The sequence below is a fragment of the Pseudomonas sp. PDNC002 genome, assembly GCF_016919445.1.
Classification (GTDB): Bacteria; Pseudomonadota; Gammaproteobacteria; order Pseudomonadales; family Pseudomonadaceae; genus Pseudomonas.
Genome location: NZ_CP070356.1, coordinates 1,142,695 through 1,198,469, shown reverse-complemented (window position 1 = coordinate 1,198,469; position 55,775 = coordinate 1,142,695). Strand labels below are relative to the sequence as shown.

At 63.1% G+C, this 55,775-nt stretch carries 55 protein-coding genes (2 of these 55 only partly in view); 41 read left to right on the top strand and 14 right to left on the bottom strand.

What is annotated here, in order from left to right; all coding sequences use genetic code 11:
* From trkA to JVX91_RS05485, 3 genes are all read left to right on the top strand, one after another.
* A protein-coding gene (trkA, locus tag JVX91_RS05495; RefSeq protein WP_205338353.1) for a Trk system potassium transporter TrkA crosses the window boundary here: on the top strand, positions 1-476 show its final stretch. It extends 898 nt beyond the left edge of the window; only the last 476 of its 1,374 coding nucleotides appear in the window; its start codon lies beyond the left edge, outside the window; the stop codon is at positions 474-476.
* A 124-nt stretch (positions 477-600) separates the two neighbouring features.
* Complete coding sequence (locus JVX91_RS05490; RefSeq protein ID WP_205338352.1) at positions 601-2,052, top strand: TrkH family potassium uptake protein; 1,452 nt, start codon at positions 601-603, stop codon at positions 2,050-2,052.
* 50 nt (positions 2,053-2,102) lie between these two features.
* Positions 2,103-2,420: a tetratricopeptide repeat protein gene (locus tag JVX91_RS05485; RefSeq protein ID WP_205338351.1), complete on the top strand. Its 318-nt coding sequence runs from the start codon at positions 2,103-2,105 to the stop codon at positions 2,418-2,420.
* Positions 2,421-2,470: 50 nt separating this feature from the next.
* Here JVX91_RS05485 and JVX91_RS05480 read toward each other — a convergent pair whose 3' ends face one another.
* The 4 genes from JVX91_RS05480 to JVX91_RS05465 form a co-directional block, all read right to left on the bottom strand.
* Positions 2,471-3,121 (bottom strand): 7-cyano-7-deazaguanine/7-aminomethyl-7-deazaguanine transporter, encoded by a 651-nt coding sequence (locus tag JVX91_RS05480; protein ID WP_205338350.1) that lies wholly within the window; start codon positions 3,119-3,121, stop codon positions 2,471-2,473.
* A 266-nt stretch (positions 3,122-3,387) separates the two neighbouring features.
* The gene (locus JVX91_RS05475) at positions 3,388-3,654 is read right to left on the bottom strand and encodes a PilZ domain-containing protein (protein ID WP_169935315.1); all 267 of its coding nucleotides are present in this window, start codon (positions 3,652-3,654) and stop codon (positions 3,388-3,390) included.
* A 57-nt stretch (positions 3,655-3,711) separates the two neighbouring features.
* The gene (locus JVX91_RS05470) at positions 3,712-5,025 is read right to left on the bottom strand and encodes an Nramp family divalent metal transporter (RefSeq protein ID WP_205338349.1); all 1,314 of its coding nucleotides are present in this window, start codon (positions 5,023-5,025) and stop codon (positions 3,712-3,714) included.
* 221 nt (positions 5,026-5,246) lie between these two features.
* Positions 5,247-6,134: a lysophospholipid acyltransferase gene (locus tag JVX91_RS05465; protein WP_205338348.1), complete on the bottom strand. Its 888-nt coding sequence runs from the start codon at positions 6,132-6,134 to the stop codon at positions 5,247-5,249.
* Positions 6,135-6,304: 170 nt separating this feature from the next.
* Here JVX91_RS05465 and JVX91_RS05460 point away from each other — a divergent pair, with 170 nt between their 5' ends.
* Complete coding sequence (locus tag JVX91_RS05460) at positions 6,305-8,296, top strand: VIT domain-containing protein (RefSeq protein WP_205338347.1); 1,992 nt, start codon at positions 6,305-6,307, stop codon at positions 8,294-8,296.
* Positions 8,293-9,630 (top strand): exosortase Q, encoded by a 1,338-nt coding sequence (gene xrtQ / locus JVX91_RS05455; protein ID WP_205338346.1) that lies wholly within the window; start codon positions 8,293-8,295, stop codon positions 9,628-9,630. The genes JVX91_RS05460 and xrtQ overlap by 4 nt, the downstream gene beginning before the upstream one ends.
* On the opposite strand, the gene JVX91_RS05450 is transcribed toward xrtQ, so the two are convergent.
* The gene (locus JVX91_RS05450; protein WP_205338345.1) at positions 9,627-10,181 is read right to left on the bottom strand and encodes a DNA-3-methyladenine glycosylase I; all 555 of its coding nucleotides are present in this window, start codon (positions 10,179-10,181) and stop codon (positions 9,627-9,629) included. The genes xrtQ and JVX91_RS05450 overlap by 4 nt on opposite strands.
* Between JVX91_RS05450 and JVX91_RS29095 the strand changes: the two genes are divergently transcribed.
* The 5 genes from JVX91_RS29095 (at position 10,180) to JVX91_RS05430 (ending at position 14,788) form a co-directional block, all read left to right on the top strand.
* On the top strand, positions 10,180-10,305 hold the full coding sequence (locus tag JVX91_RS29095; RefSeq protein WP_275892380.1) for a hypothetical protein: 126 nt from the start codon (positions 10,180-10,182) through the stop codon (positions 10,303-10,305). The two genes, JVX91_RS05450 and JVX91_RS29095, sit on opposite strands and share 2 nt — an antisense overlap.
* A 69-nt stretch (positions 10,306-10,374) precedes the next feature.
* A complete protein-coding gene (gene glyQ, locus JVX91_RS05445) occupies positions 10,375-11,322 on the top strand; it encodes a glycine--tRNA ligase subunit alpha (protein ID WP_015474809.1) in 948 nt (315 codons plus the stop codon).
* Positions 11,322-13,376, top strand: coding sequence for a glycine--tRNA ligase subunit beta (gene glyS, locus JVX91_RS05440; RefSeq protein ID WP_205338344.1), 2,055 nt, complete (start codon positions 11,322-11,324; stop codon positions 13,374-13,376). The genes glyQ and glyS overlap by 1 nt, the downstream gene beginning before the upstream one ends.
* A 94-nt stretch (positions 13,377-13,470) precedes the next feature.
* Positions 13,471-14,001: a D-glycero-beta-D-manno-heptose 1,7-bisphosphate 7-phosphatase gene (gene gmhB, locus JVX91_RS05435; protein ID WP_205338343.1), complete on the top strand. Its 531-nt coding sequence runs from the start codon at positions 13,471-13,473 to the stop codon at positions 13,999-14,001.
* Between the two features lie 13 nt (positions 14,002-14,014).
* Positions 14,015-14,788, top strand: coding sequence for a lysophospholipid acyltransferase family protein (locus JVX91_RS05430; RefSeq protein ID WP_205338342.1), 774 nt, complete (start codon positions 14,015-14,017; stop codon positions 14,786-14,788).
* A gap of 67 nt (positions 14,789-14,855) precedes the next feature.
* Here the strand turns inward: JVX91_RS05430 and gyrB are convergent, their stop codons facing one another.
* From gyrB to dnaA, 4 genes are read right to left on the bottom strand one after another with little or no spacing between them, the layout of a single operon-like run.
* The gene (gene gyrB, locus JVX91_RS05425) at positions 14,856-17,273 is read right to left on the bottom strand and encodes a DNA topoisomerase (ATP-hydrolyzing) subunit B (protein WP_205338341.1); all 2,418 of its coding nucleotides are present in this window, start codon (positions 17,271-17,273) and stop codon (positions 14,856-14,858) included.
* On the bottom strand, positions 17,270-18,379 hold the full coding sequence (gene recF / locus JVX91_RS05420; RefSeq protein ID WP_205338340.1) for a DNA replication/repair protein RecF: 1,110 nt from the start codon (positions 18,377-18,379) through the stop codon (positions 17,270-17,272). The genes gyrB and recF overlap by 4 nt, the downstream gene beginning before the upstream one ends.
* A 9-nt stretch (positions 18,380-18,388) precedes the next feature.
* Positions 18,389-19,495 (bottom strand): DNA polymerase III subunit beta, encoded by a 1,107-nt coding sequence (gene dnaN / locus JVX91_RS05415; RefSeq protein WP_205338339.1) that lies wholly within the window; start codon positions 19,493-19,495, stop codon positions 18,389-18,391.
* 29 nt (positions 19,496-19,524) lie between these two features.
* Complete coding sequence (gene dnaA, locus JVX91_RS05410; RefSeq protein ID WP_205338338.1) at positions 19,525-21,060, bottom strand: chromosomal replication initiator protein DnaA; 1,536 nt, start codon at positions 21,058-21,060, stop codon at positions 19,525-19,527.
* 523 nt (positions 21,061-21,583) lie between these two features.
* Here dnaA and rpmH point away from each other — a divergent pair.
* The 21 genes from rpmH (at position 21,584) to JVX91_RS05305 (ending at position 40,623) form a co-directional block, all read left to right on the top strand.
* Positions 21,584-21,718 (top strand): 50S ribosomal protein L34, encoded by a 135-nt coding sequence (gene rpmH, locus JVX91_RS05405; RefSeq protein ID WP_003100258.1) that lies wholly within the window; start codon positions 21,584-21,586, stop codon positions 21,716-21,718.
* A gap of 14 nt (positions 21,719-21,732) precedes the next feature.
* Entirely contained in the window at positions 21,733-22,140 is a 408-nt protein-coding gene (gene rnpA / locus JVX91_RS05400; RefSeq protein ID WP_205338337.1) for a ribonuclease P protein component, read from the top strand.
* A complete protein-coding gene (gene yidD / locus JVX91_RS05395; protein WP_037007231.1) occupies positions 22,133-22,381 on the top strand; it encodes a membrane protein insertion efficiency factor YidD in 249 nt (82 codons plus the stop codon). Before rnpA ends, yidD begins: the two co-directional genes overlap by 8 nt.
* Positions 22,382-22,383: 2 nt before the next feature.
* Positions 22,384-24,132 carry a membrane protein insertase YidC gene (yidC, locus tag JVX91_RS05390; RefSeq protein ID WP_205338336.1) on the top strand — a complete coding sequence of 583 codons (1,749 nt, stop codon included), beginning with the start codon at positions 22,384-22,386 and terminating at the stop codon, positions 24,130-24,132.
* 106 nt (positions 24,133-24,238) lie between these two features.
* The gene (gene mnmE, locus JVX91_RS05385) at positions 24,239-25,606 is read left to right on the top strand and encodes a tRNA uridine-5-carboxymethylaminomethyl(34) synthesis GTPase MnmE (RefSeq protein WP_205338335.1); all 1,368 of its coding nucleotides are present in this window, start codon (positions 24,239-24,241) and stop codon (positions 25,604-25,606) included.
* A 547-nt stretch (positions 25,607-26,153) separates the two neighbouring features.
* Complete coding sequence (gene mnmG, locus JVX91_RS05380; protein ID WP_205338334.1) at positions 26,154-28,046, top strand: tRNA uridine-5-carboxymethylaminomethyl(34) synthesis enzyme MnmG; 1,893 nt, start codon at positions 26,154-26,156, stop codon at positions 28,044-28,046.
* Complete coding sequence (rsmG, locus tag JVX91_RS05375; protein WP_205338333.1) at positions 28,046-28,696, top strand: 16S rRNA (guanine(527)-N(7))-methyltransferase RsmG; 651 nt, start codon at positions 28,046-28,048, stop codon at positions 28,694-28,696. The genes mnmG and rsmG overlap by 1 nt, the downstream gene beginning before the upstream one ends.
* A gap of 18 nt (positions 28,697-28,714) precedes the next feature.
* Positions 28,715-29,503, top strand: coding sequence for a ParA family protein (locus JVX91_RS05370; protein WP_205338332.1), 789 nt, complete (start codon positions 28,715-28,717; stop codon positions 29,501-29,503).
* A gap of 16 nt (positions 29,504-29,519) precedes the next feature.
* Entirely contained in the window at positions 29,520-30,392 is an 873-nt protein-coding gene (locus tag JVX91_RS05365) for a ParB/RepB/Spo0J family partition protein (RefSeq protein ID WP_205338331.1), read from the top strand.
* Between the two features lie 151 nt (positions 30,393-30,543).
* Complete coding sequence (locus tag JVX91_RS05360) at positions 30,544-30,951, top strand: F0F1 ATP synthase subunit I (protein ID WP_205338330.1); 408 nt, start codon at positions 30,544-30,546, stop codon at positions 30,949-30,951.
* Between the two features lie 16 nt (positions 30,952-30,967).
* Positions 30,968-31,837 (top strand): F0F1 ATP synthase subunit A, encoded by an 870-nt coding sequence (atpB, locus tag JVX91_RS05355; protein WP_017518843.1) that lies wholly within the window; start codon positions 30,968-30,970, stop codon positions 31,835-31,837.
* A 110-nt stretch (positions 31,838-31,947) separates the two neighbouring features.
* The gene (gene atpE, locus JVX91_RS05350) at positions 31,948-32,205 is read left to right on the top strand and encodes a F0F1 ATP synthase subunit C (RefSeq protein ID WP_003457994.1); all 258 of its coding nucleotides are present in this window, start codon (positions 31,948-31,950) and stop codon (positions 32,203-32,205) included.
* Between the two features lie 52 nt (positions 32,206-32,257).
* Positions 32,258-32,728 (top strand): F0F1 ATP synthase subunit B, encoded by a 471-nt coding sequence (locus JVX91_RS05345; protein WP_017518842.1) that lies wholly within the window; start codon positions 32,258-32,260, stop codon positions 32,726-32,728.
* Positions 32,729-32,740: 12 nt separating this feature from the next.
* Positions 32,741-33,277, top strand: coding sequence for a F0F1 ATP synthase subunit delta (locus JVX91_RS05340; RefSeq protein ID WP_024765001.1), 537 nt, complete (start codon positions 32,741-32,743; stop codon positions 33,275-33,277).
* Between the two features lie 18 nt (positions 33,278-33,295).
* Positions 33,296-34,840, top strand: coding sequence for a F0F1 ATP synthase subunit alpha (atpA, locus tag JVX91_RS05335; RefSeq protein WP_017518840.1), 1,545 nt, complete (start codon positions 33,296-33,298; stop codon positions 34,838-34,840).
* A 52-nt stretch (positions 34,841-34,892) separates the two neighbouring features.
* Positions 34,893-35,753 (top strand): F0F1 ATP synthase subunit gamma, encoded by an 861-nt coding sequence (gene atpG / locus JVX91_RS05330; RefSeq protein ID WP_205338329.1) that lies wholly within the window; start codon positions 34,893-34,895, stop codon positions 35,751-35,753.
* A 30-nt stretch (positions 35,754-35,783) separates the two neighbouring features.
* Complete coding sequence (atpD, locus tag JVX91_RS05325; RefSeq protein ID WP_045213787.1) at positions 35,784-37,160, top strand: F0F1 ATP synthase subunit beta; 1,377 nt, start codon at positions 35,784-35,786, stop codon at positions 37,158-37,160.
* A gap of 40 nt (positions 37,161-37,200) precedes the next feature.
* Entirely contained in the window at positions 37,201-37,626 is a 426-nt protein-coding gene (locus JVX91_RS05320) for a F0F1 ATP synthase subunit epsilon (RefSeq protein WP_017518837.1), read from the top strand.
* Positions 37,627-37,743: 117 nt separating this feature from the next.
* Complete coding sequence (gene glmU / locus JVX91_RS05315) at positions 37,744-39,111, top strand: bifunctional UDP-N-acetylglucosamine diphosphorylase/glucosamine-1-phosphate N-acetyltransferase GlmU (protein WP_205338328.1); 1,368 nt, start codon at positions 37,744-37,746, stop codon at positions 39,109-39,111.
* A gap of 119 nt (positions 39,112-39,230) precedes the next feature.
* Positions 39,231-39,818 (top strand): MarC family protein, encoded by a 588-nt coding sequence (locus JVX91_RS05310; protein WP_017518835.1) that lies wholly within the window; start codon positions 39,231-39,233, stop codon positions 39,816-39,818.
* A gap of 22 nt (positions 39,819-39,840) precedes the next feature.
* A complete protein-coding gene (locus tag JVX91_RS05305) occupies positions 39,841-40,623 on the top strand; it encodes an N-acetylmuramoyl-L-alanine amidase (protein ID WP_205338327.1) in 783 nt (260 codons plus the stop codon).
* On the opposite strand, the gene JVX91_RS05300 is transcribed toward JVX91_RS05305, so the two are convergent.
* On the bottom strand, positions 40,620-42,413 hold the full coding sequence (locus JVX91_RS05300; protein WP_205338326.1) for a KinB sensor domain-containing domain: 1,794 nt from the start codon (positions 42,411-42,413) through the stop codon (positions 40,620-40,622). The two genes, JVX91_RS05305 and JVX91_RS05300, sit on opposite strands and share 4 nt — an antisense overlap.
* Positions 42,410-43,756, bottom strand: coding sequence for a sigma-54-dependent response regulator transcription factor AlgB (gene algB, locus JVX91_RS05295; RefSeq protein ID WP_205338325.1), 1,347 nt, complete (start codon positions 43,754-43,756; stop codon positions 42,410-42,412). Before algB ends, JVX91_RS05300 begins: the two co-directional genes overlap by 4 nt.
* Before the next feature lie 208 nt (positions 43,757-43,964).
* Here algB and JVX91_RS05290 point away from each other — a divergent pair, with 208 nt between their 5' ends.
* From JVX91_RS05290 to JVX91_RS05270, 5 genes are all read left to right on the top strand, one after another.
* Positions 43,965-44,870 carry a BON domain-containing protein gene (locus tag JVX91_RS05290; RefSeq protein ID WP_240201702.1) on the top strand — a complete coding sequence of 302 codons (906 nt, stop codon included), beginning with the start codon at positions 43,965-43,967 and terminating at the stop codon, positions 44,868-44,870.
* Positions 44,867-45,301, top strand: coding sequence for a PA2169 family four-helix-bundle protein (locus tag JVX91_RS05285; RefSeq protein WP_205338324.1), 435 nt, complete (start codon positions 44,867-44,869; stop codon positions 45,299-45,301). The genes JVX91_RS05290 and JVX91_RS05285 overlap by 4 nt, the downstream gene beginning before the upstream one ends.
* A gap of 286 nt (positions 45,302-45,587) precedes the next feature.
* The gene (locus JVX91_RS05280; RefSeq protein ID WP_205338323.1) at positions 45,588-45,884 is read left to right on the top strand and encodes a hypothetical protein; all 297 of its coding nucleotides are present in this window, start codon (positions 45,588-45,590) and stop codon (positions 45,882-45,884) included.
* Positions 45,885-46,034: 150 nt separating this feature from the next.
* On the top strand, positions 46,035-46,196 hold the full coding sequence (locus tag JVX91_RS05275) for a DUF1328 domain-containing protein (protein ID WP_017518828.1): 162 nt from the start codon (positions 46,035-46,037) through the stop codon (positions 46,194-46,196).
* A gap of 40 nt (positions 46,197-46,236) precedes the next feature.
* Entirely contained in the window at positions 46,237-46,707 is a 471-nt protein-coding gene (locus tag JVX91_RS05270; RefSeq protein ID WP_205338322.1) for an inhibitor of vertebrate lysozyme family protein, read from the top strand.
* 187 nt (positions 46,708-46,894) lie between these two features.
* Here the strand turns inward: JVX91_RS05270 and JVX91_RS05265 are convergent, their stop codons facing one another.
* Entirely contained in the window at positions 46,895-47,554 is a 660-nt protein-coding gene (locus JVX91_RS05265) for a DUF3313 domain-containing protein (RefSeq protein ID WP_205338321.1), read from the bottom strand.
* A gap of 640 nt (positions 47,555-48,194) precedes the next feature.
* On the opposite strand from JVX91_RS05265, the gene gltP reads away from it, so the two are divergent.
* The 4 genes from gltP (at position 48,195) to JVX91_RS05245 (ending at position 53,083) form a co-directional block, all read left to right on the top strand.
* Complete coding sequence (gene gltP / locus JVX91_RS05260; RefSeq protein ID WP_205338320.1) at positions 48,195-49,544, top strand: glutamate/aspartate:proton symporter GltP; 1,350 nt, start codon at positions 48,195-48,197, stop codon at positions 49,542-49,544.
* A gap of 108 nt (positions 49,545-49,652) precedes the next feature.
* On the top strand, positions 49,653-50,882 hold the full coding sequence (locus tag JVX91_RS05255) for a spore maturation protein (protein ID WP_205338319.1): 1,230 nt from the start codon (positions 49,653-49,655) through the stop codon (positions 50,880-50,882).
* Between the two features lie 235 nt (positions 50,883-51,117).
* Positions 51,118-52,410, top strand: coding sequence for an MFS transporter (locus JVX91_RS05250; RefSeq protein WP_205338318.1), 1,293 nt, complete (start codon positions 51,118-51,120; stop codon positions 52,408-52,410).
* Positions 52,411-52,531: 121 nt separating this feature from the next.
* On the top strand, positions 52,532-53,083 hold the full coding sequence (locus JVX91_RS05245) for a GNAT family N-acetyltransferase (protein ID WP_205338317.1): 552 nt from the start codon (positions 52,532-52,534) through the stop codon (positions 53,081-53,083).
* Positions 53,084-53,108: 25 nt separating this feature from the next.
* Here the strand turns inward: JVX91_RS05245 and JVX91_RS05240 are convergent, their stop codons facing one another.
* Positions 53,109-54,482, bottom strand: coding sequence for a pitrilysin family protein (locus JVX91_RS05240; protein ID WP_205338316.1), 1,374 nt, complete (start codon positions 54,480-54,482; stop codon positions 53,109-53,111).
* 206 nt (positions 54,483-54,688) lie between these two features.
* On the opposite strand from JVX91_RS05240, the gene JVX91_RS05235 reads away from it, so the two are divergent.
* Complete coding sequence (locus JVX91_RS05235) at positions 54,689-55,645, top strand: NAD-dependent epimerase/dehydratase family protein (RefSeq protein ID WP_205338315.1); 957 nt, start codon at positions 54,689-54,691, stop codon at positions 55,643-55,645.
* 80 nt (positions 55,646-55,725) lie between these two features.
* Here JVX91_RS05235 and JVX91_RS05230 read toward each other — a convergent pair whose 3' ends face one another.
* Positions 55,726-55,775, bottom strand: the 3' end of a protein-coding gene (locus tag JVX91_RS05230) for an AraC family transcriptional regulator (protein WP_205338314.1). The gene runs 988 nt beyond the window's last position; 50 of the gene's 1,038 nt are visible here — the last part of the coding sequence; its start codon lies off the right edge, out of view; the stop codon is at positions 55,726-55,728.

Here is a 55,775-nt window from a genome sequence, read left to right as displayed (position 1 = left end):
TCCTCGCGCTGACCAACGACGACGAGGCCAATATCATGTCCTCGCTGCTGGCCAAGCGCCTGGGCGCGCGCAAGGTGATGACGCTGATCAACAACCCCGCCTACGTCGATCTGGTGCAGGGCGGCGAGATCGACATCGCCATCAGCCCGCAGCTGGCCACCATCGGCACGCTGCTGACCCACGTGCGTCGTGGCGACATCGAGAGTGTGCACTCCCTGCGCCGTGGCGCGGCCGAGGCCATCGAAGTGGTCGCCCACGGCGACGCCAAGTCGAGCAAGGTGATCGGTCGCAAGATCAACGAAGTGCAGTTGCCGCCCGGCACCACCATCGGCGCGGTGATCCGCGACGACGACGTGCTGATCGCCCATGGCGAGACGCAGATCGAATCCGGCGACCACGTGATCCTCTTCGTGGTCGACAAGAAGCGTATCCGCGACGTCGAGCGGCTGTTCCAGGCTGGCCTCACCTTCTTCTGATCCGCCAAGGGTCGCCGCCAGGCGGCCCCGGCTTAATCAAAGGCGGATTCAGAAGGGTCCTACTGCGCTAATCTGCCTACCTTGTCACCCTGCGCGACCTGTTCCAGCCTGCCTGCTTCCGGTCATGCGCTATTTCCCCATCGGTCGAATCCTCGGCGTGCTGCTGATGCTGTTCAGCGCCACGCACCTGCCTCCCCTGTTCGTGGACCTCCACTACGCCGAGCGCTCGTGGCAGCCGTTCGCGCTGTCGTTCCTGGTCACGCTGCTGACCGGCTTCGCCATCTGGTGGCCGTGCCGCCAGCACAAGCAGGACCTGCGCATCCGCGATGGCTACCTGGTCACCGCGCTGTTCTGGACCGTGCTGGGGTCCTTCGGCGCTCTGCCCTTCGCCCTGTCGGATGCGCCGCACATGGGCGTGGTCAATGCACTGTTCGAATCCTTCTCCGGCCTCTCCACCACCGGGGCCACTGTGCTCACCGGCCTCGATGCGCTACCTCACGCCATCCTCTACTACCGCCAGCAACTGCAATGGCTGGGCGGCATGGGCATCGTGGTGCTGGCGGTAGCGGTGATGCCGATGCTCGGCATCGGCGGCATGCAGCTGTACCGCGCGGAGATGCCCGGCCCGCTGAAGGACCACAAGCTCTCGCCGCGCATTGCCGATACCGCCAAGACGCTGTGGTTTCTCTATTGCGGCCTGACCGCCGCCTGCGCGCTGGCCTACTGGGCGGCGGGCATGAACCTGTTCGACGCGGTCGGTCACAGCTTTTCCACCATCGCCATCGGCGGCTTCTCCACTCATGACGCCAGCATCGGCTACTTCGACAGCCCGCTGATCGAACTGATCTGCATGGCCTTCCTGGTGATTTCCGGGATCAACTTCAGCCTGCACTTTCTCGCCTGGCGCCAGCGCAAGGTCAGCCACTACCTGAAAGACCCGGAATGCCGGGCGTACCTGGGTATCCTGCTGGTGCTCTTCCTGATCACCGCGACGACGCTGATCCTCAAGCACCACTACGAATCACCGTTGCAGTCGATCCGCTACGCGGCGTTCATGGTGATCTCGGTGGCGACCACCACCGGCTTCGGCCTCGCCGACTTCAGCACCTGGCCGACCCTGCTGCCGTACCTGCTGCTCTACAGCACCTTCATCGGCGCCTGCGCCGGCTCCACCGGCGGCGGCATGAAGGTGATGCGCATGCTGCTGGTGTACCGGCAGGGCATGCGCGAATTCCTCCGCCTGCTGCATCCCAACGGGGTGTTCCTGGTGAAGCTCGGTCGACGCACTGTGTCCGACCGCGTGGTGGAATCGGTGTGGGCGTTCTTCTCCATCTACCTGCTGACCTTCGTGACCCTGATGCTGGTGCTCCTGGCCCTGGGCGTGGACCAGCTCACCGCGTTCTCCACACTCGCCTCCTGCCTGAACAACCTCGGTCCGGCGCTGGGCGAGGCGGCGGTGCACTACGGCAGCCTGCCGGACAGCGCCAAGCTGGTGCTGAGCCTGGCGATGGTGCTGGGACGGTTGGAAGTGTTCTCCCTGCTGATCCTGCTTACGCCCGCCTTTTGGCGCACGTGAGGCGGCCCACTTGAGGCAGAATGACGGCCTCGTTGACGAAGGGCCTTGCCATGATCGACTCGCTGGAAAAGATGCTCGCCAAGGGCGTGGACAATTCGCTGCTGCGCTTCGGCCTGGGCAAGGGCTACCTGGACGCTGGTGACGGCGCGAAAGCCGCCGAGCACCTGCGGCGTTGCGTGGAGCAGGACCCGAAGTACTCCGCCGCCTGGAAGCTGCTGGGCAAGGCGCTGCAGGCGCAGGGTGACCTGGACGGCGCACGCACGGCCTGGACCGACGGGCTGGCCGCAGCGCAGGCCCACGGCGACAAGCAGGCGGAGAAGGAGATGACCGTGTTCCTGCGCAAGCTGGACAAGACAAAGGGCGCCTAGGCGCCCTTTTTCATGGCCGGCAGCTCAGTGCCGATGCTCTTCTTGCGGCCTCAGGCCACCGAGGGTTGCCGGCGCAGGTTACGGGTGATGGCGCTGAGCAGCATGCCGTAGAGCGGCACGAACAACATCAGCATCACCGCCAGCTTCACGCCGTAGTCGACCCAGGCGATCTCCACCCAGTGCTCGGCCATGAAGGCGTTGTCGCTGTGCCAGAAGGCGATGGAGAAGAAGGTGAAGGTGTCCAGCAGGTTGCCGAACAGGGTCGAGACCACCGGGGCGATCCACCACTGGCGCATGCGGCGCAGGCGGTCGAAGACCTGGATGTCGAGGATCTGGCCGAACACGTAGGCCAGGAAGCTGGCCAGGGAAATCCGCGCCACGAAGGTGTTGAATTCGCCCAGCGATGCAAAGCCTCTGAAGGCGCCTTCCTGGAAGATCACCGAAATGACGTAGGAAGCCAGCAGCGCCGGAATCATCACCCGCGCGATGACCAGCCGTGCCGGGCGCTTGCCGAGCAGGCGGACGGTGAGGTCGGTGGCCAGGAAGATGAACGGGAAACTGAACGCGCCCCAGGTGGTGTGCCAGCCAAAGAGGGTCATTGGCAGCTGCACCAGGTAGTTGCTGGCGATGATGATCAGGATGTGGAACGCGACCAGGCCGGCGAGTGCGCCGCGCCGTGCCGCCGGAAGGGATGCCGACATGCTTGGGCCTTTTTCGTCGATGGGGTGAGGGAACCCATGCCCGGCACCATGCCGAGCGGCGCGCATTGTATACGATCCGGACCTGAAAGTCAGGTTTTGTTGAGCGTTTTTTGTTCAGCACCGCCGTATGAAATTTCGTCGGACTCCGTCCGCGATGGCGTCCGGCGCGACGCAGATCTATCGCGGACGGAGTCCGCTCCTACGCTCTAACCCCAACACGTTGCCGACCCGGTGCATCCGATGCGATTCACAGCGAACGCAGGAGGTCAGGCGTTACCGACGAAGCGGAAGCCGGCGCCTTCAGCGTCGGTACGCATCACTTCCATTTCCAGGATCGGCGCATCGAAAGGCATGTCCTGTACCTGACCGGTGACTCGTGTACCGGCGGGCAATGCGGCGAGCACTTCATGGCGAACGTAGACGCCACCGTCGGACAGGTCGCGCGTATGGCCGAACACGTCTCCGAAGTCGGGATGGCTGATCTTGATCCTGCACTTCATCGGGGTACGCGGGTATTGCCGTTGGTTGGCCATGGATGGCATCCGTCCTGAATGTCAGCGCATTAATGGGCCTCAAACCCATGGGTCAGGTCAAGCCAGCAGTTGCAGCAGCAGCCAGAGATTGGCGGCGCTGATGACGCAGAACAAGCCCCACGCCAGCACGCGGGTGAGCAGGCTGTTGACGAACTCGCCCATCAGCGCGCGGTCGCTGGTGAAGCGGATCAGCGGCCATAGTGCGAAGGGCAGTTGCAGGCTGAGCACCACCTGGCTCAGCACCAGCAGCTTGCCGATCGCCTTGTCGCCCAGCATCAGCACGCCGATCAGCGCCGGGATCAGTGCCAGCGCGCGGGTGATCAGGCGGCGCTGCCAGCAGGGGATCTTCATCTGCAGGAAGCCTTCCATGATCACCTGCCCGGCGATGGTGCCGGTGAAGGTGGAGCTCTGCCCCGAGGCGAGCAGCGCAACGCCGAAAAGGATCGCCGCCAGCCCGGTGCCCACCAGCGGTTCGAGCAGGCGGTAGGCGTCCTGGATTTCGGTGACGCCGGTGTGGCCGGTCTCGTGGAAGGCTGCGGCGGCGAGGATCAGGATGGCGGCGTTGATCAGCAGCGCGAGGCTCAGCGAGACCACGGTGTCGATGCGCGTCAGGCGGATCGCCGCGGCCTTGCCATTGCTGCCACTGACCTGGCGCGTCTGCACGATGGAGGAGTGCAGGTAGAGGTTGTGCGGCATCACCGTGGCGCCAAGGATGCCGATGGCCAGGTACAGCGCCTCTCGTTGGCTGATGGCGTCCCAGCTGGGCAGGAAGCCGGCGGCAACGTCCGGCCAGTGCGGCTTGATGAGGATCAGCTCGACCAGGTAGCAACCGCTGATGGTGATGATCAGGCCGAGCATGATCGCTTCCAGGTGGCGGAAGCGCTGCCCTTTGAGGCCGAGCACGATGAGCGTGTCGAAGGCGGTGAGGATGACGCCGGTGACCAGGTCGACGCCCAGCAACAGGTGGAAGGCGAGGGCGCAGCCGAGCACTTCGGCGAGGTCCGTGGCGACGATCGACAGCTCCGCCAGCAACCATTGCAGGCGCGCGCCGCCCAGGCTGTAGCGACTGCGCGAGAGCTGCGCCAGGTCCTGACCGGTGACGATCCCCAGGCGCATTGCCAGGCACTGCAGGACCATACCGGCAAGACTGGAAAGCAGCACCACGAACAGCAATTGGTAGCCGAAGCCCGAGCCGGCTTCGATGGCGGTGGCCCAGTTGCCCGGATCCATGTAGCCGATGGAGACCAGCAGGCCGGGACCGGCGAACTGCAGGATGCGCTTCCACAGTGGCGCGCTGGCCGCGACCTGGATGCTGCCTTTGACTTCCGAGGGACAGAACGGCGCGGTGGCGGTGGTCGGCAGGCCGAGCATGCTGGTTCTTCCTGGCTTGTGAGCGGGCGCCATGCCCTATCCCTAACCCTCTGACTAGGCTTCCCCCCTGAAGGGAGAGGGGACTGTTCGGAGTCCGTGGACAGTCTGGTGCCGACCGGTACCCTCCGCGTTACAGCGCATCGCGCCGAACGGCTCCCTCTCCCTTCAGGGACAGGGCTGGGGAGAGGGTGTCTCCGGTGTGTACTGAATCATCCGGCAGCTCAGTACCACTTCGCCTCACCTTCGGGCCGCTTCTTGAAGCGCTTCATGGTCCACATGTACTGGCTCGGATACGCACGAACGTACTTGGCCAGCTCGCGGCTGAGCGCAGCCACCGACACTTCCATGTCCTTGTCGTACATGTCCGCCGGCGCGGCTTCGAGGATCACCTTGTAGCCGCTGCCATCGGGCAGGCGCACGGCGTGGAAGAACACCCCACGCGCCTTGCCGCGCGAGAGCAGGGACGGCACGAACTTGCTGGTCAGCGCGGTGGTGCCCAGGTAGGGCACGAACAGGCCCGAGCCGAGGTCCGGTTCCGGGTCGCAGGGAATGCCGACGCAGCCGCCATTCTTCACTTCCTTGATCACGCTCTTGATGCCTTCGGGCGTGGACGGCGCGACGCGGTTGCCCAGTTGCACGCGCTGTTTCTTCAGCAGGTCGTCCACCGCCTTCAGCTTAGGCGGGCGGTAGAAGATGATCGGCTTGGCGTAGGAGCAGTAGAAGTGGTTGAGTACTTCCCAGTTGCCCAGGTGGCTGGTGATGCCAACCAGGCCGTCACCGGAGGCCAGCGCTTCTTCCAGCACTTCCATGCCTTCCACTTCGCGGATGTACTGCAGCGACTTCTGCGGCGACCACATCCAGGCGCAGGCGCTCTCGGTCAGCGTGCGGCCGATGTCCATCAGGCTTCGGCCGACGAGCTTTTCCAGCTCGGCTTCGGACAGCTCGGGGAAGCAGTGCGACAGGTTGATCTGCACGATCTCGCGGGAGCGGTTGGGCAGCTTCCACATCAGCCAGCCAATGCCCGCGCCCAATGCGCCCACCGCGCGCCACGGCAGCATGGCGAACAACCGCAGGAAGCCCACCACCAGTGCGCCCTTGAATTTCTCCACGGAAAACTCCTTCAAGCAGATGGCGGCCATTGTAGCCGCTCGCGCCGGCATTTCGGGCATCGCCGGCAGCCTCCACCTCGCCTCCACACAATCAGCACAGAGCGAACACGCTGTGCCCACACCGCGCGCGCAACCTGCGGCCATCCGATCCACAGGCCCGGAGGCCCGCGATGCGTACCCGAACCTTCCTTGCACGGCTGTGCTGCCTGCTGCTGGCGATGAGCGCCAGCCTGACGGCGCTGGCCGCCGACGAAAACGCCAGTAATGAAAACAACGCCAGCCCTTACTTCTTCGTCGAGAGCGCCGACGCATCCGTCGATGCGCTGCCGCTCAAGGCGACCCGCGTGGATGCCCGCGTGCTCGGCAACATCGCCGAGGTGACGGTGACCCAGGAATACCGCAACCAGGGCGCGACGCCGCTGGAAGCGCGCTACGTCTTCCCCGCCTCGACCCGCGCTGCCGTCCACGGGATGACCGTGCGCCTGGGCGAACGGGTGATCCAGGCGCAGATCCGCGAGAAGCAGAAGGCCCAGGCCGAGTACCAACAGGCCAAGAGCGAGGGCAAGACCGCCGCGTTGCTGGAGCAGGAACGCGAGAACGTGTTCCAGATGCAGGTCGCCAACATCCTGCCCGGCGACGTGGTGCAGGTGGAGCTGCGCTACAGCGAACTACTGGTGCCAACGGACGGGCGCTACCAGTTCGTGTTCCCCACCGTGGTCGGCCCACGCTACAACGGCAAGGGCACTTCCGGCAGCGGCAACCAACCGTGGATGTCGACGCCCTACCTGCAACAGGGCCAGGCCTCAGCCACGCAATTCGCCCTGCAAATGGAATTGCTCGCGCCAGTGCAGATCGGCGAGATCGCTTCGCCTTCGCACCACATCGACATCCAGCGTAACGGCCAGCGCGCCACTCTCCACCTCGCCGCCGACGAGGCTGCCGGCAACAACCGCGACTTCATCCTCGACTACCGCCTGGGCGGCGATCAGGTGCAAAGCGGTCTGCTGCTGTCGCGCGGTGCGCAGGAGAACTTCTTCCTCGCCATGGTCACGCCGCCGCGCGCGCCGGATGCCAAGCTCATCGTGCCGCGGGACTATGTGTTCATCGTCGACGTGTCCGGCTCCATGAACGGCTTCCCACTGGACACCACCAAAGCCCTGCTGCGCGACCTGATCGGCCGCCTGCGGCCTAGCGACACCTTCAACCTGCTGTTGTTCTCCGGCGACAACCGCAAGCTCGCCGACACCTCCCTCGCCGCCACGCCGGCCAACATCCGCCGCGCCACCGACATGCTCGATGGCGAACAGGGCGCCGGCGGCACCGAGCTAATGCCGGCCCTGCGCGAAGCACTGGCAATGCCCACCGACCCGGAGCGTTCGCGCAGCTTCGTGGTGATCACCGACGGCTTCGTCAGTGTGGAAAGCAGCGCCTACCAACTGGTGCGCGAGAACCTGGGCAAGGCCAACCTGTTTGCCTTCGGCATCGGAACCTCGGTGAACCGCAGCCTGATCGAAGGCCTGGCGCGGGCGGGGCAGGGCGAGCCCTTCATCGTCACCGATCAGCGCTCGGCCAGCGAGCAGGCCGAACGCTTGCGCCGCATGATCGACAGTCCGCTGCTGCAAGGTATTCGCGCGAGCTTCGAAGGGCTGGAGGTCTACGACGTCGAACCCCAGCAACTGCCCGACCTCTTCGCTAACCGCCCGCTGGTGCTGTTCGGCAAATGGAAGGGCGAGCCCCGCGGTGAACTGCGCATCGACGCCCATGCGGCGAATGGTCCGTTCCAGGCACGCCTGCCGATCAGCGCAACCAGTCTCGGTGAAAACGGCGACGCGCTCGCCCACCTCTGGGCGCGCAAACGGCTGGCCAGCCTGATGGACCAGGAAGCCCTCGATGGCGGCTTCGAGTTCAGCTCGCAGATTCTCGACCTCGGCCTGAAGTACCAGCTGCTCACGCCCTACACCTCGTTCATCGCCGTCGACCAGCAAGTACGCAACCCCGATCCGCAAGCGAGCCAGTCCGTCGATCAACCCCTGCCGTTGCCCCACGGCGTGAACAACAGCGCCATCGGCAGCACGGTGCCGGGCACACCCGAACCCGGTGTGTGGGCGATGTTGCTGCTCGCGGCACTCGGCGCGTGGTGGTGGCGGAGGAAGGTGGCATGACGCGCCACCTGCCCGGCTGGAGTTGGCTGCTGCTCGCAGTGCTGTCGGCGTGGCCGAGTTGGCTGTGGGCAGCGCGTCGGCTGGGCGATGGCTCGGATGATCCGCTGGGAATCATTGCCCTGGTAGCGCTGGGGCTGTTGCTCTGGCGCGACCGCTCCGGCCTGCGGGCGCAGCCACGCCTGAAATGGCTGGCGCTCGCGGCGGGCTTGCTGCTGGTGGCGGCGCTCAGCCAGTCGCTGCTGCCGCCGCTGTTGCGCGGGATGATCTCGGTGCTGGCGCTGTTGCTGGTGATCCTCAGCCTGCGCGCTCCGGAGCAGCCCTGGTTGGCCTGGCTCGGCCTGGGTTTCCTGTCGCTGCCGCTGCTGTCGTCGCTGCAATTCTTCGTCGGCTATCCGCTGCGGGTGATCACCGCCGAGGTCAGCTCATGGCTGCTGCGGCTGGGGCCTTGGTTGGTGGAGCGGCAGGGTAGTGCGCTGTTGGTCGATGGCCAGTGGATCATGGTTGATGCGCCCTGCTCGGGCATCCAGATGGCCTGGGTCGGCTACTTCACCGCCTGCGCGCTGGCGGCCTGGCTGCGGCTGCCGGACCTGCTGTTGCTGCGCCGGTTGCCGCTGGTGGGCATGCTGGTGTTGGGCGGCAATATCCTGCGCAACACGCTGCTGGTGTGGGGCGAAAGCGGGGCGAGTGGGTTTCCCGGCTGGGCGCACGAAGGCGTCGGCTTGCTGGTGTTCGCGGCGGTGTGCGGAATGATCCTGCGGGTAATCGGGCGGCGTTCATTCGACGCGCCTGCGCTGGGCGAGTCGGCATGCTCCACGGCACCGGCAAGCGTCCAGGAAACTTTCCTGGGCACATTGCTGCTGGCGATGGTCTGGCCGCTGTTGGCGCCGGGTTCCGCCTCCGCAAACGTGAGCGCACCTCACGAATGGCCGGCGCAGTTCGAAGGTCGCCTGTTGCGGCCGCTCGCTCTTTCTCCGGTGGAGCAACGCTTTGCCGAAGACTTCCCCGGCCAGCTCGGCCGCTTCACCGATGGCCAGCGCAGTATCGTGCTGCGCCAGGTGCTGCGGCCGACGCGCAAGCTGCACCCGGCGGAAGATTGCTTCCGCGCCATCGGCTACCGCGTCGAGCAGACGCAACTGCGCAAGCGCGTGGGAGCGGAAGGTTTGCAGCGCTGCTTCGTCGTCACGCGCGACGGCGTGAAGTTGCAGGTCTGCGACTACATCCAGGACGCTGCCGGCCAGTCCTTCTCCGATACCTCGGCCTGGTACTGGTCGGCGCTTTCCGGGCGCTCCAAAGGGCCTTGGCTGGCCGTCACCCTGGCCAGCCCGCTGCCTTAGGCGCGGGTCAGCTGGGTGTAACGGTCGCAGTCGGTGGTGTGGTCCATCACCATGCCGGTGGCCTGCATGAAGGCGTAGCAGATGGTCGGGCCAACGAAATTGAAACCGGCCTTGCGCAACGCCTTGCTCATGGCCTCGGCCTCCGGCGTCACCGCCGGCACCTGCCCGCGTTCGCTGAAGTGATTGACCTTCGGCTTACCGCCGACGAAGGACCAGAGGAACGTCACCGGGTCTTCCAGCTCCAGCCAGGCCCGGGCGTTCTGCCGCGCCGCCTTGAGCTTGGCGAAGTTGCGGATGATGCCCGGATCCTGCATGCGTTCCTCGATCTCCTCGTCGCTCATGCGCGCCAGGCGCTCGGGATCGAAGCCGAACAACACCTCGCGGTAGCGCTCGCGCTTCTTGAGCACGGTGATCCACGAAAGTCCTGCCTGCGCGCCTTCGAGGATGAGCATCTCGAACAATGCCCGCGGATCGCGCTGGGGCACTCCCCATTCGGCATCGTGGTAGGCGATGTACAGCGGGTCGTCGTTACACCAGAAGCAGCGGGGCATGGCAATCAACCTTGGGCTCAGGGAAGCCCTGACTATAGACAGAATGCTGTACAAAAATACAGTCATCAGCCTGACTTTTCACCTCGCGGGCAAGGTGCAAACGGTCGCGCAAAAAGCGCTGTGAAGCCCAAGCTGCAAGCGTCTTGGGGTATACTGCCGAGTTTTAGTCGCATATCCAGCACAGGTGAAATTCGTGAGCCAGACTACGCCCGCCGTGCCCACCTTCCAGGACCTGATCCTCGCCCTGCAAAAATACTGGGCCGATCAGGGCTGTGTGGTGCTGCAGCCCTACGACATGGAAGTAGGCGCCGGCACCTTCCACACCGCCACCTTCCTCCGCGCCGTGGGCCCGGAAACCTGGAACGCGGCGTACGTGCAACCCAGCCGCCGTCCCACCGACGGCCGCTACGGCGAGAACCCCAACCGCCTGCAGCACTACTACCAGTTCCAGGTGGTCCTGAAGCCCAACCCGGAGAACTTCCAGGAGCTGTACCTGGGCTCGCTGCAAGCCATCGGCATCGACCCGCTGGTGCACGACATCCGTTTCGTCGAGGACAACTGGGAATCGCCGACCCTCGGCGCCTGGGGCCTGGGCTGGGAAATCTGGCTGAACGGCATGGAAGTCACCCAGTTCACCTACTTCCAGCAAGTGGGTGGTATCGAGTGCTACCCCGTCACCGGCGAGATCACCTACGGCCTGGAACGTCTGGCCATGTACATCCAGGGCGTCGACTCGGTGTACGACCTGGTGTGGGCCGACGGCCCGTTCGGCAAGGTCACCTACGGCGACGTGTTCCACCAGAACGAAGTGGAACAGTCGACCTACAACTTCGAGCACGCCAACGTCGAGAAACTCTTCGAGCTGTTCGACTTCTACGAAAGCGAAGCCAACCGCCTGATCGAGCTGCAGCTGCCGCTGCCGACCTACGAGATGGTCCTCAAGGCCTCGCACACCTTCAACCTGCTGGACGCCCGCCGCGCCATCTCGGTGACCGAGCGTCAGCGCTACATCCTGCGCGTGCGCACCCTGGCCCGCGCCGTGGCGCAGAGCTACCTGCAGGCCCGCGCCCGCCTCGGCTTCCCGATGGCCACCCCCGAATTGCGTGACGAAGTACTGGCCAAGCTGAAGGAGGCCGAATAATGAGCGCGAAGGATTTCCTCGTCGAACTGGGCACCGAAGAGCTGCCACCCAAGGCGCTGAAGAGCCTCGGTGAAGCCTTCCTGGCCGGCATCGAGAAGGGCCTGAAGGCCGCCGGCCTGACCTACGCCGCCGCCCGCTGCTACGCCGCGCCGCGCCGCCTGGCCGTGCAGATCGACCAACTCGCCGTGCAGCAGCCGGACCGTACCGTGAACCTCGACGGCCCGCCGGTGCAGGCTGCCTTCGACGCCAGCGGCAACCCGACCCAGGCCGCCCTGGGCTTCGCCAAGAAGTGCGGCGTGGACCTGGAGCTGATCGACAAGAGCGGCCCGAAGCTGAAGTTCAGCCAGACCATCGCCGGCCAGCCCGCCGTTGGCCTGTTGCCAAGCATCGTCGAAACCTCGCTGAACGAGCTGCCAATTCCCAAGCGCATGCGCTGGGCTGCCCGTCGCGAAGAATTCGTGCGTCCGACCCAGTGGCTGGTGATGCTGTTCGGCGATGACGTCGTCGACTGCGAGATCCTGACCAAGAAAGCCGGCCGCGAATCCCGTGGCCACCGCTTCCACAATCCGGCCAACGTGCGCATCTCCGCTCCGGCCAACTACCTGGAAGACCTGCGCAGCGCCCACGTGCTGGCCGACTTCGCCGAGCGCCGCGAGATTATCTCCAAGCGCGTTGCCGAGCTCGCCGCCGAGCAGAAGGGCAGCGCCATCGTCCCGGCCGACCTGCTGGACGAAGTGACCGCGTTGGTCGAGTGGCCGGTGCCGCTGGTGTGCTCCTTCGAGGAGCGCTTCCTCGCCGTGCCGCAGGAAGCCCTGATCACCACCATGCAGGACAACCAGAAGTACTTCTGCCTGCTGGACGCCAACGGCAAGCTGCTGCCGCGCTTCATCACCGTGGCCAACGTCGAGAGCAAGGCGCCGGAGAATATCGTTTCCGGCAACGAGAAGGTCGTACGCCCGCGCCTGACCGACGCCGAGTTCTTCTTCAAGCAAGACCAGAAACAGCCGCTGGAAGCCTTCAACGCCCGCCTGAAGAACGTGGTGTTCCAGGCCCAGCTCGGCACCGTGTACGAGAAGGCCGAGCGCGTCTCCAAGCTGTCCGCGTACATCGCCGAGCGCATCGGTGGTGACGCGACCAACGCCGCCCGCGCCGGCATCCTCTCCAAGTGCGACCTGGCCACCGAGATGGTCGGCGAGTTCCCGGAGATGCAAGGCATCGCCGGTTACTACTACGCCACCGCCGGCGGCGAAGCCAAGGATGTCGCCCTGGCGCTGAACGAGCAGTACATGCCGCGTGGCGCCGGCGCCGAACTGCCGGGTACCCTGACCGGTGCCGCGGTCGCGGTGGCCGACAAGCTCGACACTCTGGTCGGCATCTTCGGCATCGGCATGCTGCCCACCGGCAGCAAGGATCCGTACGCCCTGCGCCGTGCCGCCCTGGGCGTGCTGCGCATCCTCATCGAGAAGCAGCTGGACCTGGACCTGGTCGACGCCATCGGCGTTGCCGTAGCCCAGTACGGCGACAAAGTGAAGGCCGAGGGTCTGTCCGAGCAAGTACAGGACTTCGTCTTCGACCGCCTGCGCGCTCGCTACGAGGACGAAGGCGTGGACGTTGCCGTGTACCAGGCCGTGCGCGCGCTCAAGCCGACCGCTCCGCTGGACTTCGACCAGCGCGTGCAGGCCGTTCAGGCGTTCCGCCAGCTGCCAGAAGCCGCAGCCCTGGCCGCCGCCAACAAGCGCGTGTCGAACATCCTGGCCAAGGCGGAAGGCGAGGTGCCTGCCGGCGTCAACGCCAGTCTATTCACCGAGGCCGCCGAGAAGGCCCTTGGCAGCGCCGTGGCGACTGCCGAAGACGAAGTGGCTCCGTTGGCCGCAGCTCGCGACTATCGCGCTGCCCTGGCTCGCCTGGCGGCCCTGCGCGCACCGGTCGATGCGTTCTTCGAGGAAGTGCTGGTCAATGCGGACGACAACGCCGTGAAGGCCAACCGCTACGCGCTGCTGGCCAAGCTGCGCGGGCTGTTCCTCGGCGTCGCCGACATCTCGCTGCTGGGTTGATGTCCGCCTGAAAGCCGGGAGTTCGCAACGGTTCGCCGTAACGGACTCCCGGCTTTTTCATTTCCGACTTATGAAGCCTGTGACTTATCGAAGCATGAAGCTACTGATCCTCGACCGCGACGGCGTCATCAACCAGGACTCCGACGACTACATCAAATCACTCGCCGAATGGATTCCGATTCCCAGCGCGATCTCCGCCATTGCCCGCCTGAGCAAAGCCGGCTGGACCGTCGCTGTCGCCACCAATCAGTCGGGCATCGCCCGTGGCTATTACGACCTGGCGACCCTGGAGGGCATGCACCAGCGCTTGCGCGAACTGGTGATGGAGCAGGGCGGTCAACTCGGCATCATCGTCTTCTGCCCGCATGGCCCCGACGAGGGTTGCGACTGCCGCAAGCCGAAACCCGGTATGCTGCGACAGATTGCCCAGCACTACGGCGCAGATCTGAAAGGTGTCTGGTTCGTGGGTGACAGCCGGGGTGACCTGGACGCCGCACTGGCCGTCGATTCTCAGCCAGTTCTGGTGAAGACCGGCAAAGGCGAGCGTACCCTGGCCAAACCAGTGCCCGAGAGCACGCTGGTATTCGACGATCTGGCGGCAGTTGCCGACCACCTACTTTCCTGAGGATCCATCTCCCATGTCGATAGTGCAGGCCATCAGAACCGTTCTCTTCTACCTGCTGCTGTCGTCCAGCGCGTTCGTCTGGGGCACCCTCAGCCTGCTCATCGCGCCCTTCCTGCCATTCCGCGCACGCTATCGTTTTGTCGCCCAGGCCTGGTGCAAGTTCGCCGTCTGGCTGGCTGGCGTGATGGTCGGCGTGCGTTACGAACTCAAGGGCGTGGAGAACATACCGGATCAACCCTGCGTCATCCTCTCCAAGCACCAGAGCACCTGGGAGACCTTCTTCCTGACTGGCTACTTCGAGCCGCTGGCCCAGGTGCTAAAGCGCGAACTGCTGTTCGTTCCGTTCTTCGGCTGGGCGATGGCCCTTCTCAAGCCGATCGCGATCGACCGCAGCCAGCCCAAGGCAGCACTCAAGCAGCTCGCCAAGAAAGGCGACGAGCGCCTCAAGCAGGGTGCCTGGGTGCTGATCTTTCCGGAAGGCACTCGCATCCCCACGGGGCAGATCGGCAAGTTCTCCCGCGGCGGCGCAGCGCTCGCGGTAAACGCCAAGCTCCCGGTGCTGCCTATTGCCCACAACGCTGGGCACTGCTGGCCGAAGAATGGCTGGGCAAAATACCCTGGCACCATCCAGGTCGTGATCGGCCCGGCGATGTACGCCGAAGGGGAGGGCCCGCGCGCCATCGCTGAGCTCAATCAGCGCGCTGAGAACTGGGTAGCCCAGACCCTGCGCGACATGGGTGAGCTTCCGCCGGAGGCAACGCCACAAGCGGTCGCGGAAGCGTCCTGACACTTCCCGCCAGGCAAAAGAAAAGGGCCCCGAAGGGCCCTTTCTTTTTGCCTGGTGCTTACCCGGATCAAACGTCCAGGTTCGACACTGCCAGGGCGTTGCTTTCGATGAAGTCGCGGCGCGGCTCCACGGCATCGCCCATCAAGGTGTTGAACAGCTGGTCGGCAGCGATGGCATCCTCGATGGTCACCTTCAGCATGCGACGCACGTTGGGGTCCATGGTGGTTTCCCACAGCTGGTCCGGGTTCATCTCACCGAGGCCTTTGTATCGCTGAATGGTGTGGCGCTTGGTGCCTTCAGTCATCAGCCATTCCAGTGCTTCCTTGAAGCCAGCGACGGTCTTCTTACGCTCACCCTTCTGCACGTATGCGCCTTCTTCCATCAGGCTGTTCAGCTTGGCGCCCAGCTCGGTTACAGAGCGGTAGTCGTTGCTGGCGAAGAAGTCGCGGTTGAAGGTGACGTAGCTCGACAGGCCGTGGGCGACCATCTCGACTTCCGGCAGCCACAGGTGGCGTTCGCGGTCTTCGCGCAGGCTGACCTTGTAGACCAGGCCGGACTTCTCGGCAGCTTTCAGGCGGGCCGAGTACTGCTCCAGCCAGCCCTGCATGGCGGCCTGGTCGCCCAGCTGCTCGACGTCGATGCGCGGCAGGTAGACGAAGTGCTCGGTCAGGTCCTGCGGGTACAGACGGGACAGGCGGGAGAGGGTACGCATCACGCCGCGGTACTCGTTGACCAGCTTTTCCAGCGCCTCGCCGGACAGGCCCGGAGCGCTTTCGTTGACGTGCACGCTGGCTTCTTCGAGGGCCGACTGGGTCATGTACTCTTCCATGGCCACGTCGTCCTTGATGTACTGCTCCTGCTTGCCACGCTTCACCTTGTACAGCGGCGGCTGGGCGATGTAGATGTAGCCACGCTCGACCAGCTCCGGCAGCTGACGGAAGAAGAAGGTCAGCAGCAGGGTACGGATGTGCGAACCGTCGACGTCAGCATCGGTCATGATGATGATGTTGTGGTAACGCAGCTTGTCGATGTTGTACTCCTCGCGACCGATACCGCAGCCCAGAGCGGTGATCAGCGTGCCGACCTCCTGGGAGGAGAGCATCTTGTCGAAGCGAGCCTTCTCGACGTTGAGGATCTTGCCCTTGAGCGGCAGGATCGCCTGGGTCTTGCGGTTACGACCCTGCTTCGCAGAACCGCCCGCGGAGTCACCCTCCACGATGTACAGTTCGGAGAGGGCGGGGTCCTTCTCCTGGCAGTCAGCGAGTTTGCCCGGTAGGCCGGCGATGTCCAGCGCGCCTTTGCGGCGAGTCATCTCGCGGGCCTTGCGCGCAGCCTCACGGGCGCGGGCGGCGTCGATCATCTTGCCAACCACGGCCTTGGCTTCGTTCGGGTTCTCCAGCAGGAAGTCGGCGAAGTACTTGCCCATCTCCTGTTCCACGGCGGTCTTCACCTCCGAGGAAACCAGCTTGTCCTTGGTCTGCGAGCTGAACTTCGGATCCGGCACCTTCACCGAAATGATCGCGGTCAGGCCTTCACGGGCGTCATCACCGGTGGTGGCGATCTTGAATTTCTTCGCCAGGCCTTCCTGCTCGATGTAGTTGTTCAGGTGACGGGTGAGGGCAGAGCGGAAGCCTGCCAGGTGGGTACCACCGTCACGCTGGGGAATGTTGTTGGTGAAGCAGAGGATGTTCTCGTTGAAGCTGTCGTTCCACTGCAGGGCGACTTCGACGCCGACGCCGTCTTCTTCGCGCTGGCAGTTGAAGTGGAAGACCTGGTTCACCGCAGTCTTGTTGGTGTTCAGGTACTCGACGAAAGCACGCAGGCCACCCTCGTACTTGAACAGCTCTTCCTTGCCGGCACGCTCGTCACGCAGGACGATGCCGACGCCGGAGTTAAGGAAGGACAACTCACGGATCCGCTTGGCCAGGATGTCCCAGCTGAAGTGGATATTGTGGAAGGTCTCCGGGGAAGGCTTGAAGTGAACTTCGGTACCCGAGCCCTCGGTATCACCCACCGGGCGCAGCGGGAACTGCGGGACGCCGTGATGGTAGATCTGCTCCCAGACCTTGCCTTCACGGCGAATGGTCAGGCGCAGTTCGTGGGAGAGGGCGTTCACTACCGACACACCTACGCCGTGCAGACCGCCGGAAACCTTGTAGCTGTTGTCGTCGAACTTACCGCCGGCGTGAAGGACGGTCATGATGACCTCGGCCGCGGAGACCCCTTCTTCCTTGTGGATATCCACCGGAATACCGCGACCGTTGTCACGGACGGTGATGGATTCATCGGTGTGAATGGTGATGCTGATTTCGCTGCAATAGCCCGCCAGCGCTTCGTCGATCGAGTTATCAACGACCTCGAAGACCATGTGGTGCAGGCCAGTGCCGTCGTCGGTATCACCGATGTACATGCCTGGACGCTTACGTACGGCATCCAGCCCCTTCAGTACCTTGATACTGGAAGAGTCGTAGGTGTTCTCGCTCATTCTTCACTCCCGATGGTAGTGTCCTGAGAGACGCGCCCATGTTCCACGTGGAACATCGACACCGGCGTTTCCATTTGCCAGCCGTCTTTCAATAAGTGCGGGTCGACGCAGGTGATGAATACCTGGCAACCCAGATCTTCGAGAAGCCGGCACAAAGACAACCGATGCTTCTCATCCAATTCGGAGGGGAGGTCATCCACCAGGTAAACGCATTGCCCGCGCTTGGCCTGGTTGATCAAGTGCCCCTGGGCAATCCGCAACGCGCAGACCACCAGTTTCTGTTGGCCACGGGACAGAATCTCCGCAGCGTTGTGTCCTCCCAGGCGAATTCTAAGATCCGCTCTTTGCGGCCCCGCCTGGGTATGTCCCATCTGCTGATCACGCAGCAGGCTGGAAGAGAGCACTTCACTCAGCTCGCGTTCCTTGTCCCATCCCCGGTAATAGCTGAGCGTGAGATCATCGAGCTGGATTAGCTCGGTCAGCGTCCGCTCGAACTGGGGCTTGAGAGCCTGAATATAGGACCGTCGATAGGCGTCGATTTCGTCGCTCGCCGCGCATAATTCACGGTCCCACGCAGCCTGCGAAGCACCGTCCAGTTTACCATGTCGGAGCCACGAGTTCCGCTGCCGCAGGGCCTTCTGAAGTCTTTGCCAGGCGACCATAAAGCGTTGTTCCACGTGGAACACACCCCAGTCCAGGAACTGCCGGCGGATCTTCGGTGCGCCCTCCAGCAGGCGGAAGCTGTCTGGGTTGATCAACTGCAGAGGCAGCGTCTCGGCCAATTGCGCGGCACTGCGTGCATTCTGCCCATCAATGCGAATCTGAAACTCCCCGTGACGATCACGGGAAACGCCCAGGTTGCTATCGAAGCCGTTACCCAGCTGCACGTGACCGAAGACAGTACAGGCGGGTTCGTCGTACTGGATGACAGGCTGTAAACGAACGCTACGAAATGAACGGGCAAGGCCGAGCAAATGGATGGCTTCCAGCACGCTGGTTTTACCGCTGCCGTTTTCGCCGTAGAGAATGTTGATGCGGGGGGAAGGGGAGAAGGTCACCGGGTGCAGATTGCGCACCGCGGTGACCGAAAGGCGGGTAAGGGACATCGATACGCGTCAGAGGCGCATCGGCATGACGACATACGCGGAATCGTCGTTGTCCGCTTCCTGCACCAGCGCACTGCTATTGGAGTCGGAGAGGATCATGCGGACCTGCTCGGTGCCCATCACGCCCAGGACGTCCAGCAGATAGCTGACGTTGAAACCGATTTCCAGGTTGCCGCCGTTGTAGTCGACCTGCACTTCTTCCTCAGCTTCTTCCTGTTCCGGGTTGTTCGCCTGGATTTTCAGCAAGCCATTGGAAAGCTGCAGTCGAATGCCGCGGTACTTCTCGTTGGAGAGAATCGCAGTACGGCTGAACGCTTCACGCAGCACCTGGCGGTCGCCGATCACCAGCTTGTCACCACCTTTGGGCAGCACGCGCTCGTAGTCGGGGAACTTGCCGTCCACCAGCTTCGAGGTGAAGGTGAACTCGCCGGTCGTGGCGCGAATGTGATGCTGGCCGAGAACGATGGAGACTTCGCCGTCCTGCTCGGTCAGCAGACGTGCCAGCTCCAGGATGCCTTTGCGCGGTACGATGACCTGGTGGCGATCCTGGGCTTCCGGCACACCGTTGCTCAGCGAGCACATCGCCAGGCGGTGACCATCGGTAGCCACGGCGCGCAGCGTGCCGCCACCGACCTCCAGCAGCATGCCGTTGAGGTAGTAGCGGACATCTTGCTGCGCCATGGCGAAGCTAGTGCGATCGATCAGGCGACGCAGCTTGCTTTGCACCAGGCTGAACGTCAGCGAACCCGGGCCTTCTTCCACGGTGGGGAAGTCATTGGCCGGCAAGGTGGAAAGGGTGAAGCGGCTGCGGCCAGCCTTAACCACCAGCTTCTGCTCGTCGACGCGGATGTCGATCACTGCATCGCCCGGCAGGCTCTTGCAGATATCCATCAGCTTGCGCGCCGGAACCGTGATCTCGCCGGGCTCGGCGGCATCTTCGAGAGTGACACGGCCTACCAGTTCGACCTCGAGGTCGGTGCCAGTCAGCGACAGCTGCTGACCTTCGACAACCAGCAGCACGTTGGAAAGAACCGGCAGCGTCTGGCGGCGCTCGACGACGCCAGCGACCAGCTGCAGGGGTTTCAACAGAGCTTCGCGTTGAATAGTGAAATGCATGGTCTAGTCCCTTGCCTCGTGAGGCTGCGTCAGGTGGTCAGAGTACGCAGCAGGTTCTTGTAGTCCTCGCGGATATCCGCGTCGGATTCCTTGAGTTGAGCGATCTTACGACAGGCGTGCAGCACCGTGGTGTGATCCCGACCGCCGAAGGCCACGCCGATCTCCGGCAGGCTGTGGTTGGTCAGTTCCTTGGAAAGTGCCATCGCCACCTGGCGAGGACGTGCGACCGAGCGCGAGCGGCGCTTGGACAACAGGTCGGCGATCTTGATCTTGTAGTACTCGGCGACAGTGCGCTGGATGTTATCGATGCTGACCAGCTTGTCCTGCAGGGCCAGCAGATCCTTCAGCGACTCGCGGATCAGCTCGATGGTGATCGGCCGGCCCATGAAGTGGGAGTGGGCGATCACGCGCTTGAGCGCTCCTTCCAGCTCACGCACGTTGGAGCGAATACGCTGGGCGATGAAGAACGCGGCATCGTGCGGCAGCTCGACCTTGGCCTGCTCGGCCTTCTTCATCAGGATTGCGACACGGGTTTCCAGCTCCGGCGGCTCGACAGCCACCGTCAGGCCCCAGCCAAAGCGCGACTTCAGGCGCTCTTCCAGGCCTTCGATCTCCTTCGGATAGCGGTCGCTGGTCAGGATGACCTGCTGGCCGCCTTCCAGGAGGGCGTTGAAGGTATGGAAGAATTCTTCCTGGGAACGCTCCTTGCGGGCGAAGAACTGGATATCGTCGATCAGCAGTGCGTCCACCGAACGGTAGAAGCGCTTGAACTCGTTGATAGCGTTCAGCTGCAGTGCTTTCACCATATCCGCGACGAAACGCTCCGAATGCAGGTACACGACCTTGGCATTCGGGTTCTTCTTCAACAGATGGTTACCCACAGCGTGCATCAGGTGGGTTTTACCCAGGCCGACGCCACCATAGAGGAAGAGCGGGTTGTAGCCGTGCTTGAGGTTGTCCGCCACCTGCCAGGCCGCCGCGCGGGCCAGCTGGTTGGACTTGCCTTCGACGAAGTTCTCGAAGGTAAAAGTACGGTTGAGGTAGCTGGTGTGCTTCAGCGCACCCTCTACCTGCACGTTGCGTTCGGTACGTACCGTGGCCGCCGGCATGGCAGCAGCTAACGGATCTATACCCGGGCTGGACTCATCCAGGTCAGCCAGAGTCTGCACCGGAGCCGGAGCCGGCTGGACCGGCTGCGGCACCGGAATCGAAGGAGCGGCCGCTTGGACGGGCATCACTGGAGCGGGTGCTACAGCGGCAGGCTGGGGCTGCACATTGACGTGAGCCTGGGGCACCAGAGCAGCGCGCGGCGTACGGCTGCGGCGGCTGCCAATCAGCAGCGAGAGCGCCGGGATCTGCCCATTGCCGCGCTCGCTGAGTAGCTCGAGCAGGCGCCCCATGTACTTTTCGTTGACCCAGTCGAGAACGAAGCGATTGGGTGCGTAGACGCGCAGCTCCTCACCCTCGGCCTCGACCTGCAAAGGTCGGATCCAGGTATTGAATTGCTGGGACGGCAACTCGTCGCGCAGAAGCTCCACGCACTGCTGCCAAAGTTCCACGGACACGGATATCCCCCAAAAGAAGTCGCAAAGCGAAACAGACCGCCATTGTAGCCGCGCCAGAACAACTTATCCACATGTTAAGCACGCTCGGACACAAGCAAAATCAAGGTGTTAAAGATTTTGCCGGTGGTCGGTTAATAGTGTCTCCAACCTTGTGGATAACCGCTGAATGGTGCAGGGGATGAATCGGGTAGTTATCCTGTGGAAAAAATCCCTGTGGAAAATTCCGCATTCCATACCCAGCTTTCCAACCGCTGCCACACAGGCAACACACCACTTCCCGACAGGCTTATCAATCCGCGAAACGCCTTATAGGCGGTGCCTCCGTATAGTTATGCACAGGGACGGTCGTGCCTAATCACAATCATCGCTTCAATCTTTTAGAAAAAGAGATTTCCTTCCTTTCTATTCATTTTGTATCCGAGGTTGGTTGGAAATTGACCTGACCTCCTGATTTCTCTAGAATCGCCGGTCTCTTTAAACGGGGTCACTGCGACCTCATGTCGTTAAACCCAGGTACCGAATCATGAAACGTACTTTCCAACCCAGCACTCTCAAGCGCGCTCGCGTCCACGGTTTCCGCGCTCGCATGGCCACCAAGAACGGTCGTCAGGTTCTGTCGCGTCGTCGCGCCAAGGGCCGTAAGCGTCTGACCGTCTGATTTGTCCGACACAGGTGGTGAGTCAAGATTTCAGCCGGGAAAAACGTCTTCTGACAGCCCGGCAATTCACAGCAGTCTTCGACTCCCCCACCTCCAAGGTTCCCGGCAAGCACATCCTGCTGCTGGCGCGCGAAAACGGTCTCGATCATCCCCGCCTCGGCCTGGTGATCGGCAAGAAGAACGTCAAGCTCGCTGTCGAGCGTAACCGCCTCAAACGCCTTCTCCGCGAATCCTTCCGCCAGAACCAGCAGAAGCTGGCCGGCCTGGACATCGTGGTGATCGCGCGCAAGGGCCTCGGTGATCTGGAGAATCCGGAACTGCACCAGCAGTTCGGCAAACTCTGGAAACGCCTGTTACGCAATCGGCCCAGCCCGGAACCTTCGACCGAATCTCCGGGAGTGGCCGACAGTTCCCATGCGTAGACTGGCGCTGTTACTGATCCAGTTTTACCGCTACGCCATCAGTCCCATGATGGGCAGGCACTGTCGTTTCTACCCCAGCTGTTCCTGCTACGCGCAAGAAGCCATCGAGATCCATGGCTTCCTGCGTGGTGGCTGGCTGGCCGCTCGTCGCCTAGGCCGCTGCCACCCCTGGCATCCCGGTGGCTATGATCCGGTACCGCCAGATCCATCCAAGCCCGCCCCTTCCTCGACGGCCGAGTAACCATGGACATCAAACGTTCAATCCTATTCGTCGCCCTGGCAATCGTGTCCTACGCGCTGGTTCTCCAGTGGAACAAGGACTACGGCCAGCCCGAACTGCCTGCGCAGACCGCGACCTTCAATCAGAATGAAGGCCTGCCGGACACGTCCGTTCCTGCCGGCAACGCGGGCAATGCTGACGTACCGACCACGCAGAATGCCCAGGCCACACTGCCCAACGAGCAGAAGCCAGCGGCGGTCAGCGACCAGCTGATCCGCGTGAAGACCGATGTCCTGGACGTGACCATCGACCCGCGCGGCGGCGACGTGATCAAGCTCGGCCTGACCCAGTACCCGCTGCGTCAAGACCGCCCGGACGTGCCGTTCCCGCTGTTCGAACGTGACCAGCAACGTACCTACCTGGCCCAAAGCGGCCTGACTGGTGCCAATGGGCCGGATGCCGCCGCCAGCGGTCGTCCGCTCTACGCGTCGGCCAAGACCAGCTACGAGCTCGCCGACGGCCAGGACCAAATGACCGTCGACCTGACTTATGCACAGGACGGCGTGAGCTACATCAAGCGCTTCACTTTCCACCGTGGTCTGAAAGGCGACTGCACCGAGAAGGAAAAGGCGCAGAAGAAGCTCGAGTGCATCAACCCCAACGCCTATCAGGTCGGCGTCAGCTACCTGATCGACAACCAGAGCGACAAACCGTGGAACGCCTCGCTGTTCGCCCAGCTCAAGCGTGACGCCAGCGTCGATCCGTCGTCCACCACCGCCACCGGCGTGTCGACCTACCTCGGCGCCGCAGTCTGGACTCCCGAAAAGCCCTACGTGAAAGTGTCCATGAAGGACATGGACAAGGAGCAGTTCAAGGAAACCGTTCAGGGCGGCTGGGTCGCCTGGCTGCAGCACTACTTCGTGACCGCATGGGTACCCGCCAGTGGCGATACCCACAACGTGATTACCCGCAAGGACGCCCAGGGCAACTACATCGTGGGCTTCACCGGCCCGAGCATCACCGTCGCGCCGGGCGCCAAGGGCGAGACCAGCATGACCCTGTATGCCGGTCCGAAACTGCAGAAGTACCTCGGCGAACTGTCCAAGGGACTCGAGCTGACCGTCGACTACGGCCCCCTGTGGTTCATCGCCCAGCCGATCTTCTGGCTGCTGCAACATATCCACAACCTGGTTGGTAACTGGGGCTGGTCGATCATCTTCCTGACCATCGTCATCAAACTGGCCTTCTTCCCGCTGTCCGCCGCCAGCTATCGCTCCATGGCCCGCATGCGCGCCGTGTCGCCGAAGATGGCAGCGCTGAAGGAACAGCATGGCGACGATCGCCAGAAAATGTCCCAGGCGATGATGGAGCTGTACAAGAAGGAGAAGATCAACCCGCTGGGCGGCTGTCTGCCGATCCTGGTGCAGATGCCGGTCTTCCTCTCGCTGTACTGGGTACTGCTGGAGAGCGTCGAGATGCGCCAGGCGCCTTGGCTGGGCTGGATCGTCGACCTGTCGGTGAAAGATCCGTTCTTCATCCTGCCGATCATCATGGGCGCCACCATGCTCGTTCAGCAGATGCTCAACCCGACTCCGCCGGACCCCATGCAGGCCAAGGTGATGAAGCTGATGCCGATCATCTTCACCTTCTTCTTCCTGTGGTTCCCGGCCGGTCTCGTCCTGTACTGGGTTGTGAACAACTGCCTGTCCATCGCACAGCAGTGGTACATTACCCGTCGGATCGAAGGTGCCGCGAAGAAGGCTTCCGCCTGACATCGCAGCCCGCCGAAGATCAACAAGACGCCCCCTCGTGGGGCGTTTTGCTATGTGGATAACTTGCTTTACCGCGAGCCACGAAAACAACCGCGAGACCGCCGACATGAATGCAGCCCGTGAAACCATCGCCGCCGTTGCTACCGCCCAGGGCCGTGGCGGTGTCGGCATCGTCCGCGTCTCCGGTCCGCGCGCACGCGCCATGGCCATCACCTTGAGTGGGCGCGAGCCACAACCGCGCTACGCCCACTACGGCCCGTTCCATGCCGACGACGGCGAGGTCATCGACGAAGGCCTGCTGCTGTTCTTCCGCGGTCCAAACTCCTTCACCGGTGAAGATGTGCTTGAGCTGCAAGGCCACGGCGGCCCGGTGGTGATGGACATGCTGCTGCAGCGTTGCCTGGAGCTGGGTGCGCGCCAAGCACGCCCTGGTGAGTTCAGCGAGCGAGCCTTCCTCAACGATAAGCTCGACCTGGCGCAGGCCGAGGCCATCGCCGACCTCATCGAGGCGAGCTCCGCCCAGGCCGCGCGCAACGCCGTGCGCTCGTTGCAGGGAGAGTTCTCCCGCCGCGTGCATAGCCTCACCGACCAGCTGATTCAGCTGCGCATGTACGTCGAAGCCGCTATCGACTTCCCGGAAGAGGAAATCGATTTCCTCGCCGATGGCCATGTCCTCACCCAACTGGACGCCGTACGCGCCGAGCTGGCCGCGGTGTTACGCGAGGCAGGCCAAGGAGCGCTGCTGCGAGATGGCATGACCGTGGTGATCGCCGGACGTCCCAATGCCGGCAAATCGAGCCTGCTGAACGCGCTAGCGGGGCGCGAAGCGGCCATCGTCACCGATATCGCCGGCACCACCCGCGATGTGCTGCGCGAACATATCCACATCGATGGCATGCCGTTGCACATCATCGATACCGCTGGCCTACGCAGCACCGAAGACCATGTGGAAAAGATCGGCGTGGAACGCGCCCTCAAGGCCATCAACGAAGCGGACCGCGTGCTGCTGGTGGTGGACTCCACCGCGCCGGAAGCCAGCGATCCCTTTGCCTTGTGGCCCGAGTTCCTCGACAGCCGGCCCGATCCCGCGCATGTCACCCTCATCCGCAACAAGGCAGACTTATCCACAGAGTCCGTCGGACTTGAGCAGAGCGCTGACGGCCACGTCACCATCACCTTGTCTGCCCGCTCCGGGAATGGCCTGGATCTGCTGCGCGAACACCTGAAGGCTTGCATGGGCTTCGAGCAGACCGCAGAAAGCAGCTTCAGCGCCCGCCGACGTCACCTGGAAGCCCTCCGCCTGGCCGGTGACAGCCTCGAGCACGGCCGCGCACAGCTCACCCTGAGCGGCGCCGGCGAACTGCTGGCCGAGGACTTGCGTCAGGCGCAGCAAGCACTGGGCGAGATTACCGGGGCCTTCACGCCGGACGACCTGCTCGGTCGAATCTTCTCCAGCTTCTGTATCGGCAAGTAATCCACAACGAAGTTTTTCCCGACCGGTGACGGGGCCATTCCGTCGCCGCACTTTCTCACGCCTGCGGTTTTCTCTCCCGAATAGCTATCCACAGCGATAGATACGCTCTAGTCCCGGAAATACGCGCCTTCCAGACCATCTGACACACATTCCACAGGCATTCGTGAACCCTGTGGAAAAGTACCGTACAGCTAGGTAGACAACCACTGCATCATCCCGTGGATAAGTACGCCTGTTGATAACAGGCCACTTCATTCACAGGCTGAACACGGGAGATCCCCCGCAACCTGACAGCATCGACACAGGGTTGTTATCGGCTGAAACACCGATGGGGATTGGTGTACGTCAGGTTATCCACAGAAAACGACTTCACCATACATAAACATAAGCTCTAAAAAGATTTAAAAAAGTTCCTCTCTTTATTTTCTATAGAAGCTCAGCGCGGCCATTGGCTATTTTTTGTTCAGGTGCCTTCAATCGACGGCCCTTAGCCCCTATACTGTCCGGCTCTCTTCTTTCTCCTTGATCAACAGGCACGAGGTGCGTGGTGGATTTCCCTTCCCGTTTTGACGTGATCGTGATCGGCGGCGGCCATGCCGGCACAGAGGCCGCACTAGCGGCTGCACGCATGGGCGTGAAGACGCTGCTGCTCACCCACAATGTGGAAACCCTGGGCCAGATGAGCTGCAACCCCGCCATTGGTGGGATCGGCAAAAGCCATCTGGTCAAGGAAATCGATGCCCTGGGCGGCGCCATGGCGCTGGCCACCGATAAAGGCGGCATCCAGTTCCGTGTACTGAACAGCCGTAAGGGACCAGCTGTCCGCGCTACTCGTGCGCAGGCCGACCGCGTTCTCTACAAGGCCGCAGTGCGCGAGATCCTCGAGAACCAGTCGAACCTGTGGATATTCCAGCAGGCCTGCGATGACCTGATCGTCGAACAGGACCAGGTACGCGGCGTAGTGACCCAGATGGGTCTGAAGTTCCATGCCGATAACGTCGTCCTCACTGCTGGCACCTTCCTCGGCGGACTTATCCACATCGGCCTGCAGAACTACTCCGGTGGTCGCGCCGGTGATCCGCCCTCGATCGCCCTGGCCAAGCGTCTTCGCGAGCTGCCCCTGCGTGTCGGCCGCTTGAAGACCGGCACGCCACCGCGCATCGATGGGCGCAGTGTCGATTTCAGTGTCATGACCGAACAGCCAGGCGATACGCCGATCCCGGTGATGTCCTTCCTGGGCAACAAGGAAATGCATCCGCGCCAGGTCAGTTGCTGGATTACTCACACCAACGCACGCACCCACGAGATCATTGCGTCGAACCTGGATCGTTCGCCCATGTACTCCGGTGTGATCGAAGGTGTGGGCCCGCGCTACTGCCCGTCGATCGAAGACAAGATCCATCGCTTCGCCGACAAGGACAGCCATCAGGTCTTCCTCGAGCCGGAAGGGCTGACCACCCATGAGCTGTATCCGAACGGTATCTCCACGTCGCTGCCCTTCGATGTGCAGCTGGAGATCGTCCGCTCGATCCGCGGTATGGAAAACGCCCACATCGTGCGTCCCGGCTATGCCATCGAATACGACTACTTCGATCCGCGCGATCTGAAGTACAGCCTGGAGACCAAGGTTATCGGCGGCCTGTTCTTCGCTGGCCAGATCAACGGCACCACCGGCTACGAAGAAGCCGGTGCCCAGGGCCTGCTCGCCGGCGCCAACGCCGCGTTGCGTTCGCAGGGGCGCGAGAGCTGGTGCCCGCGCCGCGATGAGGCCTACATCGGTGTGCTGGTCGACGACCTGATCACCCTCGGCACCCAGGAGCCCTACCGCATGTTCACGTCGCGCGCCGAATACCGGCTGATCCTGCGCGAGGACAATGCGGACCTGCGCCTGACCGAGAAGGGCCGCGAGCTGGGCCTGATCGACGATGAGCGCTGGGCGGTATTCGAAGCCAAACGTGAAGGCATCGAACGCGAAGAACAGCGCTTGAAGAGCACTTGGGTTCGCCCGAATACGCCGCAGGGCGATGCCATTGCCGAACGCTTCGGTACGCCGCTGGCCCACGAATACAACCTGCTGAACCTGCTGGCCCGTCCGGAGATCGATTACGTCAGCCTGGCCGAAGTGACTGGCGTCAGCGCGGAAGATCCGCAGGTCGCCGAACAGGTGGAGATCCGCACCAAGTACGCGGGCTACATCGATCGCCAGCAGGAAGAAATCGCGCGCCTGCGAGCCAGCGAAGATACGCGCCTGCCTGTGGATATCGATTACCAGTCCATCTCCGGGCTCTCCAAGGAGATCCAGCTCAAGCTGGGCAACGCCCGGCCGGAAACCCTCGGTCAGGCCGGCCGCATCCCGGGCGTGACCCCGGCGGCCATCTCCCTGTTGCTGATCCATCTGAAGAAGCGCTCGTCCGGCCGTCAGCTGGAGCAGAGCGCCTGATGGCCCTGGTCAACGCTCGCCACGCCGAAGAACTCGCGCGTGGCATCCAGACGCTCGGCCTGGATATCGACGCCGCCACCCAGCAGCACCTGCTGGACTACCTGGCCCTGCTGGCCAAGTGGAATAAGGCCTACAACCTCACCGCCGTGCGCGATGTGGATGAAATGGTGTCGCGCCACCTGCTCGACAGCCTGAGCATCGTCCCGAAGTTCGAAGCCGCCGGCGGCGAACGCTGGCTGGACGTAGGCAGCGGCGGCGGCATGCCCGGCATTCCGCTGGCCATCCTATTCCCGGGCAAGTCCCTGACCCTGCTGGACAGCAATGGCAAGAAGACCCGCTTCCTCACGCAGGTGAAGCTGGAGCTCAAGCTCGATAACCTGCAGGTTATCCACAGCCGGGTGGAAGCTTTCCAACCCGAGCAGCCGTTCAACGGCATCGTCTCGCGGGCCTTCAGCAGCCTCGAAGACTTCACAAACTGGACGCGCCACCTCGGCGACGTGCAGACAAACTGGCTGGCCATGAAAGGCGTACACCCCAGCGACGAGCTCGCGGCACTCCCGGAAGATTTCCGGGTCGAAGCCGAACACGCTCTGGCGGTGCCGGGTTGCCAAGGCCAGCGCCATCTGCTGATACTGCGCCGCACTGCATGACGGGGAGTGGGGAAAACCATGGCTAAGGTATTCGCGATTGCCAACCAGAAGGGCGGCGTCGGCAAGACCACGACCTGTATCAACCTTGCCGCATCGCTGGTCGCCACCAAGCGACGCGTGCTGCTGATTGACCTCGATCCACAGGGCAACGCCACCACCGGCAGCGGTGTGGATAAGTTGTCCCTGGACCATTCCATCTACGACGTGCTCACCGGCGAATGCGACCTGGCCCAGGCCATGCAGTTCTCCGAGCACGGCGGCTACCAGCTGTTGCCCGCCAACCGCGACCTCACCGCGGCGGAAGTGGTGCTGCTGGAGATGGACGTGAAGGAACACCGCCTGCGGCATGCGCTGGCGCCGATCCGCGAGAACTACGACTTCATCCTCATCGACTGCCCGCCGTCGCTGTCGATGCTGACGGTCAACGCCCTGTCCGCCTCGGACGGCGTGATCATCCCCATGCAGTGCGAGTACTACGCACTGGAAGGTCTGACCGACCTGATGAACAGCATCCAGCGCATCGCCGAGCGCCTGAACCCGGCGCTGAAGATCGAAGGCCTGCTGCGTACCATGTACGACCCGCGTATCAGCCTGACCAACGACGTCAGCGCGCAACTGCAGGAACACTTCGGCGACAAGCTCTACACCACCGTTATCCCGCGCAACGTGCGACTGGCCGAGGCACCCAGCTTCGGCATGCCGGCGCTGGTCTACGACAAGCAATCCCGCGGTGCCCTCGCCTACCTGGCGCTGGCTGGCGAGTTGGTGCGCCGTCAGCGCGCCTCCCGCACCACCGCTCCCGCCTAAGAGATTAAGGAACCCCATGGCCGCCAAGAAACGAGGTCTCGGACGCGGGCTGGACGCCCTGCTCAGTGGCTCCAGCGCCGCTACGCTGCAGGAGGAAGCTGCGCAGGTCGACAGCAAGGAGCTGCAATACCTGCCGCTGGACCTGATCCAGCGCGGCAAGTACCAGCCTCGTCGCGACATGGACCCGCAGGCCCTCGAGGAACTCGCCCAGTCGATCAAGGCCCAGGGCGTGATGCAGCCGATCGTGGTACGCCCTATCGGCAAGGGCCGCTACGAGATCATTGCCGGCGAGCGCCGTTGGCGTGCGACCCAGCAGGCTGGTCTGGACAAGATCCCGGCCATGGTCCGCGAAGTGCCGGACGAAGCCGCCATCGCCATGGCACTGATCGAGAACATCCAGCGCGAGGACCTCAATCCCATCGAGGAGGCGGCCGCGCTACAGCGCCTGCAGCAGGAATTCCAGCTGACTCAGCAACAGGTGGCCGATGCGGTGGGCAAATCCCGCGTGACTGTGGCCAACCTGCTGCGCCTGATCGCCCTGCCGGAAGAGATCAAGACTCTGCTTTCCCATGGCGACCTGGAAATGGGCCATGCTCGTGCCCTGCTCGGACTACCCGAGAATCGGCAGGTCGAGGGTGCGCGACATGTTGTCGCACGCGGCTTCACCGTGCGTCAGACAGAAGCTCTGGTACGCCAATGGCTCAATGCTCCCGAGGAACCTGTCAAAGCGGTCAGGACCGACCCCGACATCAGCCGGCTGGAACAGCGCCTGGCCGAGCGCCTGGGCGCTCCGGTGCAGATTCGCCACGGACAGAAGGGCAAAGGGCAGTTGGTGATCCGCTATAACTCCCTCGATGAGCTTCAGGGCGTTCTCGCGCACATACGTTGATACGAACGTAGCATGTAGGGGTCGTCGGAAATCACTACCTGACGGTTGAATGGGTATGCGGCGCCCCCTATACTCTGCGCGCAATTTTGTCGGCACAAAGTATGCCAAGTTGTTGATTTGTGAAGCCGACGCCAGAGGACTGTGAGCTCAGATGGAACCCCGCAAGCCCAATCGTTTGCCCTTCCATCGTCAACCGGCATTTCGCCTGTTGCTCGTCCAGCTGGTGGTGCTGCTTATCGGTGCAGCAACCCTGTGGTTTGCCCGGGGATCGGTCGCAGGCTATTCCGGATTACTCGGTGGTCTGATTGCGTGGATGCCGAATCTGTACTTTGCTCGCAAGGCGTTCCGTTACAGCGGTGCGCGTTCTGCCCAGCTGATAGTCCGGTCCTTTTATGCCGGTGAGGCGGGAAAACTGATTCTGACGGCAGTGCTCTTCGCACTGACGTTCGCAGGTGTGAAGCCGCTGGCGCCACTGGCGCTGTTCGGCATCTACCTTCTGACCCTGGCGGTCAGCTGGTTGTCGCCCCTGCTGATGCGAAACACATTTACAAGACCTTAGAGCGATTGAGGCAAACATGGCAGCAGAAAGCGCTTCGGGTTACATCCAGCACCACTTGCAGAACCTGACCCTGGGTCGTCTGCCAGATGGTTCCTGGGGGTTCGCCCACACCGCCGAACAAGCCAAGGAAATGGGCTTCTGGGCATTCCACGTTGATACCCTGGGTTGGTCCGTATTCCTCGGCCTGGTGTTCATCCTTATCTTCCGCATGGCGGCCAAGAAGGCTACCAGCGGTCAACCTGGCGGCCTGCAGAACTTCGTCGAAGTTCTCGTGGAGTTCGTCGACGGCAGCGTGAAGGACACCTTCCACGGCCGTAACCCGCTCATCGCACCGCTGGCGCTGACCGTGTTCGTCTGGATCTTCCTGATGAACCTGATCGACCTGGTGCCCGTGGACTTCCTGCCGCTGGCGGCTCAGGCGGTCACCGGTAACGAGCACCTGTTCTTCCGCGCCGTGGCCACCACCGACCCGAATGCCACCTTCGGCATGTCGATCGCAGTGTTCGCGCTGATCATCTTCTACAGCATCAAGGTCAAGGGCATCGGCGGCTTCCTCGGCGAACTGACCCTGCACCCGTTCCACAGCAGCAACATGGTGGTCCAGATCATCCTGATCCCCGTGAACTTCCTGCTGGAGTTCGTGACCCTGATCGCCAAGCCGGTATCCCTGGCACTGCGTCTGTTCGGCAACATGTATGCCGGCGAGCTGATCTTCATCCTGATCGCCGTGATGTTCGGTTCCGGCATCCTCTGGCTGGGCGGCATGGGCGTCGTGCTGAACTGGGCGTGGGCCGTGTTCCACATCCTGATCATCACCCTGCAGGCCTTCATCTTCATGATGCTGACCATCGTCTACCTGTCGATGGCCCACGAAGACAGCCACTGATCCAAAGATTCTGTACGCCCTCTCCCCTGCGGGAGTGGGCGTAAGAAGAGCTTCACCACCTTAACTTGCTTCAACCTTTAACCAACACGACAAAAAAGTCGGGAGGAAAAATGGAAACTGTAGTTGGACTCACTGCTATCGCCGTTGCTCTGCTGATCGGTCTGGGCGCTCTGGGCACCGCCATCGGCTTCGGCCTGCTGGGCGGCAAGTTCCTGGAAGGCGCTGCTCGCCAGCCGGAAATGGTTCCGATGCTGCAGGTCAAAATGTTCATCGTCGCCGGTCTGCTCGACGCCGTGACCATGATCGGTGTTGGTATCGCTCTGTTCTTCACCTTCGCTAACCCGTTCATCGCTCAGGTTGCCCAGTAATTTCCGCCGTGCGGAAATCTGTGACTGAACAACGAACGAGCGAGGTATTGGCGTGAACATTAATGCAACTCTGATCGGCCAGGCCATCGCGTTCGCCATCTTCGTCCTGTTCTGCATGAAGTTCGTATGGCCTCCGGTCATTGCGGCTCTGCACGAGCGTCAGAAGAAGATCGCCGACGGCCTGGACGCTGCCAACCGCGCAGCTCGTGACCTGGAACTGGCTCACGAGAAAGCGGGTCAGCAACTGCGCGAAGCCAAGGCTCAGGCAGCCGAAATCATCGAGCAGGCGAAGAAGAGCGCTAACCAGATCGTTGACGAAGCCCGTGATCAGGCCCGTGCCGAAGGTGATCGCATGATCGCCCAGGCCAAAGCCCAGATCGAACAGGAGCTCAACAGCGTCAAAGACGCCCTGCGTGCCCAAGTGGGTGCCCTGGCCGTCTCCGGCGCCGAGAAGATCCTGGGTGCTTCGATCGATGCCAACGCGCAAAAGCAGCTGGTTGATCAACTGGCCGCCGAGATCTAAGCAGAGGGCGATATGGCAGAACTGACCACATTGGCTCGTCCTTACGCGAAGGCGGCTTTCGAGTACGCCCAGGCTCATCAGCAATTGGCCGATTGGTCCGCTGCTCTGGGTGTGCTGGCTGCAGTGTCGCAGGACGACACCGTGCGCCAGTTGCTCAAAGAGCCTCAGCTGACCGCAGCCGCCAAGGCTGACGCGCTGATCGACGTGTGTGGCGACAAGCTCAATGCTCCGGCCCAGAACTTCGTCCGGACTGTGGCTGAAAACAAGCGGCTCGACCTGCTGCCGACCATCTTCGTGATGTTCGAGCAACTCAAGGCCGAGCAGGAAAAATTGGTCGAGGTCGAGGTCACCAGTGCCTTCGCCCTGGACCAGCAACAGCAGGACAAACTCGCCAAGGCTCTCAGCGCCCGGCTCAGTCGCGAAGTGCGACTTCATGCGTCGGAAGACGCGAGCCTGATCGGCGGCGTGGTTATTCGCGCCGGTGACTTGGTAATCGATGGCTCGGTGCGCGGCAAAATCGCGAAACTGGCCGAAGCGTTGAAATCTTGAGTTTGAAGGGGCAGCGGCATGCAGCAACTCAATCCTTCCGAAATTAGTGAAATCATCAAGGGGCGCATCGAGAAACTCGACGTCGCCTCGCAAGCGCGCAACGAAGGCACCATCGTCAGTGTTTCCGATGGCATCGTGCGCATCTTCGGTCTGGCCGACGTCATGTACGGCGAGATGATCGAATTCCCGGGCGGCGTCTACGGTATGGCGCTGAACCTGGAGCAAGACTCCGTCGGTGCTGTGGTACTGGGTGAATACCAGGACCTCAAAGAAGGCATGAATGCCAAGTGCACCGGCCGCATCCTGGAAGTACCGGTTGGTCCGGAACTGCTGGGTCGCGTTGTCGACGCCCTGGGTAACCCGATCGATGGCAAAGGCCCGATCGATGCCAAACTGACCGACGCTGTCGAGAAAGTGGCACCGGGCGTGATCTGGCGTAAGTCGGTAGACCAGCCGGTTCAGACCGGTTACAAGTCGGTCGACGCCATGATCCCGGTAGGCCGTGGCCAGCGCGAGCTGATCATCGGTGACCGTCAGATCGGTAAAACCGCTCTGGCCATCGACGCCATCATCAACCAGAAGAACAGCGGCATCCGCTGCGTCTACGTTGCCATCGGTCAGAAGCAATCGACCATCGCCAACGTCGTACGCAAGCTGGAAGAAAACGGCGCCCTGGCCAACACCATCGTGGTGGTTGCCAGTGCTTCCGAATCCGCTGCTCTGCAATACCTGGCGCCGTACTCCGGCTGCACCATGGGCGAATACTTCCGCGACCGCGGTGAAGACGCCCTGATCGTGTACGACGACCTGTCCAAGCAGGCCGTGGCCTACCGCCAGATCTCCCTGCTGCTGCGCCGTCCGCCGGGCCGCGAAGCATACCCGGGCGACGTGTTCTATCTCCACAGCCGTCTGCTGGAGCGCGCTTCCCGCGTTTCCGAAGAGTACGTAGAGAAGTTCACCAACGGCGAAGTGAAAGGCAAGACCGGTTCCCTGACCGCCCTGCCGATCATCGAAACCCAGGCTGGCGACGTTTCCGCGTTTGTTCCGACCAACGTGATCTCGATCACCGACGGTCAGATCTTCCTGGAATCCGCAATGTTCAACTCGGGTATCCGTCCGGCCGTCAACGCCGGTATCTCGGTATCCCGTGTAGGTGGCGCGGCCCAGACCAAGATCATCAAGAAGCTGTCCGGCGGCATCCGTACCGCGCTGGCCCAGTACCGTGAACTGGCGGCCTTCGCCCAGTTCGCCTCGGACCTGGACGACGCGACCCGCAAGCAGCTGGAACATGGTCAGCGCGTTACCGAGCTGATGAAGCAGAAGCAATACGCGCCGATGTCCATCGCCGAGATGTCGCTGTCCCTGTATGCCGCCGAGCGTGGCTTCCTGCAGGACGTCGAGATCGCCAAGGTGGGCGCCTTCGAACAAGCGCTGATCGCCTACTTCCAACGTGAGAACGCCGCTCTGCTGGCGAAGATCAACGAGAAGGGTGACTTCAACGACGAAATCGACGCAGGCATCAAGGCCGGCATCGAGAAGTTCAAGGCCACCCAAACCTGGTAAGCCGCAGCGGGGGTCGGTGACGGCCCCCGCCTGCTAAACCGATAGGTGTGAAATGGCAGGCGCAAAAGAGATTCGCAGCAAGATTGCGAGCATCAAAAGCACGCAAAAAATCACCAATGCCATGGAAAAGGTGGCGGTGAGCAAGATGCGCAAGGCACAAATGCGCATGGCGGCCGGCCGTCCCTACGCGGAGCGCATTCGCCAGGTGATCGGCCATCTGGCCAACGCCAACCCGGAATACCGTCACCCGTTCATGGTCGAGCGTGAAGTAAAACGCGTCGGCTACATCGTGGTGAGCTCCGACCGTGGCCTGGCTGGCGGCCTGAACATCAACCTGTTCAAGGCTCTCGTCAAGGACATGAGCGGGCAGCGCGATCGTGGCGCGGAGATTGACCTCTGCGTGATCGGCTCCAAGGGTGCATCCTTCTTCAAGAGCTATGGCGGCAACGTGGTTGCAGCTATCAGCCACCTGGGCGAAGAGCCGTCGATCAATGATCTGATCGGCAGCGTCAAGGTCATGCTGGATGCCTACCTGGATGGTCGTATCGATCGCCTGTACGTGGTTTCCAACAAGTTCGTCAACACCATGACCCAGAAGCCGACCGTGGAACAGCTGATTCCGCTGGTGGCCGAGGACAATGCCGAGCTGAAGCACCACTGGGACTACCTCTACGAACCCGACGCCAAGGCCCTCCTCGACGGCCTGCTGGTGCGCTACGTGGAATCCCAGGTGTACCAGGCCGTGGTTGAGAACAACGCCTGTGAACAGGCGGCCCGGATGATTGCAATGAAGAACGCTACCGACAACGCCGGTGATCTGATCAGTGGTCTGCAACTGATCTACAACAAGGCACGTCAGGCGGCGATCACCCAGGAAATCTCGGAAATCGTCGGCGGCGCTGCCGCGGTGTAAGAACAGGTTCAAAATTCAGAGGAACCAGACATGAGTAGCGGACGTATCGTTCAAATCATCGGCGCCGTGATCGACGTGGAATTCCCGCGCGATGCCGTGCCGAGCATCTACGAGGCCCTGAAAGTTCAGGGCGTCGAAACCACCCTGGAAGTTCAGCAGCAGCTGGGCGACGGCGTGGTTCGTTCCATTGCGATGGGTTCCACCGAAGGCCTCAAGCGTGGCCTGAACGTGGAAAGCACCGGCGCAGCCATCTCCGTCCCGGTCGGCACCAAGACCCTGGGCCGTATCATGGACGTGCTAGGCAACCCGATCGACGAAGCCGGTCCCATCGGCGAAGAAGAGCGCTGGGGTATTCACCGCGACGCTCCGTCCTACGCTGACCAGGCTGGCGGCAACGACCTGCTCGAAACCGGCATCAAGGTTATCGACCTGGTCTGCCCGTTCGCCAAGGGCGGTAAAGTCGGTCTGTTCGGTGGTGCCGGTGTAGGCAAGACCGTAAACATGATGGAACTGATCCGTAACATCGCCATGGAGCACAGCGGTTACTCTGTGTTCGCTGGTGTGGGCGAGCGTACTCGTGAGGGTAACGACTTCTACCACGAGATGAAGGATTCCGGCGTACTGGACAAGGTAGCCCTGGTTTATGGCCAGATGAACGAGCCGCCGGGCAACCGTCTGCGCGTTGCACTGACCGGCCTGACCATGGCCGAGAAGTTCCGTGACGAAGGCCGTGACGTACTGCTGTTCATCGACAACATCTACCGTTACACCCTCGCCGGTACCGAAGTATCCGCACTGCTGGGCCGTATGCCTTCCGCAGTAGGTTACCAGCCGACCCTGGCCGAAGAGATGGGCGTTCTGCAAGAGCGCATCACCTCCACCAAGAAAGGCTCGATCACCTCGATCCAGGCCGTCTACGTTCCCGCGGACGACCTGACCGACCCGAGCCCGGCGACCACCTTCGCCCACTTGGACGCCACCGTCGTACTGTCCCGTGACATCGCCTCGCTGGGTATCTACCCGGCCGTGGATCCGCTGGACTCGACTTCCCGTCAGCTGGACCCGCTGGTCATCGGCCAGGATCACTACGACACCGCTCGTGGCGTGCAGTACGTTCTGCAGCGCTACAAAGAGCTGAAGGACATCATCGCGATCCTCGGCATGGACGAACTGTCCGAGTCCGACAAGCTGCTGGTGGCCCGTGCTCGTAAGATCCAGCGCTTCCTGTCCCAGCCGTTCTTCGTGGCTGAAGTATTCACCGGCTCGCCGGGCAAATACGTCTCCCTGAAGGACACCATCGCTGGCTTCAAAGGCATCCTCAACGGTGACTACGACCACCTGCCCGAGCAGGCGTTCTACATGGTCGGCGGCATCGAAGAAGCCATCGAGAAAGCGAAGAAGCTGTAATCCGTGCGCCCGGCAACGGGCGCTTACGTGAGGCAAGGGTATGGCTATTACAGTCCACTGCGACATCGTCAGCGCCGAAGCGGAGATCTTCTCCGGTCTGGTTGAGCTGGTCGTAGCGCATGGTTCCCTGGGCGATCTGGGTATCGCTCCGGGCCACGCGCCGCTGATCACCGAGCTCAAGCCGGGTCCGATCCGCCTGGTGAAGCAGGGTGGCGAGCAGGAGGTGTATTACATCTCCGGCGGCTTCCTCGAAGTGCAGCCGAACATGGTCAAGGTTCTCGCCGACACCGTGATTCGCGCAGGCGACCTCGACGAAGCGGCTGCCCAGACCGCCCTCAAGGAAGCTGAGAAGGCTCTGCAAGGTAAAGGTGCAGAGTTCGACTACAGCTCCGCCGCAGCCCGCCTGGCCGAAGCCGCAGCGCAACTGCGCACGGTCCAGCAGGTTCGCAAGAAGTACGGCGGCTGAAAGCCGGCGCGAAGCCCTCGGGCTTTAGCGACAAATGGGAAAAGGGTAGCCTTGGCTACCCTTTTTCTTTTTCCACTGCCGGGGATTTCCCCCGCTCACCAGGACGGTCTCCCACCCATGTCACTCGAAATCGTCATCCTCGCCGCCGGCCAAGGCACCCGCATGCGTTCGGCCCTGCCGAAAGTCCTGCACCCGGTCGCTGGCAAACCGATGCTCGCCCATGTGATCGATACCGCCCGCGGCCTCGGTCCATCGCGCATTCATGTGGTGATCGGCCATGGTGCCGACCTGGTACGCGAACGCCTGCAGGGCGATGACTTGAATTTCGTGGTCCAGGAGAAGCAGCTGGGCACCGGCCACGCCGTGGCTCAGGCCGCTCCGTTCCTGAGTGCGGACAAGGTACTGATTCTCTACGGCGACGTGCCGCTGATCGAGCAGCCGACCCTGGAGCGCCTGATGGCCCAGGCCACGGCCGAGCAGCTGGCGCTGCTCACCGTCGAGCTGGATGACCCGACCGGCTACGGCCGCATCATCCGTGACGCCGCCGGCGAAGTGCAGGCCATCGTCGAGCAGAAGGATGCCTCTGCTGAGCAGCGCGCCATTCGTGAAGGCAATACCGGCATTCTCGCTGTGCCGCGCGAGCATCTGGCTGGTTGGCTGTCGCGCTTGTCCAATTCCAACGCCCAGGGCGAGTACTACCTCACCGACGTGATCGCCATGGCGGTTGCCGACGGCCTGCGCGTGGCCACCGCCCAGCCGCAGGCAGCGATGGAAGTGCAGGGCGCCAACGATCGTCTGCAGCTCTCCGAGCTGGAGCGCTTCTTCCAGCAGCGCGTGGCACGTCGTCTGATGGCCCAGGGCGTCACCCTGATCGACCCAGCGCGTTTCGACGTACGAGGCGAGGTCAGCATCGGCCGCGATGTCAGCATCGACATCAACGTGATCCTCGAAGGCCAGGTGGAGATCGAGGACGACGTGCAGATCGGCCCGAACTGCTACATCAAGGACAGCACCCTGCGCCGGGGCGCCATCATCAAGGCCAACTCGCACCTGGAAGGTGCCCATGTCGGCCCGGACAGCGATGTCGGTCCGTTCGCCCGCCTGCGTCCGGGCAGTGTGCTGGACCGCAAGGTGCATGTGGGTAACTTCGTCGAGCTGAAGAACGCCCACCTGCAGGATGGCGTGAAGGTCGGCCACCTGACCTACCTGGGCGATAGCGAGGTCGGTGCGCGCAGCAACATCGGCGCCGGCACCATCACCTGCAACTACGACGGTGCCAACAAGTGGCGCACCACCATTGGCGAGGACGTCTTCATCGGCTCCAACAACTCCCTGGTCGCGCCTGTGGATATCGGCGCTGGCGCCACGACTGGCGCGGGCTCCACCATCACCGCCGAGGTTCCCGCGGGCACCCTGGGCGTCGGTCGCGCCAAGCAGCGGGTAATCGAATCCTGGAAGCGCCCGGAAAAGATCAAGAAGTCCTGATGCACAAGCCTCCACCTTGTGGATAAATTTCTATCCACAAGGTGCAAGCGTCTTTCCGTTATCCACAAGCTGCCCAACATTCGTGAGGGGAGCTCGTTTTCGTTGGAGTTTTCCCGGTCATGCTCGGCGTCGCCATCCTGATCTTTCTGATCACCGACCCGTTCGGCAACATCGCCGTCTTCCTTGCCGCCCTCAAGTCAGTTCCGGCTGAGCGCCGCCTGAAGGTGGCACTGCGCGAGCTGCTGTTCGCCTTGGGCCTGCTGTTGCTGTTCCTTACCCTGGGCGAGCACATCCTTACCGGGCTGGGGCTGTCCAAGGAGGCCACGGGCATCGCCGGCGGAATCATTCTGTTCGTGGTCGCCATGCGCCTGATATTTCCCACGCCTCAGGGCGTACTGGGCGACATGCCGGACAACGAACCGCTGTTCGTCCCGCTGGCCACGCCGGCGGTGGCCGGGCCTTCCGCGCTGGCGATGCTGATCACCCTGCGCAGCACCTACACTGGTCCCTTGTGGGAGCTGTATCTGGCGGTGATCCTGGCCTGGGCCGCGACAGCCTTCATTCTGATGCAGGCGGCCTTCCTGCAGCGCTTCCTCGGCCCGCGTGGCTTGATGGCCGTGGAACGCCTGGCCGGCATGCTGCTGATCATGCTCAGTGTGAACATGCTCCTGCAGAACGTGCGCAGCTTCCTGCACATCGCCGCCTGATGCTCTCGCCTTGAGAACCGCCATGACTCTGCGTGTCCTGACCTTCTTCCTGTTCGCCACACTGCTCGCCGGTTGCGCCGACAAGGGCCTGCAGATCGACCGCGAGCACGTGTCCAGAAACCAGGACAGCCGCATCCAGTACGTCATCGTCCATTACACCTCGGCGGACCTGCCGCGCTCGCTGGCGCTGCTGACCCATGGCGAGGTGAGTGCGCATTACCTGATCGGCGACACCCCGGCGACCATCTACCAGTTGGTGGACGAGAACCGCCGCGCCTGGCACGCCGGCGCCAGCGAATGGCAGGGTCGGACCTGGCTGAATTCCACGTCCATCGGCATCGAGCTGGTGAATCCCGGCTACCGCAGTACCCCCAGCGGCAAGATCTGGTATCCCTATCCGGACGCGCAGATCGACGCGCTGATCGCCTTGCTCAAGGACATCACCAAGCGCCAGGGCATCACCCCGGAACACATCCTCGGCCACAGCGATATCGCCCCGCAGCGCAAGGTTGATCCGGGTCCGCTGTTCCCCTGGAAGAAGCTGGCCGACGCCGGATTGATTCCCTGGCCCAAGCCGGGCGAGCTGTCACGCCGACTGGCCGAATTGAACGGCCAACTGCCGGCACCGGGCTGGTTCCAGCAGCAGCTGGCGCGCCACGGTTATGCCGTGCCGCTCAATGGGGTGATGGACGAGGAAACGCGCAATGTGATCGCCGCGTTCCAGATGCGCTTCCGCCCGGCGCGCTTCGATGGTGAGCCGGACCTGGAAACCGCCGCGCTGCTGCTGGCCGTACCGACTTCTTAAACCGGCAGCAGCAGGTAGAAGCGCGAGCCCTTGCCCTGTTGCGAACGCAGGGCGATGCGCCCGCCGTGCAGCTGGACGATTTCCCGGCATAGCGCCAGGCCCAGGCCGACGCCACCTTTCTTGCGCCCAACCTGTACGAAGGGTTCGAAGATGCGCCCCTGCTGGCTGAGCGGGATGCCATCGCCGCTGTCTTCCACGGCAATCGCTACCCGTTCTTCCTGGCAACGTGCCTGCAGGCGGATGGTGCCGCCCTCGGGTGTGTGGCGCAGCGCGTTACCGATGAGGTTGTCCAGCACACGCTCGATCTGGGTACGGTCGATGTTGATCGGTGGCAGGCCGTCTGCGATCTCGAGTTCCAACGCCACCTGCTTGCCCTGCGCCGGCCCGACGAAGCGCTGGTGCGCCTGGCGCAGCAGGTCACTGACGTCGCACAGGTGCAGCTCGAGCTTCTGCGTACCGCTCTGGTAGCGGGAGAAGTTCAGCAGGTCGTTGATCAGGCGGACGAGGCGATGCATTTCCTCGTCCACGGTTCGGATCAGGTCGCGCTCGCGGGAATCGTCGGCGAACTTGAGGCGCTCGGCGAGCAACCCGAAGGCCATGTGCATCCCGGTCATCGGGGTACGCAGTTCGTGGGAGGCGCGCAGGACAAAATCGTTGCGCACCCGCTCGAAGGCGCGCTGCTCGGTGACGTCGCGCACCACCATCACCGCGCCGATGTTGCGTCCGTCATCATGGCTGACCGGCGACATGCCCCAGGTCAGCAGGCGGCTTTCGCCATCCACTTCCACCACCAGATCCTGCGGAGTCTCCTCCAGGAGATTGCCGCTGAGGACGCGCTGCACGGCCTGGGTCAGTTCGGGGTTGTTCAGCAGGGCGCCCAGTTCCTGGCCATGGGGATCGCTGTGGGAGAACAGCTGGCGCGTGGCCACCGGGTTGGCGTGCTCGATGCGACCGTTGCGATCGAGGATCACCAGGCCGTCGTCGATGCTGTCGAGCACCGCCAGCAGGCGCCGGCGCCCGGAGCCAAGGGCCTCGGTGTTGCTCGCCCGGTACAGCCGCAATGCCTCCGCCATCAGGCCGAAGCGGCGACTCAGGGAGGACATTTCCGCCACGCCGGACACCGGCAGGGTAACGTCGAATTCGCCCTGGCCGATCTTGTCCGCGGCCTTGGCCAGGGTTTCGATGGGTGCCCCGAAGCGCCGCGCGATGCTGTGCGCCGTGAAGAAACCGACCACCAGGATGGCGATGCCGATCAGGCCGAGCAGGCTGCTGATCAGCAGCGCACGGTTACGGGAGGCACTTTCGTCCGCGCTGATGTTGTCCATCGCCCGCTGGTGCAGCGCCAGCAGGCGACTGCGCACCACGTCGAGGCTGCGACTGAGGTCGCTGTCTTCGAGCAATTCCGGTCGGCCCGGTCCGGGGGTGTCGATGGCGTCGATGAATAGCCGATGGGCGTCGGCGATTTCCAGCATCGCCTGGCGGTCGCTGCCATCGCGCGCCAGTTCCCTCCCGCGCTCCACCGCCTCGGCGAAATGAGTCCGCGCCTGTTCCAGGCGCTCGGGGTTGGGATTCGCGCTGAGCACCTGCACCAGTTCGTCGCCCAGTGCCTGGCGTAGGTGCTGGCTGACTTCGATGGTGGCGAAGTTGTGTTGTATCAGCCGTGCCTGTTCGCGGCCTGTCAGCACCACGCTGAACAGCCCAAGGAGCAGACCGATGAGTGCGACCGTGATGAGCGCGGAGATGCTGAGGAACAGCCTCGTGCGCAACGTCATCGGGATCGGCAGATTCACAGGCTGTACTGCTTGCGCTTGCGATACAGGGTGGAGGCGTCGATCCCCAGCGTCTTGGCTGCCTGGTCGAGGGTAGTGCTGGAGGCCATGACGGCGGCGATGTGGGCTCTTTCCAGCTCCTCCAGGCTCATGGCTTCACCGATGCGCGGCGCGCTGCTGGTGGTCTGTTCACCGATAGCCAGTTGCTCGATGCAGATGAGCTCCTGATTGCAAATGATGCTTGCACGTTCGATGACATTGCGCAGTTCGCGGACGTTGCCCGGCCAGTTGTAGCGCCGCAGCAGGGCTCGGGCCTCCTCGGTGAACCCCCGCGCCGGACGGCCATAGTCCTTCACGAAGCGGGCAAGGAAGCGTTCGGCAAGTCCGATGATGTCCTCGGCGCGCTCGCGCAGCGGCGGCAGGTTCAGCACGATCACGTTCAGGCGATAGAGCAGGTCCTCGCGGAAGGTGCCCTGGGCGACCATGCCGGCAAGGTCGCGGTTGGTGGCGGCGAGAATGCGCACGTCGGCATTGCGGGTGACCGGATCGCCGACGCGCTCGTATTCCTTGTCCTGGATGAAACGCAGCAGTTTTGGTTGCAACGTGATGGGGAAGTCGCCGATCTCGTCGAGGAACAGCGTTCCGCCATCAGCTTGGCTGATCCGCCCCAGGGTGTTCTCGGTAGCGCCGGTGAAGGCCCCGCGGCTATGCCCGAACAGCTCGCTTTCCATCAGTTCGGCGGACAGCGAGGGGCAGTTGATGGTCACGCAGGATTTCTTCGCCCGCTTGCTCCAGCCGTGGATGGCCCGTGCCAGCTCGCCCTTGCCGGAGCCCGACTCGCCGAGGATGAGGATGTTGGCGTCGGTGCCCGCCACCTGGCGCGCGGTTTCCAGCACAGCGGCCATGGCCGGGCTGTGGGATTCGAGAACATCGCCCTGTTTGCGCATTTCGCCTTCCAGCGCCTCGATCCGTGCGGTCAGCTGGCGCACTTCCAGTTGCTTGGCGGCGGCCAGGCGCAACTGGTCGGGACTGCAGGGTTTCACCAGGTAGTCGGCGGCGCCGGCCTGCATCGCGTCTACCGCGGTGTCCACCGCCGAATGCGCGGTGACGATCACCACGCGCATCCAGGGCGCCTGCACGCGCATTTGCGCCAGCACATCAAGACCGTTGTCGTCGCCCAGGCGCAGATCGAGGAAGCAGAGATCGAATACCTGGCGCTGCAGCAGGTTTTCCGCCTGTTGCGCGCTGCTGGCGGTCGCGACGCTATAGCCCTCGTCCTCCAGGCAGTAGCGGAACGAGCGCAGGATGGCGGACTCGTCATCGACCAGAAGGATGCGGCCTTGTTGTTCAGGCGTTGCGTCCATTCAGCATTTCCTCGTTATGAATCGTTTGTGAAGGGTGGGATTTTCCTTAGTCCAGCGATTCTCGTGCAAGTTGCAAGAATCTGTCAGGGCTATCGGGCAGGGTGCACACCCACAAGGGACGCTAATTAGTCCCAAGTGTTTGAATAGTAAAGAGTTTCAGTCATGAAAAAGCCTGGCACGGTGCTTGCGAAATCTCCAGGTAACACCGATGACGGAGACCGCCATGCCGCACCCGAAGATCCTTGCCCTGGCCCTGGGTTCCACGCTGCTCGCCCTGCAGCCCGTGGCCAGTCATGCCGCTGATGCGGGGTTGTCCGCGCAGTTGGCCGAAGCCCGCCAGGAAGGTTCGATCTGGACGGCGATCAACCTCAATCGCGAACTCAAGCCCTATTCGATCAAGGTGGATGTGGAGAACGGTCGTGCGCAGCTCACCGGCGCGGTGGCCAGCGAGGAACAGAAGGTATTGGCCGGCCAGATCGCCGGAAGCGTCGAAGGCATCGGCGCTGTGGATAACCAGTTGGGCGTGGATGCCGCCCTGGCAGGTGCGGACCAGCAGGCGACGCCCAAGGAAGGCGGTGTCGTGCAGCGTTGGGACGACGCGACCCTGGCCGCAAAGGTGAAATCCAAGTTGCTGCTGGAGAAGAAGGGCGCCGGCCTGGACATCAAGGTCTCCAGTCATGCCGGTGCCGTCACCCTCGAAGGGACCGCCAGCAGCGAGGAGATCAGCCAGCAAGCCGAGCATCTCGCCGCGCAGACCGAAGGCGTGACCTCTGTGGATAACCGCCTGAAAGTCGATCCGGACGCGGCCTCCACGCAGAAGATGGAGAAATCCGTCGGTGACGCCCAGGCCGCTGTCAGCGACGCCTGGATCACCAGCCAGATCAAGGCGGGCATCCTCGCCGCCCATGCCCTGGAGGGGCTGTCCATCGGCGTTTCCACCCGCGACGGAGTGGTGACGCTGAGCGGCCAGGTGCCCACCGCCGACGAGCGCCAGCAATTGATCGAGTCAGCACGCAAGACCCGTGGTGTGCGAGAGGTGGACGCCACCGCGCTGAAGGTGGCCGGACAGGCCGCCCAACGATCCCACCCTTCCCAGCAGGAGTACCTGTCATGACCCGCACAACCAGTCAGCTCAATGAACTCATCGAGATCACCCGCGATGGCCAACGCTTCTACCAACATGCCATCCATGAAGTGAAGGATGCGCGGCTGCAGCAGTTGTTCCAGTCCATGGCCCAGGCCAAGACGGACGTGATCAACGCCCTGGCCGGCAAGGTGGCCGCCAACCACGACGAACCCGCCACCGGCGGCACCCTGATGGGCAAGCTGCGCCAGGTTTACGCCGACACCCGCGCGACCTTGGCCAGTGATGAAGGCGCCACGTATGTCGCGCAGTTGGAGGAAGCCGAGGATCGCATCCTGCACGCCTTCGAGGACGCCATGGACAAGGGCACCCCGGAAACCCAGGCCTTGCTTCGCGCCGAATTGCCCAAGGTGCGCGCTTGCCACGACCAGATGAGCCAGCTCAAGCATTCGCTCAAGTGACCTAGTTCACAGGACACAGGGACGTGTCCGGGGCGCGGGATTGCAAATCGCACGACCAATCCCGACCCATCGTGCAGGATGCAGTTGGAAAGGACGTTAGTACAAGATTTAAATGATTGATTTATAAGGAAAAATACTGATTTTCAAGACTGGCATGCAGCGTGCAATTCCCTAAGCAAAGCCAGTCAACAAACCACCCGCGGCGGTACGAACAGGTCGGCAGGAGTACGAGCCAGGTTCGATGAGAAGGCCGACGACGGGCAGGAGAGCCGAGATGGACAATGGGATGAGCAGCCAAGTGCACGTAGCGCGTATCGATGTCTGGAGTCGGATCTTCTTCGCCGGCGCCCTTCTGCTGTTGCTGATCAACCAGGTGCAGTTGGCTTCGCAGGTGGCGAACGCTTCCAACAATGCTCCGGTTGCCTACGTCCCGAGTGCCTCCAGTGCGCCAGGCCTGTACCGCGAAGCGTCGCGCTACCCGCAGCCTGCCCAGAATCAAGCCCAGGTCCTGCCTGCTCCGCAGGCGCAGACCCAGGCACAAGCCCAGCCCGTGGCCCCGCGCCAGAGCGGCTGGGTGTTCTGAATCGCCGGCGGGCCGGATGGCTCGCCCGATAGGTCCGCGGTGCCCGGAAGCGCCCGGGCGGACCCTACCCTCCGGAGACTGCCTTGCGATCTCTCCGGACACGGCACCCGGAACTGGTGCCGAACCGACAAACAGAAGAGGAGATACCCCATGCTTAGCTGGGCACTGACATTCCTGATCATCGCCATCATCGCCGCCGTACTGGGCTTCGGTGGCATCGCGGGCGCGGCGACCAGTATCGCCAAGATTCTGTTCGTGATTTTCCTGGTGCTGTTCATCGTGTCGTTCTTCATGGGGCGCCGCCGAGGCTGATATCCATCGAAGAGCCTGTAGTGGAACAAGGAGCGTAGCGATGAGCGTTACCCGCAACCTGCTGCTGTCACTCTTCCTGCTCGGCGCCGGGGCCCAGGCCCTGGCCGCCGAGGCGGACAAGGACGCGCAGTACCGCCTCAACGAACTGGTGGCCAGCGATCCGCAATACCGCGAGACCTGGCAATCGGTGATCAAGGACGAAAGCCGCCTGCCGGACTGGGTGATGAACCTCAGCGGCACGGCCACGCCAATGCAGGCGGTGGACGAGCAGGGCGACAAATTCCTGGTGGGCGGGCTGTGCGAGCCGAGCAACTGCAGCGCCCATCGGTTGTACGTGGCCTTTACCTGGGACAAGGACAAGGCCTACGCGTTGTACGTGAAGGTTCCCGAGAACCTGCCGGCAGACAAGTCGCCGAGCAAGCACGCCAGCTTCCGCTGGCTCGGTGAACCGGACGACGACGTGAAGCGGATCCTCGATGATCAGCTCAAGAGCGATCCGAACTGGTACTGATCCAGCGATTTCGACTACCGCGTAGCCGTTACGGCGTACGCATGGCCAGGGAGCCGGGATGTTCGGGATGCGCCATGTCCTGAACGACCTAGGGGTACAGGGAGTACCTCCGCGTCAGCGGGCTGGGTCAGGCAAGGCGTGCGGAACCGGTGCGACAGGCTCGCACCGGTTCCGGAACGCCAACAAGTCAGGGCTTGAAGTTGGCCGCGTCGCGCGCCCAGCCGTCGAGCACCGGCTTCAGATCGTCGAGGGTCAGGTGGGTACTGGAGTTCTCCAGTGTCTTGCCTGCGCCCTTGCGCACCACCTTGGCGACCGGCTTGCTGGTCGCGCCATCCAATGCTTCGAATTCCACATACACCTCGGTGTCCTGATCGCGCGTGCCGATGGCGGTGGACGTCGCCGCCACGACCAGTGCGATCGGAATGACCTCGTACGCATGCAGGCCTTCATTTGAGACATCCACGCCGCTGATCGCCGTGCGCAGCACCAGCGTGTCGCGGTCGGCCTGCTGGACGATGCGGTAGCGGCTGCCCAGCTGCAGCTCGACCTGCTGCTTGAGGTAGTCCGGGATCTCATCGAGGGTCTTCTGGTCGAGATTGGCGCTGGGTTTGGGCGGTGGGTAATAGACCGGCCGTTCGACCAGTACCGAGCTGTAGTTCTGCAGCTTCAGTTGCGGATCGATCCAGCGCAGTACCGGCTCGCCGCTGGGGGAAACCGCGGGTTTGAGCTGGGAGTAGTCGCCGAGGAAGCCGGAGAACTGGGAGGAATCGGGCTTCTGGCTGGAACAACCGACCAGTGCCAGGGTGCCCGCGAAGAGCAGGGCAGGTACTACGAAGCGTCGCGTCATAGAGCATCCTTTTCCGAGATTTACCACGCTTTGAGCTTCGAGCCGGCGCGGCGGAGTAGCCTAATCGCGCCTTCGCTCGAACCCGCTCGAACTTCACTGATGTCAGTCAATTCGGAGTTACCGGGAAACGTCCTACAATGCCTCGCCGGTTCCCGTCGGCCGATTTATCGGCAATCCGGCACCTCAATAATGAAGAGCGGAATCCGGCACTTATCCACAGGGCCTGCTTTCCCGCCAGCCTCGCAGTCGAAGGGCCATTTTCCTCGCCCTCGGCCATCCATGACGGTCCCCTCGCGGCGACCGTACATCCGGTAACAAGAATCCGCCCGTGAGCGCGCGCGGACTTCGCATCCGAACAATCCGGGCCATTGATGGCCGATCAGCAGCAAGCCTAGACGGCTTTGCAGAGCGCTGCGTGGCAGGCATCGAGGAACCTGTGTCATGCAGAAAATCAAGGGTCTTACGACCTGGAACCAAGGTTTCAGATGCCTTTTCCTATGCCGATTGTGCATGGGGTAGGCGTTTCCGGCATTAGACGGGGAAGGGGTGGGTCGGAATCATGCGCCCCTTTTTTCGCTGGCCGTCGGCATCCCGATGGCTCGGCGACCCCGACTTCCACAAGAATCAAGGGTGACTCACTATGGGCAAAGCCAAGCTCAGCCTCGCCTGGCAGATCCTCATCGGCCTGGTACTCGGAATTGCACTGGGCGCCGCGCTCAACCATTTCAGCGCGGAAAAGGCCTGGTGGATCAGCAACATCCTCCAGCCGGCGGGCGACATCTTCATCCGCCTGATCAAGATGATCGTCGTTCCGATCGTCATCTCCTCGCTCATCGTCGGCATCGCCGGGATGGGTGACGCGAAGAAGCTCGGACGGATCGGTCTGAAGACCATCATCTACTTCGAAATCATCACCACGGTCGCCATCGTGGTCGGCCTGCTGCTGGCGAACATCTTCCAGCCCGGCGCCGGCATCGATATGAGCACCCTGGGCACTGTGGATATCTCCCAGTACGCGCAGACCGCCAAGGAAGTCGAACACCACCACGCGTTCATCGAGACCATCCTCAACCTGATCCCGTCGAACATCTTCGCGGCCATGGCGCGCGGCGAAATGCTGCCGATCATCTTCTTCTCGGTGATGTTCGGCCTGGGCCTGTCCTCGCTGCCGGCGCCGACCCGCGAGCCGCTGGTGAAGATGTTCCAGGGCGTGGCCGAGGCCATGTTCCGCGTCACCCACATGATCATGCGCTACGCCCCCATCGGCGTGTTCGCGCTGATCGCCGTGACGGTGGCCAACTTCGGCTTCGCCTCGCTGCTGCCGCTGGCCAAGCTGGTGGTGCTGGTGTACTTCGCCATCGCCTTCTTCGCCTTCATGGTGCTGGGCCTGGCCGCGCGGCTGTTCGGCTTCTCCATCATCAAGCTGATGCGCATCTTCAAGGATGAACTGGTCCTGGCGTATTCCACCGCCAGCTCCGAGACCGTGCTGCCGCGCATCATCGAGAAGATGGAAGCCTATGGCGCGCCCAAGGCAGTGAGCAGCTTCGTGGTGCCCACCGGCTACTCGTTCAACCTCGACGGCTCGACCCTGTACCAGAGCATCGCGGCGATCTTCATCGCCCAGCTCTACGGCATCGACCTGTCCATCGGCCAGCAGCTGATGCTGGTGCTGACCCTGATGGTCACCTCCAAGGGCATCGCCGGCGTGCCGGGCGTCTCCTTCGTGGTGCTGCTGGCCACCCTGGGCAGCGTGGGCATTCCGCTGGAAGGCCTGGCTTTCATTGCCGGCGTCGACCGCATCATGGACATGGCCCGTACCGCGCTGAACGTGATCGGCAACGCCCTGGCCGTGCTGGTGATCTCCAAGTGGGAAGGCGTGTACGACGCGGAGAAAGGCGCGCGCTACTGGCAGGCGATGCAGAATGGCCGCGTCGAAGCCTTCCTGGAAGGTGAAAGCGCCGACGGCAAGGAAAGCCCCGCCACTCACTGACCCGCAACGGTTATCCACAAGGCCCCGGCATTGTCCGGGGCCTTGTCGTTTCTGGCGCCGGTAGGGTCCGTGCCGCTATCATCCGGGCCATTCCAAGGGGGACGATCCATGCTCAACGGCCTGTGGCTGAGCTTCTTCATTGTCGCGGCGGTGACCGCGCTTTCCCGCTGGCTGCTCGGGGGCGACGCTGGCGTGTTCGCCGCCATGGTGGAAAGCCTGTTCGCCATGGCCAAGCTGTCGGTGGAAGTCATGGTGCTGCTGTTCGGCACCCTGACCCTGTGGCTGGGCTTCCTGCGCATCGCCGAGAAGGCCGGCCTGGTGGAGAAGCTCGCCGTGCTGCTCGGCCCGCTGTTCCGTCGCCTGATGCCGGAAGTCCCCGCCGGCCACCCGGCCATCGGCTTGATCACCCTGAACTTCGCCGCCAACGGCCTGGGCCTGGACAACGCTGCCACCCCCATCGGCCTGAAGGCCATGAAGGCGCTGCAGGAGCTCAACCCCAGCAGCACCACCGCGAGCAACGCGCAGATCCTCTTCCTGGTGCTCAACGCCTCATCGCTGACCCTGCTGCCGGTGACCATCTTCATGTACCGCGCCCAGCAGGGCGCGGCGGACCCGACCCTGGTGTTCCTGCCGATCCTGCTGGCCACCAGCGCTTCGACGCTGGTCGGCCTGCTCAGCGTGGCGGTGATGCAGCGCCTGCGCCTGTGGGACCCGGTGGTGCTGGCCTATCTGATTCCTGGCGCCCTGGCGCTGGGCGCCTTCATGGCCTTGCTCGCCGGGCTGTCCGCCACGGCGCTGGCGCAGTTGTCCTCGCTGCTGGGCAACCTGACGCTGTTCGGCATCATCATGCTGTTCCTCGTCGTCGGCTGGCTGAAGAAGGTGCCGGTGTACGAAACCTTCGTCGAAGGTGCGAAAGAAGGCTTCGACGTCGCCAAGAGCCTGCTGCCGTACCTGGTGGCGATGCTCTGCGCGGTGGGTGTGCTGCGCGCATCCGGTGCGCTGGAAATGGCGCTCGGCGGGATTCGCTGGCTGGTCGAAGGCGTCGGCTGGGATACCCGCTTCGTCGACGCACTGCCCACCGCGCTGGTCAAGCCGTTCTCCGGCAGTGCGGCGCGGGCGATGCTGCTGGAAACCATGCAATCCCATGGCGTGGACAGCTTCCCCGCGCTGGTGGCGGCGACCGTGCAGGGCAGCACCGAGACGACCTTCTATGTGCTGGCGGTGTATTTCGGCGCGGTCGGCATCCAGCGCGCCCGTCATGCGGTGGGGTGTGCACTGCTCGCGGACCTGGCCGGCGTGTTGGCGTCGATCGGTGTCTGCTACTGGTTCTTTGCATAACGGAGTACACATTCGGCGCCGGGAGTGGTTTAAATCCGACGAACTGTCGCGAAGCTTTCACGAACCTTTCAAAGCCAGTAAATTCGGGCCTTTCAGGCAGTTTTTGATTGTCTGAACGAGGCGTTTACACATAGGGTTACAAATAAGCGCGCCGTCCGTTGCCTGCCTGGCTGGAGCGGTGGCAGTCGATTTCCTCCGCGGAAATTCCCTGTGTGTCAGCCTGAGTGATGTCCCCATGGCCTCGAACAATTCCAAAGCCAAAGCCGTCTTCCGAGTGGTGAGCGGCAACTTCCTCGAGATGTACGATTTCATGGTGTATGGCTTCTATGCCACCGCCATCGCCAAGACCTTCTTTCCCGGCGACGACCCCTTCGCCTCCCTGATGCTGTCGCTGGCGACCTTCGGCGCCGGCTTCCTGATGCGCCCGCTGGGCGCGATCTTCCTCGGCGCCTACATCGACCGCCACGGTCGCCGCCAGGGCCTGATCATCACCCTGGGCCTGATGGCCATGGGCACCCTGCTGATTGCCTTCGTCCCCGGCTACGGCACCCTGGGTGTCGCCGCGCCGTTGCTGGTGCTGCTGGGCCGCCTGCTGCAGGGCTTCTCCGCCGGCGTCGAGCTGGGCGGGGTGTCGGTGTACCTCGCCGAAATCGCCACTCCCGGAAAACGCGGCTTCTTCGTCAGCTGGCAGTCCGCGAGCCAACAGGTCGCGGTGGTCTTCGCCGGGCTGCTGGGCGTGATCCTCAACCACTGGCTCAGTCCCCAGGACATGGGCGAGTGGGGCTGGCGCGTCCCCTTCTTCGTTGGCTGCCTGATCGTCCCGGCGCTGTTCATCATTCGCCGTTCCCTGGAGGAGACACCGGAGTTCCAGAAGCGCAAGCATCGCCCGAGCCTCACGGAAGTGCTGCGCTCCATCGGCCAGAACTTCGGCCTGGTGCTGGCCGGTACCGCGATGGTGGTGATGACCACCGTGTCGTTCTACCTGATCACCGCCTACACCCCGACCTTCGGCAAGAACGAGCTGCACCTGTCGGACTTCGACAGTCTGCTGGTGACCATGTGCATCGGCCTGTCCAACTTCATCTGGCTGCCGGTGATGGGGGCGCTATCCGACCGCATTGGGCGCAAGCCGTTGCTGCTGGCGGCCACTGTGCTGGCGCTGGTCACCGCGTATCCGATGCTGTCCTGGCTGGTGGCCGAGCCGAGCTTCGCGCGCCTGCTGGAAGTGGAGCTGTGGCTGTCCTTCCTCTATGGCAGCTACAACGGCGCCATGGTCGTCGCGCTGACCGAAGTGATGCCGGCCGACGTGCGCACCACCGGTTTCTCCCTGGCCTACAGCCTCGCCACGGCCACCTTCGGCGGCTTCACTCCGGCGGTCTGCACCTGGCTTATCCACACCCTGGACAACAAGGCCGCGCCGGGTATCTGGCTCAGCGGCGCAGCGGCACTCGGCCTGCTCGCCACCCTGGTGTTGTTCCGCAAGGGCGCGCGCGTGCGCGAAGGCGCATTGTCCGCCGCGAGTGCCTGACAGCTGCGACGTTCTGCCCCAGCACTGTTCCGGGCGGCATTGACTCAAGTCAGGCCCGCCCGGCCACCGCGGGAGAAGGATAGAGTCAACCCAATCCCTCTTCTCCTGCGGAGAACGCGTCATGATCCCCAACCCCACCGCCGAGCTTGCAGCCCTCGGGGCTGCTGGCGCCGATCACTGGATAGAAACCCTCGACGACGGCAGCCATGTGCTGATCCGCCCGCTGCGCTCGGAAGACCGTGAGCGCGAGCGTCTGTTCCTCGAGCGCCTGTCGCCCATGACCCGCAAGTTCCGCTTCCACGGGGAAGTGAAGATCGACGACAAGCTCCTCGATCGCCTGATGGATGTGGATTACCAGACCACCATGGCCTTTATCGCCCTGACCCACGTGGACGGCGAGCTGCGCGAAGTCGGCATCAGCCGTTACGCGGCTGTGGATAACCAGCAGTGCGAATGCGCGGTGACCGTTGCCGACGACTTTAAGCAGTTGGGTCTGGGCCTCGCGCTGATGCGCCACCTGATCGACGTGGCCAAGCGCAATGGCTTCGCGCAGATGTATTCGATCGATTCGTCCATGGACCGCGACATGCGCGACATGGCGCGTGAACTGGGCTTCCGTGCGCAGGTCGATCCGGACGACTCCTGCCAGGTGATCCGCCGCCTCGCACTCTGAGGCATGACCCGGTACCGGCGGGGCCTCAGCCTCGCCGGCGCCACAGCGCCAGTCCGATCAAGCCTGCGAGCAGCAGCGCGCCCAGCGCTGCCAGTGGATAGACCATGTCGTCATCCAGCAGCGGCTTCTCGATCCGCAGATAGCCTTCGTCCTTGAACACTTGCTGCGCCACCGCATTGGCCTGCTTCAGGCTGACCTTGGCCAGGCGTTTGTCCTCGTCGGGGAAGTGGCCGTCATCGAAGTCCGCCAGGGCGCCCCAGTAATAGTCCGCCAACGTCGAGTTGCCCGGCGTGCTCCAGGCCAGTTGCGCCCGTGCCACGCGCTGGATGCGCGCGAAGCGTTGCGGGTCGAGGCCGTCGTGGCGAATCTTGTCCACAAGCTCCCGCATCGCCCGCTGGGTGACCTGCTGGTCTTCGCGCTCGACGTCGGCATTGAGGCTGAGGAATCCCTGGTTAGCCCAGGCCGTGCGTTCGCTCCACGGGCCGTAGGACAGTTCGCGGCGCACGCGCAGTTCGGTGTACAGCGCATCGTTCAGGTAGGCCTGCAGCAGATCGAGCGCGGCGCCGTCGGCGTCTGCCGGTTCGGGGAAAATCCAGTGCAGCACCGCGCTCTCGCCGAACAGGCCGGTGGTCAGGCTGCGCTCGCGCTCGGCGGTGCCCTTCATCTCCGGCAGGTCGCGACGCTCCGGTGTGTCGTGGTCGACCAGGGCGCCATAGGTGCGGCTCAGGTAGACCGGCAGGCGCGGATCGAGGTCGCCAACGATGATCAGCGTCATGTTGCTGGGCACGTACCAGTCCTTGCGCAACTGCTCCAACTGCGCCTGGGTGAGGTTATCCACAGGTGCGCGCTCGGCGCAGGACAGGCCTAGCTCGACGGCCAGTTGCTCTTGCCCGGCACGGCTGACGTTCTGGTGGTCGAGCCAACGCTGCAGATGCGAGTAGTGCCCGCCATCCTCGCGCACCAGCACCTGCTTGGTGGACTCGATCTTGCGGTTGTCCAGCTGGGTGCGCGTGATGATCTCCAGCAACAGGTCGAGGACCTGGCGCTGCGTGCTGGCGGGGGATTCGACGACGAAGGCGGTGTCGCCCTCGCTGGTGTAGGCGTTCCACTGGCCGCCCAGCGCCTGCATGCGCGCCTCGAGATCGGCCTCATCGCCGCCATCCAGGCCGCTGAAGAACAGGTGCTCCATCAGGTGCGGCAACTGCCGCTGGGCGCAGGCGAAATCGCTGAAACCGACGCCGACGATCAGGCGGATCGAGACGTGGCCCTTCTCGCGGGTGGGCTTGAACAGCACGCCCATGCCGTTTTCCAGCTGATAGGCCTCGACCGTCTGGCGCTGGTCGGCATGGGACCAGGCACTGAGCAGGAGGGACAGCAGGGGGAGGAACAACCAACGCATGAGCACAGAGCCTGAACGCAAAGCCGTGAGGATAGCGGATTGACCGGCACGAACCCACCGCGTTCAACCTAAGTCGGTGGCATCTTTGGTCATGGCTCTGGCTTGCCTGGTCACTGTCGGTGCTGGCGTGGCGGAACTACGCTCCAATCACCCACCCCGATCAACGGACCCGTCGTTCGATTCGTGCCGAGCGATCTGGAGGTTTCATGCGTGTCCTGATTACCGGCGCCGCCGGTTTCCTGGGGCAGAGCCTGCTCAGTGAATTGGCGGTGCAGCACCTGGACTGGAGTTTGATCGCCGGGGATGTGCGACGTATCAACACCCAGGGCCTGCGCCCGAACATCGAGCCGGTTCCGCTGGACTTGGGCGTAGCCGCGCAGGTGAATGCCTGCGTCGAGCAATGGCGCCCGGACGCCATCGTCCACCTGGCGGCGGTGGTCAATCCGCCTCGCGAGATGTCCGCTGAGAAACGCCACGCCATCGAGGTCGGGGGAACGCGCACGCTGATCGAGGCGGCGCGAAAAAACGGTGTGCAGCAACTGATCGTCACCAGTTCCAGCGTGGCCTACGGGTTTCATCGCGACAACGCTGAATGGATCGACGAGAACCAGCCCTTGCGCGGCCATCCCACACTGGCCTACGCCTGCCACAAGCAGGAAATCGAACAGTTGCTGGCCGATACGCGGAAACGTTATCCACAACTCAAGCAGCTCATTCTGCGACCGGGGACGATCCTCGGCCGGCGTGTGCATAACCCGCTGAGCGAACTCTTCTCCCGGCGCAGCCTGCTGGGCGTCATGGGCCATCCCGGACGCTTCACCTTCGTCTGGGACCAGGACGTGGTGAACGTCATTCGCCAAGGGCTGGAGCGCGGCAGCGAAGGTATCTACAACCTCGCCGGCGACGGTGCGATTTCCCTGCGCGAGATCGCCGGGCTGCTCGGCAAACCCTACCGTCCCTGGCCGGCGCCCTTGATGCGCGCGGGTCTTGGCTTGCTCAAGCCGCTGGGGCTGTCCAGTTTCGGCCCGGAGCAGGTGGACTTCCTGCGTTACCGCCCGGTGCTGGACAACCGGCGGCTGAAGGAAGAGTTCGGCTACCAGCCGCGCTACTCCAGCCGCGAAGCGTTCGTCGCCTACCTGGCGGCGCGAGGCCTCAACAACTGAACGATGCGCTGTTGATAAGGTGTAGATAAGTCTGTTGAAAAGGCTGTGTGCCGGCGCCTCCAAACGAAGCGCCGGCCTTGTCAGTCCGCTGCCTGCCGGCGCCGCTGACGGAATTCCCCAGGGGTCAGTC

What these genes read in the sequence shown, in the direction of transcription:
- JVX91_RS05490 (WP_205338352.1), top strand. Translation starts at nt 601, where the DNA reads ATGCGCTATTTCCCCATCGGTCGAATCCTCGGCGTGCTGCTGATGCTG.
- JVX91_RS05485 (WP_205338351.1), top strand. Translation starts at nt 2,103, where the DNA reads ATGATCGACTCGCTGGAAAAGATGCTCGCCAAGGGCGTGGACAATTCG.
- JVX91_RS05480 (WP_205338350.1), bottom strand. Translation starts at nt 3,121, where the DNA reads ATGTCGGCATCCCTTCCGGCGGCACGGCGCGGCGCACTCGCCGGCCTG.
- JVX91_RS05475 (WP_169935315.1), bottom strand. Translation starts at nt 3,654, where the DNA reads ATGGCCAACCAACGGCAATACCCGCGTACCCCGATGAAGTGCAGGATC.
- JVX91_RS05470 (WP_205338349.1), bottom strand. Translation starts at nt 5,025, where the DNA reads ATGCTCGGCCTGCCGACCACCGCCACCGCGCCGTTCTGTCCCTCGGAA.
- JVX91_RS05460 (WP_205338347.1), top strand. Translation starts at nt 6,305, where the DNA reads ATGCGTACCCGAACCTTCCTTGCACGGCTGTGCTGCCTGCTGCTGGCG.
- xrtQ (WP_205338346.1), top strand. Translation starts at nt 8,293, where the DNA reads ATGACGCGCCACCTGCCCGGCTGGAGTTGGCTGCTGCTCGCAGTGCTG.
- JVX91_RS29095 (WP_275892380.1), top strand. Translation starts at nt 10,180, where the DNA reads ATGGCAATCAACCTTGGGCTCAGGGAAGCCCTGACTATAGACAGAATG.
- JVX91_RS05450 (WP_205338345.1), bottom strand. Translation starts at nt 10,181, where the DNA reads ATGCCCCGCTGCTTCTGGTGTAACGACGACCCGCTGTACATCGCCTAC.
- glyS (WP_205338344.1), top strand. Translation starts at nt 11,322, where the DNA reads ATGAGCGCGAAGGATTTCCTCGTCGAACTGGGCACCGAAGAGCTGCCA.
- gmhB (WP_205338343.1), top strand. Translation starts at nt 13,471, where the DNA reads ATGAAGCTACTGATCCTCGACCGCGACGGCGTCATCAACCAGGACTCC.
- JVX91_RS05430 (WP_205338342.1), top strand. Translation starts at nt 14,015, where the DNA reads ATGTCGATAGTGCAGGCCATCAGAACCGTTCTCTTCTACCTGCTGCTG.
- gyrB (WP_205338341.1), bottom strand. Translation starts at nt 17,273, where the DNA reads ATGAGCGAGAACACCTACGACTCTTCCAGTATCAAGGTACTGAAGGGG.
- recF (WP_205338340.1), bottom strand. Translation starts at nt 18,379, where the DNA reads ATGTCCCTTACCCGCCTTTCGGTCACCGCGGTGCGCAATCTGCACCCG.
- dnaN (WP_205338339.1), bottom strand. Translation starts at nt 19,495, where the DNA reads ATGCATTTCACTATTCAACGCGAAGCTCTGTTGAAACCCCTGCAGCTG.
- rpmH (WP_003100258.1), top strand. Translation starts at nt 21,584, where the DNA reads ATGAAACGTACTTTCCAACCCAGCACTCTCAAGCGCGCTCGCGTCCAC.
- yidD (WP_037007231.1), top strand. Translation starts at nt 22,133, where the DNA reads ATGCGTAGACTGGCGCTGTTACTGATCCAGTTTTACCGCTACGCCATC.
- yidC (WP_205338336.1), top strand. Translation starts at nt 22,384, where the DNA reads ATGGACATCAAACGTTCAATCCTATTCGTCGCCCTGGCAATCGTGTCC.
- mnmE (WP_205338335.1), top strand. Translation starts at nt 24,239, where the DNA reads ATGAATGCAGCCCGTGAAACCATCGCCGCCGTTGCTACCGCCCAGGGC.
- rsmG (WP_205338333.1), top strand. Translation starts at nt 28,046, where the DNA reads ATGGCCCTGGTCAACGCTCGCCACGCCGAAGAACTCGCGCGTGGCATC.
- JVX91_RS05370 (WP_205338332.1), top strand. Translation starts at nt 28,715, where the DNA reads ATGGCTAAGGTATTCGCGATTGCCAACCAGAAGGGCGGCGTCGGCAAG.
- JVX91_RS05365 (WP_205338331.1), top strand. Translation starts at nt 29,520, where the DNA reads ATGGCCGCCAAGAAACGAGGTCTCGGACGCGGGCTGGACGCCCTGCTC.
- JVX91_RS05360 (WP_205338330.1), top strand. Translation starts at nt 30,544, where the DNA reads ATGGAACCCCGCAAGCCCAATCGTTTGCCCTTCCATCGTCAACCGGCA.
- atpB (WP_017518843.1), top strand. Translation starts at nt 30,968, where the DNA reads ATGGCAGCAGAAAGCGCTTCGGGTTACATCCAGCACCACTTGCAGAAC.
- atpE (WP_003457994.1), top strand. Translation starts at nt 31,948, where the DNA reads ATGGAAACTGTAGTTGGACTCACTGCTATCGCCGTTGCTCTGCTGATC.
- JVX91_RS05340 (WP_024765001.1), top strand. Translation starts at nt 32,741, where the DNA reads ATGGCAGAACTGACCACATTGGCTCGTCCTTACGCGAAGGCGGCTTTC.
- atpA (WP_017518840.1), top strand. Translation starts at nt 33,296, where the DNA reads ATGCAGCAACTCAATCCTTCCGAAATTAGTGAAATCATCAAGGGGCGC.
- atpG (WP_205338329.1), top strand. Translation starts at nt 34,893, where the DNA reads ATGGCAGGCGCAAAAGAGATTCGCAGCAAGATTGCGAGCATCAAAAGC.
- atpD (WP_045213787.1), top strand. Translation starts at nt 35,784, where the DNA reads ATGAGTAGCGGACGTATCGTTCAAATCATCGGCGCCGTGATCGACGTG.
- JVX91_RS05320 (WP_017518837.1), top strand. Translation starts at nt 37,201, where the DNA reads ATGGCTATTACAGTCCACTGCGACATCGTCAGCGCCGAAGCGGAGATC.
- glmU (WP_205338328.1), top strand. Translation starts at nt 37,744, where the DNA reads ATGTCACTCGAAATCGTCATCCTCGCCGCCGGCCAAGGCACCCGCATG.
- JVX91_RS05310 (WP_017518835.1), top strand. Translation starts at nt 39,231, where the DNA reads ATGCTCGGCGTCGCCATCCTGATCTTTCTGATCACCGACCCGTTCGGC.
- JVX91_RS05305 (WP_205338327.1), top strand. Translation starts at nt 39,841, where the DNA reads ATGACTCTGCGTGTCCTGACCTTCTTCCTGTTCGCCACACTGCTCGCC.
- algB (WP_205338325.1), bottom strand. Translation starts at nt 43,756, where the DNA reads ATGGACGCAACGCCTGAACAACAAGGCCGCATCCTTCTGGTCGATGAC.
- JVX91_RS05290 (WP_240201702.1), top strand. Translation starts at nt 43,965, where the DNA reads ATGACGGAGACCGCCATGCCGCACCCGAAGATCCTTGCCCTGGCCCTG.
- JVX91_RS05285 (WP_205338324.1), top strand. Translation starts at nt 44,867, where the DNA reads ATGACCCGCACAACCAGTCAGCTCAATGAACTCATCGAGATCACCCGC.
- JVX91_RS05280 (WP_205338323.1), top strand. Translation starts at nt 45,588, where the DNA reads ATGAGCAGCCAAGTGCACGTAGCGCGTATCGATGTCTGGAGTCGGATC.
- JVX91_RS05275 (WP_017518828.1), top strand. Translation starts at nt 46,035, where the DNA reads ATGCTTAGCTGGGCACTGACATTCCTGATCATCGCCATCATCGCCGCC.
- JVX91_RS05270 (WP_205338322.1), top strand. Translation starts at nt 46,237, where the DNA reads ATGAGCGTTACCCGCAACCTGCTGCTGTCACTCTTCCTGCTCGGCGCC.
- JVX91_RS05265 (WP_205338321.1), bottom strand. Translation starts at nt 47,554, where the DNA reads ATGACGCGACGCTTCGTAGTACCTGCCCTGCTCTTCGCGGGCACCCTG.
- gltP (WP_205338320.1), top strand. Translation starts at nt 48,195, where the DNA reads ATGGGCAAAGCCAAGCTCAGCCTCGCCTGGCAGATCCTCATCGGCCTG.
- JVX91_RS05255 (WP_205338319.1), top strand. Translation starts at nt 49,653, where the DNA reads ATGCTCAACGGCCTGTGGCTGAGCTTCTTCATTGTCGCGGCGGTGACC.
- JVX91_RS05250 (WP_205338318.1), top strand. Translation starts at nt 51,118, where the DNA reads ATGGCCTCGAACAATTCCAAAGCCAAAGCCGTCTTCCGAGTGGTGAGC.
- JVX91_RS05245 (WP_205338317.1), top strand. Translation starts at nt 52,532, where the DNA reads ATGATCCCCAACCCCACCGCCGAGCTTGCAGCCCTCGGGGCTGCTGGC.
- JVX91_RS05240 (WP_205338316.1), bottom strand. Translation starts at nt 54,482, where the DNA reads ATGCGTTGGTTGTTCCTCCCCCTGCTGTCCCTCCTGCTCAGTGCCTGG.
- JVX91_RS05235 (WP_205338315.1), top strand. Translation starts at nt 54,689, where the DNA reads ATGCGTGTCCTGATTACCGGCGCCGCCGGTTTCCTGGGGCAGAGCCTG.